At 46.7% G+C, this 57671-nt stretch carries 49 protein-coding genes (2 of these 49 only partly in view); 24 read left to right on the top strand and 25 right to left on the bottom strand.

Going from position 1 to position 57671, the window contains the following annotated elements; genetic code table 11:
• From LX98_RS09815 to LX98_RS09825, 3 genes are all read right to left on the bottom strand, one after another.
• On the bottom strand, positions 1-1314 hold the 5' end (the start) of the coding sequence (locus LX98_RS09815; RefSeq protein WP_496428725.1) for a PAS domain S-box protein. Its footprint begins 1707 nt before the window's first position; the window shows 1314 of its 3021 coding nt (coding positions 1-1314); its start codon is at positions 1312-1314; its stop codon lies off the left edge, out of view.
• Positions 1315-1641: 327 nt separating this feature from the next.
• Complete coding sequence (locus LX98_RS09820) at positions 1642-2088, bottom strand: energy transducer TonB family protein (protein WP_496428726.1); 447 nt, start codon at positions 2086-2088, stop codon at positions 1642-1644.
• A 4-nt stretch (positions 2089-2092) separates the two neighbouring features.
• Positions 2093-4537 carry a TonB-dependent receptor domain-containing protein gene (locus LX98_RS09825; protein ID WP_496428727.1) on the bottom strand — a complete coding sequence of 815 codons (2445 nt, stop codon included), beginning with the start codon at positions 4535-4537 and terminating at the stop codon, positions 2093-2095.
• Positions 4538-5330: 793 nt separating this feature from the next.
• Here LX98_RS09825 and LX98_RS09830 point away from each other — a divergent pair.
• The 4 genes from LX98_RS09830 (at position 5331) to LX98_RS09845 (ending at position 7533) form a co-directional block, all read left to right on the top strand.
• On the top strand, positions 5331-5879 hold the full coding sequence (locus LX98_RS09830; RefSeq protein ID WP_496428728.1) for an aspartyl protease family protein: 549 nt from the start codon (positions 5331-5333) through the stop codon (positions 5877-5879).
• A gap of 232 nt (positions 5880-6111) precedes the next feature.
• Positions 6112-6555, top strand: a complete 444-nt coding sequence (locus LX98_RS09835; RefSeq protein WP_496428729.1) for a gamma-glutamylcyclotransferase — start codon at positions 6112-6114, stop codon at positions 6553-6555.
• 64 nt (positions 6556-6619) lie between these two features.
• Complete coding sequence (locus LX98_RS09840; RefSeq protein WP_312641022.1) at positions 6620-6946, top strand: (2Fe-2S) ferredoxin domain-containing protein; 327 nt, start codon at positions 6620-6622, stop codon at positions 6944-6946.
• A gap of 29 nt (positions 6947-6975) precedes the next feature.
• Positions 6976-7533, top strand: a complete 558-nt coding sequence (locus LX98_RS09845) for a molybdenum cofactor synthesis domain-containing protein (RefSeq protein ID WP_496428730.1) — start codon at positions 6976-6978, stop codon at positions 7531-7533.
• Positions 7534-7618: 85 nt separating this feature from the next.
• Here LX98_RS09845 and LX98_RS09850 read toward each other — a convergent pair whose 3' ends face one another.
• A complete protein-coding gene (locus LX98_RS09850) occupies positions 7619-8551 on the bottom strand; it encodes a PhzF family phenazine biosynthesis isomerase (protein ID WP_496428731.1) in 933 nt (310 codons plus the stop codon).
• Between the two features lie 365 nt (positions 8552-8916).
• Positions 8917-10155, bottom strand: coding sequence for a hypothetical protein (locus LX98_RS09855; protein ID WP_496428732.1), 1239 nt, complete (start codon positions 10153-10155; stop codon positions 8917-8919).
• Between the two features lie 134 nt (positions 10156-10289).
• Here LX98_RS09855 and LX98_RS09860 point away from each other — a divergent pair, with 134 nt between their 5' ends.
• Positions 10290-10580 (top strand): hypothetical protein, encoded by a 291-nt coding sequence (locus tag LX98_RS09860; RefSeq protein WP_496428733.1) that lies wholly within the window; start codon positions 10290-10292, stop codon positions 10578-10580.
• Here LX98_RS09860 and LX98_RS09865 read toward each other — a convergent pair.
• Positions 10565-12532, bottom strand: a complete 1968-nt coding sequence (locus LX98_RS09865; protein ID WP_496428734.1) for a radical SAM protein — start codon at positions 12530-12532, stop codon at positions 10565-10567. The two genes, LX98_RS09860 and LX98_RS09865, sit on opposite strands and share 16 nt — an antisense overlap.
• Positions 12533-12551: 19 nt before the next feature.
• Entirely contained in the window at positions 12552-14447 is a 1896-nt protein-coding gene (locus tag LX98_RS09870) for a radical SAM protein (RefSeq protein ID WP_496428735.1), read from the bottom strand.
• A gap of 342 nt (positions 14448-14789) precedes the next feature.
• On the opposite strand from LX98_RS09870, the gene LX98_RS09875 reads away from it, so the two are divergent.
• Both LX98_RS09875 and LX98_RS09880 read left to right on the top strand, forming a co-directional pair.
• The gene (locus tag LX98_RS09875; RefSeq protein WP_496428736.1) at positions 14790-15293 is read left to right on the top strand and encodes a hypothetical protein; all 504 of its coding nucleotides are present in this window, start codon (positions 14790-14792) and stop codon (positions 15291-15293) included.
• A 297-nt stretch (positions 15294-15590) separates the two neighbouring features.
• Positions 15591-15809 carry a hypothetical protein gene (locus LX98_RS09880; protein ID WP_496428737.1) on the top strand — a complete coding sequence of 73 codons (219 nt, stop codon included), beginning with the start codon at positions 15591-15593 and terminating at the stop codon, positions 15807-15809.
• A 111-nt stretch (positions 15810-15920) separates the two neighbouring features.
• Here LX98_RS09880 and metH read toward each other — a convergent pair whose 3' ends face one another.
• Positions 15921-19592 carry a methionine synthase gene (metH, locus tag LX98_RS09885; protein WP_496428738.1) on the bottom strand — a complete coding sequence of 1224 codons (3672 nt, stop codon included), beginning with the start codon at positions 19590-19592 and terminating at the stop codon, positions 15921-15923.
• Positions 19593-19814: 222 nt separating this feature from the next.
• On the opposite strand from metH, the gene LX98_RS09890 reads away from it, so the two are divergent.
• Entirely contained in the window at positions 19815-20534 is a 720-nt protein-coding gene (locus LX98_RS09890) for a hypothetical protein (protein WP_496428739.1), read from the top strand.
• A gap of 43 nt (positions 20535-20577) precedes the next feature.
• Here the strand turns inward: LX98_RS09890 and LX98_RS09895 are convergent, their stop codons facing one another.
• Positions 20578-20931, bottom strand: coding sequence for a hypothetical protein (locus LX98_RS09895; RefSeq protein WP_496428740.1), 354 nt, complete (start codon positions 20929-20931; stop codon positions 20578-20580).
• A 62-nt stretch (positions 20932-20993) separates the two neighbouring features.
• Between LX98_RS09895 and LX98_RS09900 the strand changes: the two genes are divergently transcribed.
• Positions 20994-21434, top strand: coding sequence for a hypothetical protein (locus LX98_RS09900; RefSeq protein ID WP_496428741.1), 441 nt, complete (start codon positions 20994-20996; stop codon positions 21432-21434).
• Between the two features lie 103 nt (positions 21435-21537).
• On the opposite strand, the gene LX98_RS09905 is transcribed toward LX98_RS09900, so the two are convergent.
• The gene (locus tag LX98_RS09905) at positions 21538-21822 is read right to left on the bottom strand and encodes a hypothetical protein (protein WP_496428742.1); all 285 of its coding nucleotides are present in this window, start codon (positions 21820-21822) and stop codon (positions 21538-21540) included.
• 140 nt (positions 21823-21962) lie between these two features.
• On the opposite strand from LX98_RS09905, the gene LX98_RS09910 reads away from it, so the two are divergent.
• Together LX98_RS09910 and LX98_RS09915 are read left to right on the top strand one after the other, a co-directional pair.
• Positions 21963-22709, top strand: a complete 747-nt coding sequence (locus LX98_RS09910; protein ID WP_496428743.1) for an iron-containing redox enzyme family protein — start codon at positions 21963-21965, stop codon at positions 22707-22709.
• A gap of 148 nt (positions 22710-22857) precedes the next feature.
• Entirely contained in the window at positions 22858-23634 is a 777-nt protein-coding gene (locus tag LX98_RS09915; protein ID WP_496428744.1) for a hypothetical protein, read from the top strand.
• Between the two features lie 475 nt (positions 23635-24109).
• Here the strand turns inward: LX98_RS09915 and mutT are convergent, their stop codons facing one another.
• Both mutT and LX98_RS09925 read right to left on the bottom strand, forming a co-directional pair.
• Positions 24110-24529 (bottom strand): 8-oxo-dGTP diphosphatase MutT, encoded by a 420-nt coding sequence (mutT, locus tag LX98_RS09920; RefSeq protein ID WP_496428745.1) that lies wholly within the window; start codon positions 24527-24529, stop codon positions 24110-24112.
• 28 nt (positions 24530-24557) lie between these two features.
• Complete coding sequence (locus tag LX98_RS09925; RefSeq protein ID WP_496428746.1) at positions 24558-25274, bottom strand: A/G-specific adenine glycosylase; 717 nt, start codon at positions 25272-25274, stop codon at positions 24558-24560.
• 541 nt (positions 25275-25815) lie between these two features.
• Here LX98_RS09925 and LX98_RS09930 point away from each other — a divergent pair.
• Positions 25816-26769 carry a methyltransferase domain-containing protein gene (locus tag LX98_RS09930; protein ID WP_496428747.1) on the top strand — a complete coding sequence of 318 codons (954 nt, stop codon included), beginning with the start codon at positions 25816-25818 and terminating at the stop codon, positions 26767-26769.
• Between the two features lie 160 nt (positions 26770-26929).
• On the opposite strand, the gene LX98_RS09935 is transcribed toward LX98_RS09930, so the two are convergent.
• From LX98_RS09935 to LX98_RS09945, 3 genes are all read right to left on the bottom strand, one after another.
• Positions 26930-29230 (bottom strand): PAS domain-containing protein, encoded by a 2301-nt coding sequence (locus tag LX98_RS09935; protein ID WP_496428748.1) that lies wholly within the window; start codon positions 29228-29230, stop codon positions 26930-26932.
• Between the two features lie 81 nt (positions 29231-29311).
• The gene (locus LX98_RS09940; protein ID WP_496428749.1) at positions 29312-31531 is read right to left on the bottom strand and encodes a histidine kinase N-terminal 7TM domain-containing protein; all 2220 of its coding nucleotides are present in this window, start codon (positions 31529-31531) and stop codon (positions 29312-29314) included.
• A 351-nt stretch (positions 31532-31882) separates the two neighbouring features.
• Positions 31883-32608: an HAD-IA family hydrolase gene (locus LX98_RS09945; RefSeq protein WP_496428750.1), complete on the bottom strand. Its 726-nt coding sequence runs from the start codon at positions 32606-32608 to the stop codon at positions 31883-31885.
• Positions 32609-32749: 141 nt separating this feature from the next.
• Between LX98_RS09945 and LX98_RS09950 the strand changes: the two genes are divergently transcribed.
• From LX98_RS09950 to LX98_RS09990, 9 genes are all read left to right on the top strand, one after another.
• Complete coding sequence (locus tag LX98_RS09950) at positions 32750-32995, top strand: hypothetical protein (protein ID WP_496428751.1); 246 nt, start codon at positions 32750-32752, stop codon at positions 32993-32995.
• Positions 32996-33054: 59 nt separating this feature from the next.
• On the top strand, positions 33055-35838 hold the full coding sequence (locus LX98_RS09955) for a valine--tRNA ligase (protein WP_496428752.1): 2784 nt from the start codon (positions 33055-33057) through the stop codon (positions 35836-35838).
• Entirely contained in the window at positions 35838-36746 is a 909-nt protein-coding gene (nadC, locus tag LX98_RS09960; protein WP_496428753.1) for a carboxylating nicotinate-nucleotide diphosphorylase, read from the top strand. Before LX98_RS09955 ends, nadC begins: the two co-directional genes overlap by 1 nt.
• A 32-nt stretch (positions 36747-36778) precedes the next feature.
• Positions 36779-37603, top strand: a complete 825-nt coding sequence (locus LX98_RS09965; protein WP_496428754.1) for a biotin--[acetyl-CoA-carboxylase] ligase — start codon at positions 36779-36781, stop codon at positions 37601-37603.
• A 41-nt stretch (positions 37604-37644) separates the two neighbouring features.
• Positions 37645-38421: a type III pantothenate kinase gene (locus tag LX98_RS09970; RefSeq protein WP_496428755.1), complete on the top strand. Its 777-nt coding sequence runs from the start codon at positions 37645-37647 to the stop codon at positions 38419-38421.
• 113 nt (positions 38422-38534) lie between these two features.
• Positions 38535-39197 carry a nucleotide exchange factor GrpE gene (gene grpE, locus LX98_RS09975; protein WP_496428756.1) on the top strand — a complete coding sequence of 221 codons (663 nt, stop codon included), beginning with the start codon at positions 38535-38537 and terminating at the stop codon, positions 39195-39197.
• Positions 39194-41125 (top strand): molecular chaperone DnaK, encoded by a 1932-nt coding sequence (dnaK, locus tag LX98_RS09980; RefSeq protein ID WP_496428757.1) that lies wholly within the window; start codon positions 39194-39196, stop codon positions 41123-41125. The genes grpE and dnaK overlap by 4 nt, the downstream gene beginning before the upstream one ends.
• Positions 41126-41184: 59 nt before the next feature.
• The gene (gene dnaJ, locus LX98_RS09985) at positions 41185-42309 is read left to right on the top strand and encodes a molecular chaperone DnaJ (protein ID WP_496428758.1); all 1125 of its coding nucleotides are present in this window, start codon (positions 41185-41187) and stop codon (positions 42307-42309) included.
• A 39-nt stretch (positions 42310-42348) separates the two neighbouring features.
• Positions 42349-43083 carry a 16S rRNA (uracil(1498)-N(3))-methyltransferase gene (locus tag LX98_RS09990; RefSeq protein ID WP_496428759.1) on the top strand — a complete coding sequence of 245 codons (735 nt, stop codon included), beginning with the start codon at positions 42349-42351 and terminating at the stop codon, positions 43081-43083.
• Positions 43084-43107: 24 nt separating this feature from the next.
• Here LX98_RS09990 and LX98_RS09995 read toward each other — a convergent pair whose 3' ends face one another.
• The 9 genes from LX98_RS09995 to LX98_RS10035 all read right to left on the bottom strand — a co-directional run bounded on the left by LX98_RS09995 (position 43108) and on the right by LX98_RS10035 (position 54372).
• Positions 43108-44112 carry a YCF48-related protein gene (locus LX98_RS09995; RefSeq protein WP_496428760.1) on the bottom strand — a complete coding sequence of 335 codons (1005 nt, stop codon included), beginning with the start codon at positions 44110-44112 and terminating at the stop codon, positions 43108-43110.
• 32 nt (positions 44113-44144) lie between these two features.
• Positions 44145-45770, bottom strand: a complete 1626-nt coding sequence (locus tag LX98_RS10000) for an IPT/TIG domain-containing protein (RefSeq protein WP_496428761.1) — start codon at positions 45768-45770, stop codon at positions 44145-44147.
• 541 nt (positions 45771-46311) lie between these two features.
• Positions 46312-46776, bottom strand: a complete 465-nt coding sequence (locus tag LX98_RS10005) for an Atu1372/SO_1960 family protein (protein ID WP_496428762.1) — start codon at positions 46774-46776, stop codon at positions 46312-46314.
• A gap of 24 nt (positions 46777-46800) precedes the next feature.
• Positions 46801-47808: an endolytic transglycosylase MltG gene (gene mltG / locus LX98_RS10010; RefSeq protein ID WP_496428763.1), complete on the bottom strand. Its 1008-nt coding sequence runs from the start codon at positions 47806-47808 to the stop codon at positions 46801-46803.
• A 74-nt stretch (positions 47809-47882) separates the two neighbouring features.
• On the bottom strand, positions 47883-50543 hold the full coding sequence (gene alaS, locus LX98_RS10015) for an alanine--tRNA ligase (protein WP_496428764.1): 2661 nt from the start codon (positions 50541-50543) through the stop codon (positions 47883-47885).
• A 42-nt stretch (positions 50544-50585) separates the two neighbouring features.
• Complete coding sequence (recA, locus tag LX98_RS10020) at positions 50586-51686, bottom strand: recombinase RecA (RefSeq protein ID WP_496428765.1); 1101 nt, start codon at positions 51684-51686, stop codon at positions 50586-50588.
• 83 nt (positions 51687-51769) lie between these two features.
• On the bottom strand, positions 51770-52384 hold the full coding sequence (gene thpR / locus LX98_RS10025) for an RNA 2',3'-cyclic phosphodiesterase (protein ID WP_496428766.1): 615 nt from the start codon (positions 52382-52384) through the stop codon (positions 51770-51772).
• On the bottom strand, positions 52368-53648 hold the full coding sequence (locus LX98_RS10030; protein ID WP_496428767.1) for a CinA family nicotinamide mononucleotide deamidase-related protein: 1281 nt from the start codon (positions 53646-53648) through the stop codon (positions 52368-52370). The genes thpR and LX98_RS10030 overlap by 17 nt, the downstream gene beginning before the upstream one ends.
• Before the next feature lie 58 nt (positions 53649-53706).
• A complete protein-coding gene (locus tag LX98_RS10035) occupies positions 53707-54372 on the bottom strand; it encodes a hypothetical protein (protein ID WP_496428768.1) in 666 nt (221 codons plus the stop codon).
• Between the two features lie 187 nt (positions 54373-54559).
• Between LX98_RS10035 and LX98_RS10040 the strand changes: the two genes are divergently transcribed.
• The 3 genes from LX98_RS10040 to LX98_RS10050 all read left to right on the top strand — a co-directional run bounded on the left by LX98_RS10040 (position 54560) and on the right by LX98_RS10050 (position 57097).
• Positions 54560-55267: a chlorite dismutase family protein gene (locus LX98_RS10040; protein ID WP_312747172.1), complete on the top strand. Its 708-nt coding sequence runs from the start codon at positions 54560-54562 to the stop codon at positions 55265-55267.
• Positions 55268-55657: 390 nt separating this feature from the next.
• Complete coding sequence (locus LX98_RS10045; RefSeq protein WP_312747169.1) at positions 55658-55873, top strand: hypothetical protein; 216 nt, start codon at positions 55658-55660, stop codon at positions 55871-55873.
• A gap of 57 nt (positions 55874-55930) precedes the next feature.
• A complete protein-coding gene (locus LX98_RS10050; protein WP_496428769.1) occupies positions 55931-57097 on the top strand; it encodes a hypothetical protein in 1167 nt (388 codons plus the stop codon).
• A 36-nt stretch (positions 57098-57133) separates the two neighbouring features.
• Here LX98_RS10050 and LX98_RS10055 read toward each other — a convergent pair whose 3' ends face one another.
• Positions 57134-57671, bottom strand: the 3' end of a protein-coding gene (locus LX98_RS10055) for an HDOD domain-containing protein (RefSeq protein WP_496428770.1). The gene runs 704 nt beyond the window's last position; only the last 538 of its 1242 coding nucleotides appear in the window; the start codon falls outside the window, past its right edge — the gene reads right to left on this strand; it ends in the stop codon at positions 57134-57136.

Genomic DNA, 57671 nt, shown 5'->3' on the forward strand with positions numbered 1-57671 from the left:
GGCAAATGCCGCGTGTAACCCTGCCTGAGAGGCCATGGGTGCACGTGGGAAATTCGGGTCCTTGACCGCATCAGGAATCCATATCGGATTACCTGTCTCCCAAATCCGTCCAGGCAGGCCAACTCCCTTCGAAAAGGACATACTTTGCGTCACAGCAACAAATTCAGAAAACCGTTCATGGGAGGTTCGCCACACTTCCACACAAAACAGGATTTTGGTCCCAGGTTTCACTTGCCAGAGTACCCCCACTTGCCATCCTAAACTTTTACAGACCGCCTGAAGAATTTCAGGAGTGGCTTGTTGAATGGTCGTGCAATCGGCCAACACCCTGGCGATGGCATATTGTGCGGCTAACCGGCGTTCAGCTAGTTTTTGTTCTGTCTCATCCCGTAATGACGCTGTGAACAGGCGCTGGCCTGCCAGCGACGACTCGCTCAAGGTCAACGACAGAGGGAAAACTGTTCCATCTTTTTTTTGGGCCTTGAATTCTCTCAACAAACCACCAATACGTTTTATTCTCGATTGCCCATAGGACAAGACAAAATGGTCCCACACGTCTTGTTCCGCGGGAACAACCAGATTTTTAAACGGCCTGCCTTTTACGTCTGAGGCTTGCCAGGAAAACATCGATTCCGCTGTCTCATTAAATGTTTCGATCTTCCCATCTTCATTGAAGGTCACAATTCCCTCGCCCTCACTCGCTATGACTTCTCGGATTTTTTCTTGATTTTTAGGCGAATACTGCCTACTGGCATTTTTACCTTGAACCAGGATAAATCCGATCACCAACATGATCCCTACTTGCAGTAATCCAATGGCTCCTCCACCAAGATAATAGAGAAATTGGATTTCCTGAATATTAATTTTCGCTATCACTCCAAGAGGAAGACCTTCAAGGGGTTGATAGGCTAGTAAGACCCTGTTCCCCCGACTATCAGGCAAAATTTGCGTCCCGCTATCGACGGATAAATCCGGTTGAAATTGAGAAGAACTCTGCCCTCCATTTTCATGCCGGCGAACTAGAAGCATCTCTCCTGTTTGCCCAAAGTGATGTTGATCCCTCAGAGAATCAAATTGCTGTTGAATGCGATTTGTGAAGAATTCTTGAGGCATTGCCCCTTCGTCCCACCCGGGAGTCAATTGATTCATGGCTTCCAAGTAATGAACGTATATGCCGGTCAGATGAGTCAGCCGATCTTTTTCATCTTCGACGGCTTCAACATAAAGCCCAATAAACACAAAAACGCTAAGGGACAGGATCAACACTCCCACCATCAGAACGATTTTTAGGATTCTTGGCTGAGCAGGAAGCATCAAGCACCGGCAATGGAACAGAAAAGAAAGGCAGGATAGGGAGCAGGGCTACAGGAACCATGCGTAAAAGCGCGAGGAAGAACGCCAAAGAGAATCAATGATTCCCTCCCTCAATCGAATGGAAGTCACCAACCATCCACAAAGTGAAGGGAATATCCTATGCTTTTGCGCAAAAAATGTCTATTCAAAATTCAACATGGGAGGATGGTTACAGAAGGAAGACAAAAGCCCTGCTCAGGGTTCTCCAACCCCATTGGACATTAGGCCTAAACACCTTGAGGAAACTTTTCTGCCACCCGTTTAGTGGCTATACGGGTCAGATATGATTTACTGAGTACGAAAGTGAATACGGAGCGAGACTTCACCATCGATAGGTTCCTCGCCATTCATTTGAGGCAAAAACGTCCATTGCTTGAGAGCCAGCAAAGAAGCTTGAGTGAGCTCCCGATGTGCGGCAGGTTGAAGAATAACCACCGTCACATCTGAATTTTTACTGACCAATATTCGAGCTTTGAGCCAATCATCTAAAATCTGCCCGTCTAAGGTAGATGGAATTGTCGGCCAGGGAGTTCGTTGTGGGACCGGCCCAATTTGTTGGTCTTTATTAAGTCGTAGCCCATGGACATGGACTGTATCCAGGGTCTCCACCTGGACGTCTTCTTCATGGTCAGATTGATGCGTCGCGAAATCTGACTCGGCCGGATAGGAAAGCGCGGGACCACTTAATAGCCAGAGCACCTGCATGAAGAAACCAAGATTCCGGGAAACGCTCATAGAATTACCCACCAAAAAAGAATTGTCCGCGAAAGAAAAATGAACGGGGCATGTTGGCATGAGCTACACCAAGGCCAATGCTGCCCTCCCCATTGTTTAGAAACACGTTTTGGTCCAGGAGATTGATGACATCAAACCCCAACAACGCTTTATAGTTATCCCAAAGTGGAAGAAGTTGCTCGATGGAAAGATTATAAGTGGTATACGAAGGGCTATGGGTCGCGTTGGTTTTGCCTCCAGGATTCGATGACCGGAGTCCAGATCCGAATAGCATTTGTCCCGTGATCGTCGTATGTGCTAATGGGCGATAGGTAAGAACAGCCGAACTCGTGACCAATTGCATATGATCACAATACACTCCGCTATTGGAATTTATATCATTAATTTCGTTTTGCTCCAACAAAAAATAACCTGACTGCAGATTTTTCCCGCGACACTGACCCCAAGCGACATTTCCACGCCCGTAGAGGTTTTCCGAAATTTTAGCCTTAACGGTCAGATCAACTCCCCGCTGCCACCCACGTTTAAACGCAAAATAATTAAGGAGCGGAGACGTCCCGAATTGTCCGGCATCTGATAGATTTTTATTCAATTTATAATATCCGGTTAATTCAATTGACAATGAATCCCCCAAGGCATGGGCGGAGCCGACTTCGAAATAATGTGCTCGCTCAGGTTCCACCGTTCGATTAGTCAAATTTTCTGGTTCTGCCGTGGTCCCAATGGTATTCAATTGAAGGAATGGAACAGATTCCAGATTTGGAGGAGTAAATAATCTTCCATAAAAGGCATGAAAGACATGATTAGGAGTCATGGCATAAGTGGCGCCTACCCGAGGACTCACTTGTCCATCATTGGTCAACGCCTGGATTTGATCGAAGCGAACGCCAAGGTTAAAGGTCCATTGAGCCCAGGGGGTCCATTGGTCTTGAATCCAGAATTCCTCGCGCCATCCAATGGTGCGGTTATCGGCATTGCGAGAAATGACTCCCCCTATCGGATCGCCTGCTCCATCTCTCAAAAAAGCCGAGAGCCGAGTTTTATTGACAGCCTGGGTCCTTTGAATCTGGAATCCCGTTTTAATCAAATGATCGGGATTTAATCGATGACTGTAATCAAACCGTATCCCTCCAGCATAGGCCCACCGGTCCTGATCACTTGCCGAAAAAGGCTCGTCAGTATCTTCTGTATAGGATAAGGCATTGAAAGGGTCGGTCGTAAACGTGGCTCGGGAATGCTGAAAAAACCCCGACAGGCTGAGAAATTGATCCTGGCCCCAATCATGTCGCCAAACCATGTGTGAATACTGATTATTCTCCTTTTGGAATTCATCTATATTTTGAGAAGTCACCGGTTCAAAACCCGAATCAGTCCCTTGGATTAACCCCACAATAGTGGGATTTGCCGCTAACCCTGGTTGAGTCGGAATTTGAAATTTGGCAATTGAGTTAAGAAATAACCACGTCACGGTATTCTGGTTATCGATCTGCCAGTCCCCGCGCAGCATGGTTTGATTTTGGTTGCTTTGATCATGAAAAATGGTTTTTCCCAAGGTCGGAGGATTAATCCCTCGGTTTGTGGATGTAAAGCTATTTTGCAGATAGTAGCGAAAGCTTGACCCGACCGTGCCCCCATACTCAAAAGCCGGATTAATGGTTTCATTCGACCCTCCAAAATATTGAACGGAACCAAAGCCAGGCTTTGTCCCGCTTTTAGTGGTCACGTCAATCACGGCTGCGGTTTTATTTCCGAATTGCGCTTCCGGGCCACCTAAAATAATGTCTGCACGCTCCCAAGTTCGTGGAGAAATGACATCTGTAAACACCGAAGAGACGGTATCGGGAATCGGAACACCATCGACCCGGAATTGGTAGTTGGCGTGATCTTGACGAATGTGAACTTGCTTCAATCCCCCGTCTACCGCACTAGGAAGGGTTAAAAGCAGATCGTTCAGAGCGATATTATTCCCTCTGGGTAATTCTTCGATATCCTTGCGACTAACCGAATAGGATTCCCCGGAAAGCCGATGCTGAATAGGAGGCAAAGAGGCCACAACCTCAAGAGTAAGCTCCTGACGATGTGCCAGGGTTAAATTGACCTCAAGCAATGGATCGTTTTCAATCTGAAGAATCGTTGATTCGCTCGATAAATCTGATTGAATGGCTCGAATAGAATAAATACCAGACTCCGGAGGAGCTAAAATAAACTCACCCCCTTCATTCGTCACTTGAGTCTCAATGAGGGTGCCTTCTTGATCCCGCAATTCTACTGTTGCCTGAGGGACTCGGCGAAGATCCTCATATTGCACCAAACCGGTTACAATCCAGACTTTTTTGTTATTGTCTTTTTCCATAGCTTGAACAAGGCTAACACCCACACACGTCCCCAATCCGAAAATCCAGAGAACAAGTCCACACCATACTACCCATTTATCATCCCTAATCAACATCCGGAAACCTCCAGCATCTAACAATCGATTAGCCGCATGTCTCCCCCTGCGTCATTCACAAGCACCCTTCCGCCTTGGAAGGCTGCGCAAGGCTGACTCGAGGGTGAAAGACAGTTGTAAAAAAAGACAATTAGGAGAAAGAGGAAACTGGTGGACCTCGAGGGTTACCGAGGAAAAGGGTCAGAGACGTATACGTCTCTTTTCGATCAAAGGAAAGGAAGCCGGCAACAACAGACCAATGAGATAAACCTGAGGCATCCCAAACTAGAGAATTGGAAGTATGGTGCTGTACCCATTGGCACAAATCATCATCAGAATGTTGATGCCCATCATACTCCACATCAGCAAAGACATGATGGATTTCTAAGGCCTGCACAAACGGTATTGAACTCAACAATACCAAGGCAAGCGCTAGAGCCAATCTGATATTACATCGAGAGATGAGAGAGGGCGGTTTTCGGATCATCAATTTCTTTGCCAATAGAACCCTTGCGGCCAAAAATACCAAAGGCCTTTAGGTGTGTCAACATTAATTGCAACTAAATTGCAATAAAGACTTTTTGAGCATACGGCAACCACAACATTGCCTTGCATGGATTAGCTTCGATGAAAATCCTGTCAACGCCAATAAAGTCAATAAAATTCACAGACCATCCCATCAAGATGAATGATTACCATTTCCAATGTTCAACTCAGTCTTCAAGGCTTGCTCGGTCCCAACCGAAAAGCCTACTGAGGTCCATCTTAAGGATACTAGCGTTACAATCTGCTCCTTGATCGAGGAATTTAAGAATTGGGGACTGCCAACAAACTTTTAATCACCTTTATGGTAATAGCGATCGGTACAGTGGTGGGTGGGCAGACTATTCTCAGTCGATTATCTTTAGACCAATCTCTTCTTCCCACTCGCTCGCTTCCTCCCAAATCAGACCAAATAGCGGCTGGAGCTGAAGATTCTGTGATTTCCCTGGAACATTTAGGAGGTGTTTGGGTAGCTAACGTGGAGGTGAATGATTTCCATGAAGCCAGACTCATAGTTGATACGGGGGCAACATTTACAACCATTTCAGAAGATTTGGCATTTGATGCGGGAATTCGTTCAGATACGGCCAATTCGCCAATTAACCTCCTTACTGTCGGGGGAAGGGTTCAAGCCGAGCTAGGCGTCGCACGAAGAATTCGTGTGGGAAATACAGGTAGAGATGATGTCCAAGTGGTCATACATACTATACCGAACCTCCCAGACGGGATTGATGGCCTCCTCGGACTCAGTTTCTTTGATCGTTTTCTTGTTCGTCTGGACCATTCCAACAAACAGTTACATCTCTCGCCAAGAACTTAGGCTCCAGAGTCCTTTCTCCCTCTACTTTGATATTTTTTGGCTTTTAATCTTGATGTAGGTCCCATCCCTCATCCCTTGACTTGGAGTTTGGGTCCAGGGCATAAACTTTCCATCATCCTTACTCACCTTAAAAAAAAGCTCCTACCTTTAAGATACAGAGAATCAGTCCTTGACAGTTCTCGAAGGCAGTATGGTAATACTACCTTTCCCCTAAACAGACAGGACCTAACCCATGCGATTTTTCATTTATGCGGACAATCTGAATCCCACACAGCTCAAACGACGAGCTCCTGAAGCACAATTTTTATTTATGGCATACCTGCCAGACCATACCATCAAATTTGGACGGTGGTCCAACCAATGGCGCTGTGGATTAGCCACCATTGCCCCTTCTGCTGGCGAGCGGGTGTGGGGAGGGGTTTTTGAGCTCACCCAGGAAGATGTCCAAGAAATGGACAAGTTCGAGGGCGATCTTCCAGAGGGAGCATTTCGTCATGTCGAGGTCCATGTGTTCACTCAGGAAGGAGAAAAAGAGTTCGTAAGCACCCACGTAGCTCAAAGCATTGGAAAGTTTAAAGCCAAAGATCATTATTTAGATTGGATTCTTGCGGGAGTTAAGCATTGGAAGTTACCGGATGAATGCGTGGACATGTGGAATCTGTTTCGCTCTCCTTGAGCCTTTCGTTTATTTTTTCGATTGAATTTTTCTCTTTTCACCTATTCGTTGAGAAGGAGTATTTATGCCAAAACCGAAGTATCATATTCTGGTATGCACGAATTCCCGTCCTCCTGGTCATCCCAAGCCTTCTTGTGGAGCTGCGGGCGCTCAAAATTTATTGATGGCACTCAATATGGGCTTGATTGAACGTGGCGTCCAACCTGGCGAGGTATTAGTCACTGGGACAACTTGCCTCGGGCCCTGCGAAAGTGGCCCTAACGTTGTCGTCTATCCGACAGGAACCTGGTACTCTCAGGTCAAAGACTCCGATGTGGCGGTAATTTTGGATGAGCACATCAAAAAAGGAGAGCCTGCGGCCCAGCTCAAACCGGATTCCGTTTGGTCTTAATTGTCAGGTTTTGCCTATATGGGTTAAGCATGGATGAACATCAACATCATAAAGAACAAGGATCACATACCGACCACTCTCAACCGTCTCATCTCACACACAAAGCACAGAGGTCATCATCTTTGGTCTGCATGGTGCTCACATGTAGTGATACCCGAACGCCAGATTCCGATACCAGTGGAAACCTAATCTGCCATCTTTTAAAAAAGCAGGGTCACTCCATCTCAGAGTACCGAATCATTAAAGATGAACCGGCTGATATCAAAGGCATGCTCCTCCAAGCCAGTGGTCGAGAGGCGCTTCAGGTCATTATTATCAATGGCGGGACAGGTATTTCCCGGCGAGACTCCACATTTGAAGCCGTTGATGATTTATTAGAAAAACGACTTGATGGATTTGGAGAGCTTTTTCGGTATTTGAGCTATCAAGATATTGGATCGTCTGCCATGTTAAGTCGGGCCACCGCAGGAACCTACGGGAAATTGGTAGTATTTTCTATTCCAGGGTCTCAGGGAGCTGTTCGCCTCGCAATGGAGAAACTTATTCTACCTGAAATGGGACATATAGCTGGAGAACTCACCAAATAGGCATCTTTAGAAAAATTCCTCTTCCATTCCCATTCAGACAACCATCTTTCAAGATTGCAGAGCTGGCGTAAAACAATTTTAAAGGTTAATAGACCATCTTTCCTTCCGCCACCATTACCACCTGGCCTCCCACTTTAATCTCTTTAATCACATCATCATCAGAAAAAATCTGCACCAAAATACGGGACGGCCGGTCAATTTCATACCCTTGTTCCATAACCACTTCAGTAGTCGGACCAACTTCTACCACTCCATTTTTGACTAAATAGGCCCCAAGGGCGCCACTTGCGCTGCCTGTTGCAGGGTCCTCCGAAATACCAATGGGATCGGCAAACATTCTCGTGTGAACAGTGGCGCTTTCCTCCACTGTCATCGTTGTAAAGATCATAATTCCATTAGCCCCAAATCGAGCACAAATCTCTAAAACTCCAGCATGATCAACTTCCATGGATTTTGCAGCTGTCAGGCTCCGAATGGGCACAATTAGTACCGGCAATCCTGTCGATACCAATTCAACAGGGAAAAGGGTATCGGCAATGAGTGATCTGTGAATTCCCAAAGCCCTGGCAATATCATAAATGGCTTCCGCCTGTGTGATGACATCTATAAATTGCGGTGAGGGTTGCGACATAATGACCTGTTCAATTTGTCCCTTCAGGACAATAAGGTCAAGCGCATACAGGCCCAGGGTACATTCATAAAAAACTTTCGTCACGGGCTCCTGCAAGGCAAGATGCTTTAGTGTCCCAAGCACGTAAAATGTTCCCAAAATAGGATGGCCCGCAAACGGAATTTCTTGAAGAGGGGTAAAAATTCTCACCTTGGCCGCAGCCTTGGGATCGGTGGGCGGGAGTACAAACACCGTTTCAGACAAATTCATTTCACGCGCAATTTGCTGAAACTCCCGCTCGCTAAGCTCTCCTGGGGACGGAAATACTGCCAAAGGATTGCCGCCAAACGGCTCACTTGTAAATACATCAACCTGATAGAATTGAAGCCAGTTTTTAGTAGAATCCATGATCAAAACATTTCAGGTGGGATTAAAAATATCTCAGATGCATCTCAACATCACAAAACCATAGGAGGTATTTCATCTATAGAGGGAATTTTACTGACCTCCCGTAACCATGCATTCCTCATAAGCTCTTTGCCAGCCAGGAACTCCTCTACCCCCCATTCTTCCATCAGTGATTTTTTCACACATTAACGAATCGTTTTCCTTTTTTTGTTGACTAAATGTCTCTTGGCTTTCCAAATTTCCGGAACACCCTATAGCACCCATTAATAACAAAAAAAAGAACAATCCTCTTAATCTTTTCACCAATATAAACTCCAAACTCTTGATTGGATCAGTAAATCTGGATCATCTATGTTCCCATCAACTTATGCTAGTAATGGGGTCGCTTCATAAGAACGTGCCAAGGGATTATGCACAAAATCCTCCACATAATTTTGTAGTGACCCATTTCGATATAATCGATTATTGGCAAACTTCGTGCTAATTTTTGGCAAAATCCTCACCTTCACTCCGGTCTTATTTACAAAGTCGTCAACATGAACCCCGGCAATATCGCGATTCGGACCTCTGCCAGACTCCACAATACATTGGGGAACATAAATATATTTTTCTTTTGTCAGCCGTTTGGCAATGTCATTCAACGTCAACAGCACCGTACAATCAGAATCTCCCCCAAGGGTGGCATTCGGCACATGAAGAAACCTTGCTCGATTTTTCCTGAACATAGACAATATCCGATACACACTTCCCGCCATGACGACCGAATCCCGTTTTTCTAATTCCAAAGAGTCAAATAGACTAAGAATTCGCTTTCGGTTCAAAAAAGCCGTCACATAGGCTTCAGTATGAATGGTCGTAAAATTTGGGAGGCCGGCATCGTATATCTTTTCCGCCTCAACAGCAAGATATTTTCGACCTTGCCTCATCACCCGACTTGTTGTCTCTTGAATTCCCCCCACCGGCGTCAAACATCCCATCCACAGTACACACCGAGAATTGATTCGGGAAATCGTTTTCGCATCTGCAGACATCGTGTTTTCATCAAAGGCATAAAAATTTGCAGAGGAAACTGCAGGGCCATCCAGGACCTTCATCAGATGTTTAACAGATGGAGCATGCGGCATCAGTTTTTGCCTATACTCCCCAAGGGTAATGACGGATAACTCAAAATTTATTCTCCCGGGATATTGCTCGACCAACCGATGAATCTTGGGAACATGGACAAAACCAACTGTGAAAAATTGAATGCTTTTATCGGTAAATTTCAAAAAATCTTCGATCCATTCCATGGCTTTTGGATGAAGAAACAAATCGGTCCATTCCATGTATTCATTACCGCCCAGGCACCAGAACTGAAGAGGATCTGTTGGCTTGGAGTTAATATAATTCAACATAAACTCCCAGTCTTCCTGGGAGGTTTTTGGTGGATCTAGCGTTTCTCGGTAGGAATGGTCTAATTCATAACAAAATGCACATTTGACGGGACATTCTTTCCCTAGGCTCAACGGAATTTTCCCTGCATCCATTTCCCGCATCAACACATCGCGGTAATCCTGGCTGCCAAATAACTTTGGAGCTTCTAGGATGGGAAGTTCACGGAGCATCGTCAAAAATTTTTAAGAAAAAGACCGGCTGTGGTTAAATTTAAAATCCAATTGACAGCATCGCTGCTCTTTTGAAACACTTGAGCCTATCAATCAGGTTGCTGAGCCGCATAAAACCTTCTGATGAAAATTTCATGATCTCCTCAAGCGACCCAAACTCGATGACCGTCGAACGGGCACTGCTGCTCCTGAATCTAACAGAGCCCTTTTCGCCTGATGCCTTACAGCAACGATATGAGGAAGCCAGGCGAGTCTGGTATCCGTCACGCTACGCAGGCCTCACCAATAACCCAGCGAAGTATATGGAAATGTATAAAAAGGGAGAGGCCAAAACTAAGGAAATACATGCAGCCTATCAAATTCTATCCACTCATCTGCAGAATCGCCGTCCCTCTCGACAACAGGATGATCACGGAGCAGCATGACTAACTACACGGGACATTCCTGATTCACCTTTTGAATTTTTCTCGGAAGGCGCATTAGACACAGGCCAGGTAATCAAACCTTGCACCCCATCAGTTCGTGGTTCATTCTGCCCGGCTTTCATCGCATAGATCTGGGGCAGGTAATTCGTACCAAATTTGGAAATATAGAGGAATACATGTTCCCGGGCATTAACTCTAACAGCCCATGGCTCAAAATCCTTCTGATAAAACTCCTCTGCTAATTGCATCGCCTCCAAACAAGTAATCCCACCTGGTTCTTTCAGCGTGTAATAGTAATCGAGAGGCATATCATACTCTTCCTGCTTATGAATGGTGATACCAAACTTATCAGGATTCCGAACCATTGGTGTATGTCGGTAGGCCACAAAATAAAACAATTCCACCGAATGAATATAGCGTTTATTTTCCAGGAGAAATTCCCTGGTCTCCTCGGCTTCATCCCGTGTTTCGCCCGGAAAACCATAGAAAGCCATCACATGATTCCAGATTCCGGCTTTAGCAGCTTCCCGTAAATTATTTTCAATCACCGCCTTTTTCGCATGCTTATCCATAAGTTCCAATACACGCTCATTTGCCGATTCCATCCCATAATATAGCGTGCAACAGCCAGCTCGAACGGCTTGTGTCCATATTTCGGGATCCTGCAATGATTCTTCGAACCGGATTAAGGTCGTCCATTTTATCCCCACCTGCTCCTCAATCAGCAATTGTGAAACCTTTTTTAATAACGCGGGAGGATAGGATTCATCTGAGAATAAAAAGTGCTCTGCCTGGTATTTCTCCTTCAAAGCTTTGATTTCTCGGACTACATCATGCGCGGGTTTTCCACGGTACTGATCGAAATATCCCTGCCCATGATCACAAAAGGTACATCGTCCCCAGTAACACCCTCGAGTGGCCAAGTACGGTAAAATTCGAACCGGGACAAAATAGGCATCCAAGGGTAATCCCTCAAAATCCGGAAGAGGCAAAGCCGTCGTCTTTTCGGTATATATTTCATCGTTCACACAAATCTCCCCCTCTTGATGCCACATCAAGTTAGGGACCTTGCCCCAGTCCCGTTCACCTGCCAGCGCCTCCAACAACCAAACCAACGCATGTTCGCCTTCGTACAATATGGCCGAATCAAAGACTTGTGTGAAAAATTGCTTCCGTTTTGGGAGATCATCTTTTAACCGGGTAATCACATTGCCACCCACGGTTACATGAATATCAGGAAATTCCTCTTTAATCATTTTACAAAAGGTCATACCCGCCAGAAGTTGCATTTGGGTTCCGACGGAAACTCCTATCACTTCCGGTTGTTCTCTCTGAATAGCAGGAAGCACTAACTGACGGCACACATCCCGATACACGTTAACAAGATCGTCATCCAGGCATGCCAACACTTCAGTTGAAACTCCCGAGCGATACCCTAAATTACTTTCCATGGGATAGAATACGAGGGAAGCGGGGAAATAGGCGGCAGAAATAAACTGCATAACATCGCGAAATGTTTGTAGGGCCCATTCCAGTTTTCCTGCATCATAAAATAACTCGCCTCGCACAATGGCTTTGGCCTCTATAGCTCGTTCAGCCAATTCCATGACATCTATTGCATCTTGCGACGTCAAACACGCCAGTCGGTCTCGTTCCAAATCGGTCAAACCATTGCGGGCTTTCCGTTCGTTCAGATCTCGCCGCTGCTGATCCATCCGAAGCTTTACCCAGATTAAAAAGGTATCACTGAAAAACCAGTCATACATTTCAATATTGACATCTTTCTGTACCACCTCATGGCCATAGGACCGAAGTACGGCGGTCAGACTGGGTAAAGCAAGGTATGGAGCGGTAGGAACCCATTCCGGAGGAAAGAGCAACATCGTTTTAAACGTCCGTCTGGATTTATCGGTCAAACCACCACGCTCGATTTCAATTAAGGTATCAGTCATAGGGTCCACACTCCTGACATTAGACAGAGGCCAATTTCGTTGAGGAATCGTGCGAGTCGAGCCGAAATTGCAGCGAAGGTAACTTATTGGTCCCGAAATGGGCCACGTATAAAAACACATACTCCCGCACGAAAATTTTCAAATCCCACCCAGCATAGTGATTTTGCTCAAATTCCTCGAATACCCGTTCGGCATCCTCAATACTCAATCCTTCTTTCACTGTAAAATAGTAATCCAAGGCCAAATCCCATTCCGGGTTTTTATAATAGGTGATGCCAAATTTTTCAGGATTCTTCGCGACGGGGGTATGTTTGCTCAAATCAAAGGTCCCAAATCCAATCGAATGGACGTGTTCCCGATTATCTTCTAAAAATTGAATAGAAAATTTGGCCTCTTGGTAAGTTTCCCCTGGGAATCCAAAAAATCCCATGACATGATTCCAAACCCCGTGTTTAGAGGACAACTCCAAGCTCCGCTGGATCACCTCCGTCGTGGTCGCCTTATCCATAAGTTGAAGCACCCGCTCACTTCCGGACTCATAGCCCATATGGAGGAATTTACATCCCGATGTCCGGGCATCCGCCCAAACTTGGTCCTCAAGAAGACTCTTTTCAAAACGGATATGTGTGGTCCAGGCAATATCTAAATTTGACTCAATCAATTTTTTGGTGAGTTTCCGAAACAAGGCAGGGGGATATGACTCATCGGTAAAATGAAAATGTCGTGCCTGATACTTATTTTTCAAATAGGTGAGTTCTTCAATAATCTGCCAATCCCTTTTGGTCCGATACCCTGCTGTATAACCCTCACCATGATCACAGAACTCACACCGCCCCCAGTAACATCCACGAGTGGCTAAGTAGGGAAGAATCGGCTCAGGTACAAAGTATTTCTCTAATGGCAATCCGTCGAAATCTGGAGGAGGTAACTCGCCCATATTTTCGGCGTAGGATTCGGAATTCACATGAATCCCCGCTGCATCTCTAAACAGTAAATTTGGAACATGTGATAAATCCCCATCCGAGCCTATGGCTTCCACTAATCGCAACAGGGCAGTTTCACCTTCATAGACAATCGCGCTATCAAATAATGCGAAAAGATTGGGGATATCTGGAAGCACTTCTCTCAGGCGGGTGACGGTATTGCCTCCGATGGTCACATGGATATCGGGAAATTGCTCCTTAATGAGTGCACAAAATGTCATAGAGGAAAACAATTGCTGGCGAAGAACAATTGAAATCCCAATGACATCAGGCTTTTCGGCCAGAATGGCCGGCTTCAAAATTTCCTCAAACACATCCCGATAGATATTGACTTGGGTATCTTCAACGGCTTCAAGCACTTCAGACGACATAAACAGTTTATAGGATAAATCGGTTTCCATTGGAGGCATGCAGATTCTTGCCGGGGCATACACCAAGGATATGGTGGCCGTCACTTCCCTGAATGTGTTCATCACCCATTCCAGCTTGTCACTCTGGTAAAACTCTTGGGTTCGAACAATTTCCTTTGCTTTCTCAGCTCTTTCAGCTAAATCGCTGATGTAGCCTCGGGTACAATTGCAGAGAGCTAACTGAAGGTCCACTTCCTCATCCGTTAACTCACGACTCTTTTTAATCTTTTTGAGACGATCAAGTTGCTGGGGAACTTTTTTAAGAATGCGACGGAGGAAGTCCCGGCTAAAATACCAGTCGTACATTTCTAGATTGACATCTTTTTGGACTACATCATGGCCGGCAGATCGAAGAAAAGCCGTTAAGGTCGGAAGGCTCAAATAGGGTTCTGATGGGTACCAGTCTGGGGGAAAGACCAACAGGATCTTGGCCTTGTTGGTTGACTCTTTGAAATCAGTCGCTCTTGGTAATTGAATCTTAGAGGGGCGAATCAACCCACCTTTATCATAATTTATCCTCATTTTAACACCCTAGGTAAAATTATTTATTCGCGTTTAAGTCAATCAAACTGAAATCTTGAACAACCTATTTCGTCACTATTTCTTGTCATAAAATAACTCATTGATTTTTATTAGTTTTTTTCATTAGATAGATTCCACATTCTAAGTCCTTGAAAAAACCATGGTCAAGGCCAATCGCACGGTCAAACGATATTGAAAGAAATTAATATTTGACCGAATAATATCTTCATATTAGAATCACTCATCTGCCCTGGGAACCCCTTCCTTGTCTGGTAGCGTACTCTTCATCAACAACTCTAATTTTTCTTAGAATTTCTAGGAAATGGCTGTGAGGAAATGACCATGAGCAAGCCTGAATGTCGCAACTGGATGTCGTACTTAATGGATTCGCTAGTCAATTCTGGGGCAATGCCCTCATGGGAAGCCCTCCAATATCTAGTGACGAACCTGCTTGGTGAGGCGCCAAATCCCCACCTCCATCAAAGCAAATCGCCTTATGAAACGACACAACAACTCCTCCATCGTATTTATGGACCAATCGTTGAAGCCGCCTCCCGCACAAATGAGCTTCCAGCCCAAGCCATGATTCATATGTTTACGGATATCAGTCTCATGGGAAAATCGGCAGTCTTGGTGGTGTATTTTCCAGGACACAACGCTCCCCATCAATTGTTGCTATTGGACTCAGTCCCCGCCTGGGACTTGGTATTTGAAAATTCTTCTGCATTCGATAATTGGGCTGAAGAACGATATCAATGGATCGTGAAAGCCCTTCAGAGCATTAGCCACCCAATTGAATCTTCAATGCTTGAATGCCCCGATAACCTCCAACCGATCCTGGTCTAATCTAAGCATGCTTATCAGGAGGTAGACGTTAGAGCGAAGTTGGCAGAATTTTCTCCGCTATTGGACAATAAGGAAGCCTTGGCTAAAACGCTACCAGCCCGGGATAATAATTTTCATGGGTTTCTTTTCATGGGTTTCATTGAAAGGTATGTTCCCCAAGAAACAAAGAAAGTCTCACGTAGATGGGACATTCACAAGCGGCGATTCTAGCCAGACAAGTCCTTTTCTTTGTCAGACTTGACAGTCCAACTGACGAGGCGCTATCCCTGAAACATTACGATACAACATGAGGTAACTATGCCAATCAATGTGTTACTCAAAAACTCCCCGCGAGGCCGCGGTCCAGAGCCAAGCCAAGCTCTTTCAAAAGAAATTCAGGAATTACCAGAAGGTGAAGAGCGGACAAAAGAAGCGGATTTGGCAGCTCAAGAAATTCAGGCCTTATGGGAATCTCAAGAAATTGGGATCAGCCGTTGGTCGGGTGAAAGTGGCCAACGATATTCTGATCCTGATTAGCACTCGTAGATTTCAGACCAACTTTATTACACTCCTCCTGTCCCTCTCCCAAGGGTTTATTAGAGGGATCCCGCCACTCTCAAAAATTGAAAATCAAAATTCTCTATATCCTCAAGTAGGATCATAGGACAAGTTTGGGGAAAGCCAGCGTTCCACCACCGAGACATCCATCCCTTTCCGCTTGGCATAATCTTGGATTTGATCCTTCTGCACCTTTCCAACGGAAAAGTATTTGGCTTGGGGATGCGCAAAATAAAAACCACTGACTGACGCGGCCGGATACATGGCAAAGGATTCGGTCAGCTGAATACCTACGGTTTTCTCAACCTGCAACAACTCAAACAAATGCTGTTTCTCAGTATGGTCCGGACAGGCCGGATACCCCGGCGCGGGGCGAATTCCACGATACTTTTCTTGAACGAGCTCCTCGTTGGTCAATTGCTCATCTTGGCCAAATCCCCATTCCTGCCGTACTTCACGGTGGAGCCATTCGGCAAAGGCCTCGGCTAATCGATCGGCCAAAGATTTAGCCATGATAGCGTTATAATCATCATGATCCTGTTCAAACCGCTGACAGAGGGCTTCGATCCCGATGCCGGCCGTGACGGCAAAACCACCGATATAGTCCGCCTTTCCGCTGGACTGCGGGGCCACAAAATCAGCCAATGCAAAATAAAAATCTCCTTGAGGCTTTTCTATTTGCTGGCGCAAAGTATGAAAGACTGACACACGCTCCGAACGCGTCTCATCTTTGTAGATAATAATGTCATCGCCCTGACTATTGGCTGGAAACAATCCATAGACACCTTTGGCCGTAAGCAATTTTCGATCAATGATTTCTTTCAAGAGCTTTTGAGCATCGTCAAAGAGTTCTTTGGCCTTTGGCCCAACCACGGAGTCTTCAAAAATTTTCGGAAATTTCCCGCGCAATTGCCATGCGTGGAAAAAGGGGGACCAGTCAATTAGGGGAACAAGCGTTTCAAGTGCCACATCCTCAAGAACTTTGCAACCAAGAACACTCGGCTTGGCAAGGGACGCTGTCTCCCAATGAATGTCGAAGGGCTGCTTTCTCGCTTCTTCCAATGATACAAATTTTTTGGCCGTTGTCTTGGATAGATAGGCTTCCCGCGTTTTCTGTTGTTTCGCCTGCACATCCTGCACAAAAGCGTTTTTATCATCAGGGCTCATTAACTTGCGTACGACATTAACCGCTAAGGACGCATCTAATACATGCACGACTGGGCTGGTATACCCAGGCGCAATTTTTACCGCTGTATGGGCCTTGCTGGTGGTGGCTCCGCCAATTAGCAGAGGAATGGTAAAGCCTTCTCGACTCATTTCTCGTGCATTATGAACCATTTCATCCAAGGAAGGAGTAATCAGTCCACTAAGGCCAATCAGATCCACATTTTCTTGGCGAGCGGTTTGCAATATTTTGTCACAGGAAACCATCACACCCAGATCGAGAACTTCATAGTTATTGCAGGCTAGCACGACACCGACGATATTTTTTCCAATGTCATGCACGTCGCCCTTTACTGTCGCGAGCAGAATCTTACCCTGGCTTCGACTCTCACCTTCAACTTTTTCCGCATCCATAAACGGCAACAAATACGCCACAGCTTTTTTCATGACTCGCGCGCTTTTGACCACCTGAGGCAAAAACATTTTTCCCGCGCCAAACAACTCCCCGATCACATTCATCCCATCCATTAAAGGCCCCTCAATGACATCCAGAGGCTTAGGGTATTTCTGACGGGCTTCCTCCACATCGGCATCAATGAATTCGACAAGTCCCTTCACCAACGCATGCGAAAGACGTTCTTCTACCGTGCCCTGGCGCCACACATCATCAATCACAGTTGCTTTGCCCTGTTGCTTGACCGTCTCCGCGAAGGTAACCAATTCCTCAGTTGCTTCCGGCCGACGATTCAACAAGACATCCTCTACTAGTTTGAGGAGATCTTTGGGAATTTCTTCATAAACTCCCAATTGGCCGGCATTCACAATTCCCATGTCCATCCCCGCCTTGATGGCATGGTAGAGAAACGCGGAATGTATAGCTTCGCGAACCGTATTATTTCCCCGGAAGGAAAAGGAAATATTGCTGACTCCACCACTGACTTTACAGAAAGGCAACGTGGCTTTGATTTGTCTCGTGGCCTCAATGTAATTCACGGCATAGGCATTGTGTTCCTCCATGCCAGTTGCGACGGTCAAAATGTTGGGATCAAAAATAATGTCCTCCGGTGGAAAATTCAGCTTCTCAGTCAGGAGACGATAGGCCCTCGTACAGATTTCCACTTTTCGTTCAAGCGTATCTGCTTGACCTGTTTCGTCGAATGCCATTACCACCACGGCAGCACCGAAGCGACGAATCTTCCGAGCCTGCTCCAGGAATTGGTCCTCGCCTTCCTTGAGACTAATGGAATTGACGACACCCTTGCCTTGAATACACTTGAGTCCCGCCTCAATGACTGACCACTTTGAGCTATCAATCATAATGGGAACACGGGCAATATCCGGCTCGGATCCGATCAGATTTAAAAATTCTACCATTGCTTTTTGGGAATCCAAGAGCCCTTCATCCATATTCACATCGATGATTTGCGCACCTCCTTCGACTTGCTGGCGCGCCACAGCCAAGGCTTCTTCAAGGTTCCCGTTGAGAATCAATTTGGAAAATTTCGGTGAACCCGTTACATTGGTCCGTTCACCAATATTGACAAAATTCCCCTCTGGTCGAATAGTCAGTGGTTCAAATCCGCTCAACCGAGTGAGGCGCGGAACATGGGTTTTTTTGTGCGGAGCACAATCTTTGACCCCTCCCGCAATCGCTCGAATATGTTCGGGCGTACTTCCGCAGCACCCACCCACAATATTGACCCAGCCTTGTCTGGCAAAATCGCGAAGATCTCCACCCATTCGCTCTGGGGTCTCATCGAACCCGCCGAAGGCATTAGGCAATCCCGCATTGGGATAACAACTGATATAGACGGGCGCCACTTTGGAAAGCTCTTCAATGTAGGGGCGCATTTGTTTGGCCCCTAAGGCGCAATTAATCCCCACACTTAAAAGGTTGGCATGAGAAATGGAATTCCAAAACGCCTCAATCAGTTGCCCTGATAACGTCCGCCCACTGAGATCGGTAATCGTGACCGACGCCATAACGGGGAATTGGCGGTGCACTTCTTCGCTGTACTGAGCAATAGCATAAAAAGCGGCCTTCGCATTCAACGTATCAAAAATCGTTTCGACCAGGAGAAGGTCGGCGCCACCCTCCGCCAAACCCCGAACCTGATCATAATACGCTGCGGCTAAGTCATCGAAGGTGACCGCTCGAAATGCCGGATTATTCACATCAGGCGACATCGATGCAGTTCGATTGGTGGGGCCTAAGGCCCCTGCGACCCAACACGTCCGACCAGGTTTCTCTGCCTGTACCCGATCCACCGCACGCTTGGCCAATTGTGCCCCTGCCAGATTTAACTCATAGGCCAAATCCTCCATCCGATAATCGGCTAGAGAAATGGCATTGGAATTAAAGGTATTCGTCTCGATGATATCGGCACCAACCTGAAGGTATTGCACATGGATATCTTCAATAATTTTTGGTTGCGTCAGGCTTAATAGGTCATTGTTGCCCTTGACATCACAGGCATGGTCCACGAAACGCGTCCCGCGAAAATCCCCTTCACTCAGATTATGAGCCTGAATCATGGTACCCATGGCCCCATCCAGCACAAGGATTCGAGATTCTAAGGCCGCTTCTAATGTGCTCATTCTTACCCCCTCATCATTCAAAAAACATCCCAGCTCACAGTCAACAACTCAAGACTTCTCAGCCATTTCTCATCCCCATTCTTGACTTCTATGAATTTCAAGAAATAGGATTATGAAATTCACTATCTTTTTATGACATTTTCCTTCCCACTTTGTAAAAGGCCACTTTTATGGGTGGCCTTTGCCGCATTATTTACAATCCTTTGTAGCATAGGGGGAATCTTGTGGCCTACCCCTGTTTCGGCCAAACCCTATTTTGAGGACGGGTATTTAGGGTTAACACAAGAAGAATTACGCCAAACACTAGGAACTCCGATGGCAGTTCGTTCTCGAAAAGCCGCCCTCCGTGTTTTCAGCTACTATACGTTCCCTGATTGGGAAAAGTACTTCAAAAATTTGGTTTCACCCGGAAATGGCGAAGATGTTTACACCTTTTCCCGGAATGGCATCCAAGTTCGCTATTCCTTCTCCTATATTCCCGATTTAAATGAAGGCAAGAACATTCCGACGTTGTATGTTCAGCGATGCGAAGTGGAATTTTCCCCTGCGGTTCCCTTACAGGATATTCCTTCCCTTGTCCCTGAATTTGTTCCTCCGACCGATCCGTCAGCGCCAACCTTCCGATCCAATCTCTGGGTCCTGCTGTTTAAGGGGTCTCCTTCACCGGAAGCCGATTTCATTGTCAAAGAACAAGGAAAAGAAAAGCTTACCTGGTCACTGGCCTACCAAATGTTTGCCATTAATGGAATTCCCAATATCCTCTCTGTCGACATCCCGATTGACCGGCTGGAAATTACGACTCAAAGCCTTCAACTCGTCAGAACTCAGCAACGATTAACTCATGAACCCATCCTCAACCCCTTTTCACCAGAATTCCAGAAACGTCTTCCTGCTCCATCGGCACCGATCAAATCCGTTCCTCAACCCCACTATGAGGATTGATCTTCTGCCTAAATTTTGTTTAGAGTTTGACTCCTCGTCGACCTTACTCAAATCTAAGATCCCGTTCTTCTCCTAATGATAAATAGCCCTCGCCCCATTGATTGGTGTCCTCAATATTCCAATCATTGACATCGTTTGCGAGTTTTAGTCGAATACCCCAGTTTCCTCCAAAAACAATAAAGGCTGAACCTGCACCTGAATCTTCTACCCTTTGCGCAAAAGCAGGACAGAGCGGTTGAACAGGATCATCACACCACCCCGTCACCACACACCATTCTCCTTGGGAAATCCGATCATAGGATTTTACATGGGACACCCGCCGCGGAGGTCCTAATTCCTTAAACCTTATAAAATATGAACCCTCAAAATTCGGGTTCTGTTCAACTTCCAGAAACATACAATTCTACCTTGACCTGCCTGGAAATCCACTGTTAGATTAATGAGTAAATTACCTTAATTATGATAACACACGAAAATCTCAAAATGTCTTCACCGTCACTATCTGCAGAGAGAAACATTTCACGTCCGGAGACTGAACAGTTCTCCCAGCCGACAAGCACCGATTCTCACATTACCCCATGGATCTGTCGACGCCGGGTTCGGCTCACAATATATGGTTTTTTGGTAGCTTTTGGGCTCTGGATGGTCGGATGGGGCGTTGTACCACGATTACTTGACCCAACCTTTGAACAGCACCTACAAGATAAATCTGTTATGGCTGGGATGAGTCGCGAGCAAGTGATGGATGCCTGGGGTTCCCCTTATCAAATGAATGTCAGCTATACGGAAAAAGGGATACGACGAGAAGAATGGATATATGAAGACTGGCTGGACTCAAGCACGATTAAGCACAGATATCTCTACTTTGAAGAAGGGAAATTAATAGGAGGCTGGTATTGAGAAACGTTCTGTTCCAACAAAAGGTTGGAGTGAAACGCGACTCATCAGAAAAAACTGGGCCATTCCTCACTAAACCTAAACCTTTCTCAATGTATGGATATGCTTAAGGAGTTTCGGTAATTTGGGCTCGCCTTACTTTTCCTGTTCCTCCAGAAATAATTAAAACCCGTTTCCATTCGCGAATTTGATAAATCCCCCAGGCATTGGGTTGCCCCTGGTAAAATGCCAGAGGATCTTCGCCTTTGGCACTTAAGTACGTGGGCTCGGTGAATCCCTCATCCATAACGTAATCCATTAAATTTTCGGCTGTGACCCCTTCGCCCCGTAGAGTCACGTTCGCTAAAAATTCTAAAATGGCATCTGGATCGGCCAGGTTAATTGGTTGCATTGTTACTGACTCCTTTGATATGTGATAATGTGATATCATTACAATAGGCATGCAGGATGTCTATCATAATCTCATATTTACTAAAAAGCCCACCTTTTCATTTCAAGCAAATAGACCGTAATAAGGGATAACCCCTCTGTATGAGAAAACTTTCACCAGAACAATTTCGTGACCGAATATTTGATGTGCTGCGCCGAAAACACCATTGGGCGACCGCCTTTCTTGAAGGTAGCACGATTACTAAAGAAAAATTGAATATTTTTTTTCATCAGGAATACGTCGTCTATGTTCGCGATTTCTCTGTACTCCTCGCTCAGATTCTTGGGAAAAATCCTCCATGGGAGGCACGCCGGCTGCTTGCCACAATTATCTACGAAGAGGAAACCGGAGGATTCTCTCTTGGACAGCCTCACCAAGAACTATTTCTTCACATGATGAATGGATTGGGATTTGATAGGGCTGGATTCCGGGATGTGGAACTGTTGGCATCAAGCCGTGGATATCGAGAATGGTTAAATCAAATATGCCAAGACGAAGAGTGGTCGGTGGGAGCGGCGGTTCTTTCAATTTTTATAAAAGGAACGGCCAACGATCCGGAGGAAGTGCTATATCCCAAGCCAGCACAAAACCAGGATGAGATTGAAGATATTGTCCGGAAACATTATCTCAGTCAGCACCAAGGCTTATCACCGGGATTTATGGATTATATTCGTGCCCAACATATGTTTTCCGCAGGATCTCGGAAAACGGTGTATGACATGGTGACGCATCATACCGATGAAAGCGGTGATCAGATCAAGGTACTCTCGCTACTAGAAGAGGCATTAAACTTGTGGTCACGATATCAGGAGGGAATTGCCCGTGCCTGTGGTATTCGACAAACCTGATCATTTCCATCTGTTTTTGGTCTCCATTGCGGTCACAAAAATTCCGGCTCTTGTTTCCTGAACACCTGGCGAAGTGATCCAAGCACTGCCACATTCATTCACACCGTCTTTAGGTCATTTTAAGCCGCTAGGATTCACTAAACGATGTGTGATTATCGCTATCCTGGCAATCTTTAATTTGCAGTGCTCTTGGACTCCTGAAGTAGAAACGGTTCTCTATGAGAGTCCTGAGTGCGTTATTTCCCTAAAAACATCTCACGCTCTAAAGCAGGCTCCGACGCATCCAGCATTTCTTTCTGAATCTCTTATTGCCAAGATTTTAAATGGCATGACCATCAGCCAACAGGAAGGCATACTCCAACAATTACTGCTTTCAAATCACCGCCCCGTTCCAGCATTTTCTCCATCTCAAATAATTTTTTTGGCACCCCACGTATCCATGGCATTTTCTCAGGTCACACCAGAAGAAGTTATCCATTTTAAGTGTCCACCGACTAATGAGCAGCATTTTCCGACCCAGGGAATGCTCGCTGCTTTTCCTCCATCCACTCTTCTGTTGACTTTGGAAAATTTAAAACCCTACCCTGGGGTATCTCCAAAAATGCAAAATTCTCCTCAAAAACTCCAGCCAACCTCTCTGGTCTTTTCCCATCAGGCTTCCATAAGGGCAGAAGAGATCCAAAACTTCATGACGATTCCCTCGACGTCCCATGGTATTATCATCAACTATCAAATTCTCGAACCTCTAAACCCAATCGAGAAAGAGAATAAACGAACCCAGCCTAGCACACAGACGACCCCTCATAAAAATATTGAACCACCCATGACCATAGATTCACTGAACTCCCAGTTGCGAAACCTTCAAAAAATTGTAGACCAACAAGCTGAAGAAATACGACGCCTTCAAAACACCTCCGCTCAATAGACAAATCATTCCGCATATCCCAATTACTTCAAACGGTCACAGTCTCGTACATGGGTTCAGTCCGAAATTTTCCAGATTGATTTCAAACGGCGGTTACCTAAACCTGCACAAAAGTTCTTTGCTTTGTATGGGGATAAATGGCACCCCAGAGCGAGGCGGAGGAACCCAGGGGTGAACGACAATGAACACCGGGCGAACTGGTCACGAGAGAATCTCACGGCCCAGGAGTTGGCCGAACAGACATCTCAAGCCGGACCGCAGAAGGCATCGCATTTCCAACATGGCGCGGTCAAGTTTTCGGGGAGGTTTCAAAAACGTCAAACATCCAACCTCTCTACTTACGTACTGTCTGCTTACTGGGGAAGCGTAAAAATTGCTAATTGGGGAACCATGGCATCTGAGAAGCCACGGTACCAATGCTCACAAATCGACCGAGGGCTCGATCAATTTGAAAGCGTCAAACCCTTATTTTCCTTTATGGGTACCTCTTTGAGAAAACCAGAAAAACTTTTTCGGCCAGGTACCCAGATTGAAGGATTTTGTGTACAACGGGGATATCTGCAGGAGGAAAAGCAAATGAATTCAATTCATGCTTGTAAACCCAGGCGATCTCAGAGCATTCTAACGCTTGAGGAATGCCCTGAATGATGGAACAGGTAAAAAAATTCAAATCCACCATTTTTTCTGGATACCGATAATGGAGGGCATAAAACGGAAGAGGCTCACTAATATCCACTCCTAACTCCTCTCTCACCTCCCTGCGCAAGCACTCCTCCAGAGTCTCTCCAACTTCCTTTTTTCCCCCTGGAAATTCCCAAAGCCCCCCTAGATGGGATTCCGGCTTTCTCCTTGCCAAAAGAATCATATCTTTCCGGCAGATAATGGCGGCAGCCACAACAATAGTCGACGACTGCTGCAGATTCCTACCTTTCGTCCGAAGAAACAGTGAGGCAAATATTCCTCATTGGACACAATAAACAAGTGGGTTTTCTGGCCGTACACATCATGGCCCCAAAATCCATTAACGCCTGATTAAAATCATACCCTTTGCCTCTGGGAATAAGTGTTTCAGAGAGAACCCATAACTCGGTCTTCTGCTTCTTGGCCTCCCCTTTCCCAATAAATATCCGGTGCAATACCCGCATCACGTTGGTGTCTAAAATAGGCGCATCTTTATTAAACGCAAATGATCTGATGGCTCCTGCGGTATAACGACCAATGCCCTTCAGAGAAAGCAGCTCTTCTGCCTTACTGGGAATAGCTCCGCCATAACGCTCAATCGTCTCACAGGCAATGCCATGAAGACGGTATGGTCGAATATTGTACCCGAGGGGATACCACGTCCTGCGAATATCATCCGGGTGAGCGACCGCTAGATCCTGCAGAGTAGGATATTTCCCAAGAAATTCATGGAATTTAGGTATAACCCGATCCACCTGTGTCTGTTGCAACATGACCTCAGAAACCAGAATTTTATACGGATCGCTGGTTCTCCTCCATGGAAGATCCCGCCCGAATTCCCCATACCAAGTCAGGAGACGTTTTTGAAATTGTGTTTTTTTAGATTTTGGAATGCCCTGAATAGCCTTAGCATAAGGCCTGGATTTTTTTTTACTTTGATGTTTGATTATCTTCGCCATCAACCAGAGTTTTTTCCAAGTTTTGATCCTAGCCAAAACAGGCCAGGGCTTCACCACATTCGAAATACATTCTCAAAAATTAAACAAAAACATCACTTTATCCCAACAAGCCACAAAAATTCATCTACTACATGAGATTCCATGAAGCCGTCATATTATTTTCTAGACAGGGGTCTCTAAGATCGGGTAATGTCCCGCACATTGAGCAGGACCGTTTTGTTCCTTTTCATGTGTCCCCCCATCCACAGGTTCCTTCTATTTGAAAAACTGAGGGAATAGACGAGGTCCTATGATTTCTCTAAATCTTTCTTAGCGGTCAACCTTCAGGAATCCCGGGTCTTTGTCCAACTATGGGGACGATTTCCGGACCAGGAACTGCCCCTCCCCTGCCCCCTCTCAGGGGAACATTAAGATATTCTTCCGTTCACATTTTTTCCCCATTTTCATTCCGTGCATTCCCATCCCTACCGTCTGTGACGTGTAGGGATAGGTTCAATGTTCAACATTATATTTTTCATTAACACCAAACAGGAGGTTTCTTATGCTCCCACACACTATCCCTCTTTCCAAATTTTATCCAAGTGAAACCACAGAGATTCAAAAACTTGCCCAAAGCACGGCTGAACTCATTTCCGGATTCTCAAAAAAAGGAGGACCAACCCTAACAGACTATCCTTTGCTGAATACACTCCTTCAACAGTTTTCCCGAGAAAATATACACAAGATCTTTTCCGCTGATCAATTAGGATTGATTCGAGCGGCTTTTGGAGAAGCCCTTTCACCCGCAACCATCCAGGGTTGGGCGTACCATAAACCGTTAGGATATGCAGGCGATTATCAAATTATTGAAAAAATATACAATTACGACACATCTTCTAACCCTCATCTATCTAGGTGGGACGAGTTTTTTCATACCCAAAAAGCACCTAAGGCAGTCAGAAACCGATTATCTTTTTTCCTTGACTCATTGTGGAAAACCAAAATGGAAACCCCGTCAACCACCCATATTCTCAATTTAGCCTCCGGCCCTGGGCGGGATATGTATGAAGCTCTCAAGGTTCTTGGGACATCTAAACTCGAGATTGATTGCGTTGATCAGGACGCACATGCCATCGATTATGCCAAGGACCTTTGCCGTGACTTTCTTTCTCATATTCAGTTTACGCACAAAAATGTGTTTCGTTTTTCACCGACCAAAACCTACCACCTGATTTGGTCGGCGGGATTATTTGATTATTTCAATGACAATATCTTTAAGCGAACCTTAAAAAGGTTCTTTACTCTTCTCAAACCAAATGGAAAAATGGTGATTGGGAATTTCACCACTGAGAATCCCAGTCGCGGCTATATGGAACTTTTCAAATGGGATTTATTTCATCGAAGCCAAATGCACCTTCGCATGCTTGCGCAGGAATGCGGGTTTACAGAGAATCAAATCCGTATTGAACAAGAACCTGAAGGGGTCAACCTATTTTTGGTAATCACAAAGAATTAATCAGAACAAAAGGCCATCCCCCCCTTTCGCATCGCCCGGGAGCATGGCATTTTTAAGGACAGTGGTCATAAAAACAGAAAACGGGGGAATCCGTCACCAGTAGATATTCCCCCGTTTTTACCGAACAATTATGCAAATGCCAAAACACCCACCTTGACCCTTATGATGTCGTCTTCTCTAAAACGGAATGAAGTACCACACTGAGATCCACAAGGTTAAAAGGTTTGGCTACTCTACCCTTGAAACCATATTCCTGATAATTGGCAAGGACAGGGTCATTCGAATAACCACTCACCACAATAGCTTTAACTTGGGGATCTATAGTTAAGAGCCGGCTGATGACTTCTTTTCCTCCTAGCCCGCCAGGTATAGTTAAATCAAGGATGACGGCTGAAAATGGAGAACCAATTTTTCTTGCCTCGCAAAAATTCTTCAAGGCTTCGTCGCCATCTTTGGCTGTTTGGTAGCTGTAACCACAGGTTTCCACCATCTCACCAAGAACGTTTCGTATTTGGATTTCATCATCCATGATCAGAATTTTGCCTTGTCCTACTTTCACGCTCCGCTCCGGCAATTCTGGAGACATTTCTTGAATGGGGATAGCGGGTAAAAATAGAGAAAAAGTACTCCCTTCACCGAGTGCGGACTTCACAGCCAACAATCCGCCATGATTCCTCACAATGGAGTAGGACGTCGCAAGTCCTAACCCTGACCCTGTGGACTTGGTCGTAAAATAGGGATCAAATATTTTTTCTAGATTGTCCTTTGAAATCCCAATCCCATTGTCAATGAAGCGGATTTCGATCCAATCCTGAGCCTGCGAAGTCATTGCTCCCAAACCAGATAGTTCAACCCCATCTCCTGTGATATTTTGAGCTTGAATGATACATTCCCCTCCCTCCTCCATCGCCTGCCTCGCATTGATCACAAGATTATGAATCACCTGGCATATTTGGCCTGCATCAATTGTGACCGGCCACAAATCATCGGGAATGCAAAAGATTGGACGGACATTAGAGCCCGCAAGCACCAACCGGACATTCTCATGCAAGATTTCTTTCAAGGAAACAGTCTTTTTTACCGGGGCCCCGCCCTTAGAAAAAGTCAGGAGTTGCCTCGCAATATCTTGTGCTCTCAAAGAGGCATGTTCGGCCTCAGAAATCCGATTAAATAGGGGGTTGGATGAGTCCAGCGTATATTTCGCTAATGACAGTTGGCCTAAAATAGCTGTGAGCAGATTATTGAAGTCATGGGCAAGTCCTCCGGCCAGGAGCCCAAGTGATTCGAGCTTTGCCCCCCTCAACCGCTCCTCCTCCCATTTCTTTCTTTCCGTCACATCCTGAGCTATCCCAATGATCCGATGAATCCTCCCTGATGAATCCTTCACCGGAAAGGTTCGGTTATGGATCCAGCGTAGCTCATGGTGACCAGTGACGATTCGATATTCAATATCAAGGCCTTTCGCATCAATTCTTTTTAAAAACAAATTTTCCACCTTGGCCTGATCTTCCTGAAAAACGATGGTCAACCAATCAAAGGGATTATTCATGAGTTTTTGCGGATCACCGCCCCACAGTCGTTGGTAAGCAGGACTCACATAGACTATTTGCTGTAAGTCTACATCCCAGATCCAAAATACACTATCCACCGTTTCGGCCAGTTGGCGAAATTTTTCATCACTGTCTCTGAAAGCCAGCTCAGCCATTCGAACGTCTGTCACATCCCGACAGATCAACAAGACGGTCAAAATTTGCCCACCGATAGTTGGCTCCGGACAAAATCGTATTTCAAAATTTTTCAGTCCTTTTCCAGTAGGATGGGAAATCTCGAGGGATTCTGATATGCCCTTTTTACAAACCGATTGAATTTTCTCTTCAAACACACCTGCGACCTTTTGAGAGACCCCCAACTCAATGAGTTCTTTCCCCAAATACTTTTCTGGAGGAATTGGGTCAACGCTATCCCACCACCGATTTAAATACATAACACGGTTCTTGCGATCAAATCGTCCAATAATATCGGGAAGATTATCGGTCAAGGATTGAAGCTCTCGGTCCCAGCGCTGCAACTCCTCTTTGATATGTTGGTGATCAGGGATCTCAATTAACGTCCCATGGCAGATCATTTCATTTTCGATACTCCCCTGAGACATCACACTATTTTCTTGAACCCAAACCACTCGATTTCCTTCACCGAACATTCGATATTCTAACCGAATGGTTACAGGCAAATGGGTGTGTTTCTCCCAAGCTCTCAAAAACATATTCCGATCTTCCGGATGAATCCGGCAAAAAAATAATTTGGAATCTTGGGTGAGTTGCTCAGGAGTTAGGTTTAGCAATGAATAAACGTACGGACTCACAAACTCAAAATTCCGATCAATCCCCTGTTGAGTGCACTGATAGACAACCACTGGTACATGGTCGAAAACGTTACGCTCATTTTGAGAGAAGCTATTCATAAAGGAAGCATGACGCAATTCACCTACCGACCTGACTCAGAGGGAGTCAGCAACCAACCTCCCGGATTCTACCAATTTTTCCTACGAAAAAGGATGGCCAGCGTCTGGGGTTACCTTCACCTGCTTAAGAGGAATGGCGGGGTTACGAAAAGAAGTCAAGGAATACTCATTGCCATAGGGTAGACTGAGGGGCAGTTGGATTTGAAATCCGAGAATGCCACGCTCATTGGTCAAAAGCTGAAGACGTCCAGAATGACGTTGAATAATTTGATGTGCAAGGAATAACCCTTGCGTGGCGGAAAGGTCAGGTTCATCAATTAAGCGATTGTCAAAGTCCCACTCCTCTATTGAAACCAGCTCAGAATTCATTGACGTTTTTTCAGCTTTCCACCACACCGAAACTTGAAGCCAATTTCGCCCCAAAACCTGTCGATCGGCTTCTGTTTCAATTCGCAAAGTTCCAGACAAATGCGAGGGGTCCTTTAAAAGAAATAACAGGCCATTGAAAATGGCCTGCATGAGCCCTTGGCGATCGACAGAGACCATCGGAACATCCTGACTAAATATTTTCTCGATCATCGTCTTATGGTAAGAAGGATTGCTCGCTACAAACAAAAGACAGGAATCAATGATATCGTGGATATGGGCTTTTGCATTCAATGATCCCGATAAGGGCTTGACATATTCTCTCATCTCTTTTGTTAAGGCTTCTATCTTCGCAAGATCTTCTCCGACTATCCGATGAAGCCTATCCATAAATTCACCGTCGTGCCGTCGCATTTCAGCCACTTGAACAAAAGCTTTAATTGAGACTAATGGACTATGAAGTTCCTGAGTCAATCCATTGGCCATGGCTTCAAGCGACCGTAGGCGATCCACTTGGCAAAGCAAATTTTGGGACCGGTGAATTTCTTCGCGCAAAATAGCATTTTCTAAAGCTAAGGCAGATTCCTGAATAATTGTATTCCAAAATGTTTTTCCACCCATCATCCGAATAGCTTCACTAGACGTAGGACCAAGCGCCAAAACGCCTAATAATTGGTTATTCCCAAAGATCGGATAGAACAACTCTAATCCGGCTTCTTCTAATATTTCGGCTATACCCCTCTCGCCTTCACTGGAATCTAAACCTTTTAATTCCCCAATGGAGACTTTTGCCTGCGTAAATAGTAATAATTGTGGCAGATTATCGGAGATAGCCCATCCATTCTGGATAACAGGATGATCAGGAGAAAATCCGAAATTTGAAACGGCCCTATACCGATTTTCTTCAACCTGCAAAACAAAGATTGCGGCCTTCGACGCTCCAGCACTCCTTCCGACCGTTTCAAGAATGGCCTGACCCAAATCCTGAATATTATGCATGTTAGCGACTTTTGAAGAAAATCTGGAGAGAGCTTGAGTCCTCAATTCCCGGCCTTTGAGTATGGTTCTCGCGACCGCGCCCTTCGTTCCCACTTTCATCTGATAAACTCCCACAACCGTCATGAGATGGAGTACAAGTTGCACGACGGAAAACCGGACATTAATGGCACCCAGGAGGGATTTCTGGGCCAGTAGCAGCATCGGATACACTGGCTGTGAGACAAACAATAAAATAGCAAAATAGGACAAACCTTTTTCAACATACACTGAAAATTCCAACCAGTGAAATCGCAACAAGGTATAGGCTACGATTGAAATATATACCGCAAAGCCAATTGTCCCGTAGGGTAATATTTCAATCCCATACCATAAGGGATAATTAGTAGCCCCACCTATGTATCCGATTGCAGAGCCTATGAGAAGATACAAAAATTGTCTTCGACGCAATCCCCTTTCCTTCGCATAGGCTTGAATAAGAAGAAGATGGGCAAAGATTACAAGACCGACCCACCAAATCAAACAAAAGTGAAAGACCAAGCCAGGCACACCCCAAAACGGAAAAACGGAAATTTGGCGGACACCTTGAATAAAGAAAGGTGTAAAATCGGCAAGAAGGAAGACCCCTCCCACAAGGTAATTCCATGTAATGGTGGAACGATAAATATTCTCTTTCTTAAGTAAATACAAAACATGATGCAGAAATGTAATGGGAATAAAGATAGCCCCTGCCATTAATATGCGAAGATTGAGGAGGGCAAAAAACTCGGAATCCGCGACTTGCCAGGCAAAATAACCAAAACTCCATAAAGCAGTGGCGATTCCAAATAATCCAAACGTCCAATGCCTGGGATCCTTTGGAGCGCGGAAGTAGACAAAGGACGCCAACCCGCTAGCGGCCAATCCATTCAACAATCCACTGATGGCAAAAAATTCCACGGGCTTCGTGTTTATGGCGAAGGAGTATTAACTTACGGATTCCACACCTGGAAAGAGTTCATCATGTCAAAAAAGGCCGCACCAGCCTTAGAAGGGGTCTACTTTGATTCTGAACCGTAACCTGAATGGCCAAAATGGTCAAGTATTCTCATTTTGATTTTCTTTGGGCTTCTTAGGCTCATTAGTATCGTGAAGGATTGCCTTGTGATCTTGGTGCCTGACCACTGGCCGCCCTTCGGCCTTTCAGGATTCCCCCTCTTACTTACCCGTCGGTTAGGAAAAGGCACGGGCACCTGGCTTTCAATTCCCAATCGGGAAGGTTATGAAAAAGTTTGAATGCAGGGTGGGTTTTTAGAGATGCAAGAGGTCGTATGAAGACAGTTGAATCAAATTTGAAAGGGTCTGTGGATGATGAGGGAGGCTATTTGTTGAACGATCAATCAAGACGGCATGAAGACCAGCCTGTCGAGCCCCCTCGAAATCCTCAATAGGATGATCTCCCACATGAAGTGCTTCTTGAGGGATCACCATATGTTCATCGAGGGCATGAGCAAAAATATTCTTGGCTGGCTTGGCAGACCCGACCAAACTGGAAATGGTCACAGAATCAAAAAACGTGCTGAGACCAAGCCCACGCGAAACCTGAAAAAACCGACTATCAAAATTGGAAATAATTCCGAGTTCAAAGCCTTGCCCCTTCAATTCAGCTAATATTTCGAGTGTTTCAGGAAACAGCTCCCAATGGATAGGTTTCCCAAACGCCTCGAATACCTCCTCAAAAAACTCGTCAAATCCTTCGAACATCCCCACCCGATAAAAAACGGCATGCACAACATCAAACCACCACAACCGCTCGCACTGTTTGAGTTTTTCCGGCCGCTCCACCGAGAAAACCGGAAGAGGCATGTCTTTCATGGTTTGCTTGAATGCGGCATTCAATGCATGTTGGGTGTGTTCGGTGTCCGGGACCCCGTATTTTTTGGCATACGTTAAATAGACCTCCCCTACCGATCCCTTCACATCGAATAAAGTCCCTACGGCATCAAAAAAAATGACTTTTATGGGGGAGGAACTCATACAATATAATGAGGAGGGAAGAGGATCAAGGGCGGAGGGACCGATGACCTGTCCTCTGCCCAAAAATAGCCTTGTAGGTTCGTTCGATCAAACGAAAATCATAAGGATGGAAATTCAAGAAGAGAAATGAGGCTCTATGGAATGAAGGCCACGGCCTCAAAAAATCAGGTTCCTATTTCTTTTTGCCCTTTTCGCGCCGGGCCACTTCTAAACCTTTTACCCGCTGTTGATTTTTTCGATGTTTTCTTCGCAAATCACGATCTTTTTGCCGACCACGTGGCATGGGTGATTCTCCTGAGTGAATTGAAAATTTTAAGAAATTTAATGGAATTTGTTTTTACCACAGGCATCATAGGAGGAACAAGAGGTCGTATTGCGGGCCTGTAGGGCCCGTGATAACATCGGAGACTTTTTTTGCCAAATCAAAACACCCTATCAATAATAGTATGTCATCTTCACAGTTAGAAAAAACCTACAATCCTAATGAAGTCGAGCAGCGGTGGGGGTCCTATTGGATGGAGCACCATCTCTTCCAGCCTGACCTCGGCAACCAGTCTCAATCATTTTGCCTGGTCATTCCTCCGCCCAATGTCACCGGATCACTCCACATCGGCCATGCCCTCAATACGACCATCCAGGACATTATCGTTCGATGGCGACGCATGCAGGGATTAAAGACTCTTTGGGTTCCTGGGACAGACCATGCGGGGATTGCGACCCAAAATGTAGTCGAGCGGCAACTCGCGCAGGAAGGTCAGTCACGAGAACACGTCGGGCGCTCGGCCTTCATCGACCGGGTCTGGAAGTGGAGACACCAATCGGGAGATACTATTATCGAACAATTAAAACAGTTAGGAGCCTCCTGCGATTGGTCTCGTCTCCGGTTTACCATGGACGAAGGACTTTCCCGGGCTGTTCGAGAGGTGTTTGTTCGTCTGTACGAGGAAGGACTTATTTACCGAGGGGAACGTTTAATAAATTGGTGCCCGCGCTGCCTGACAGCCCTGTCCGACATTGAAGTCGAGCACGAACCAATTAAAGGAAAGCTTTATCACATTCAGTATTTCCTCGCTGACGATCCAACAGAATTTCTTATGGTGGCCACTACCAGACCAGAGACCGTCTTGGGAGATACCGCAGTGGCTGTCCACCCTGAGGATCCTCGCTACCAGCAGTATATTGGCAAAGAAGTTCGCGTCCCTTTAACGACACGAACCATTCCCATTTTAGCTGATCCGATATTAGTTGACCGGGAATTTGGAACCGGAGCCGTCAAAATTACACCTGCTCATGACTTTAATGACTTTGAAGCAGGCGAGCGACACGGTCTTCCGCGCCTGTCCATACTCGATTTCCAAGCTCGAATGAGCCCTTCAGGACTTCAAGAAGCTCAAGCAGACTCCAGACTTCAAACCATACTCAACCTCAAGTCAGTCCAGAAAGCCCGCACCATAGTGATAGAAGCCCTGGAAAAGCAAGAACTTCTCTTAAAGGTTGAAGATCACGCCATGGCTATCGGGAAATGTTATCGATGTAAAACCGTTGTCGAACCCTATCTTTCACCGCAATGGTTCGTCAAAATCCAACCTTTGGCAACTCCTGCCATCCAAGCGGTCGAAACCGGACACATTCGAATCATTCCCGATGGATGGAAAAACAATTATCTGGGCTGGATGCGCCAGATCAAAGATTGGTGCATTTCTCGCCAAATCTGGTGGGGACATCAAATTCCCGCCTGGTACTGTCGAATCTGCAACAAGGACGAGTTACTCCAAACTAGCCGGGTTGGCGAAGCCCCTGGCGACAAAATGATTTCTTCCGACCTTACAATGAGCTGCTTTATCACACCCGATGCCCAACCCATTGTCTCGAGAATTCCACCACAATCCTGTCCAACATGCGGCGGGACCAACCTTTTTCAAGACCCTGATGTATTGGATACCTGGTTTTCATCGTCCCTCTGGCCGTTTTCTACACTCGGGTGGCCAGAAAACACAGATGACTTCAAATCATTTTACCCAACAGCAACCCTAGTCACCGGACTGGACATTCTCTTTTTTTGGGTTGCCAGAATGATCATGATGGGCCTGAAATTTACGGGGCAGGTCCCCTTCCGTGATGTGTACATTCATGCCCTGGTTCGAGACGCCGAGGGTCAGAAGATGAGCAAATCCAAAGGAAATGTGATTGATCCCCTAACCAAAATGCGACAATATGGAACGGATGCCCTGCGGTTCACCCTGGCCTCAATGGCCTCTCCTGGCCGGGACATTAAACTGGCCGAGGAACGCATTGAAGGATATCGAAATTTTGTCACAAAACTCTGGAATGCCGCACGATTTATACATCTCTATGCGGACGGACCCCGGACATCACTCGCAGCAGAGTTCCGTCCTTTTCCAGATCGATGGATTCTCAGCCGACTGAACCATACGATCCGTGAAGTGAGCAATGCCTTTGAAGACTATCGCTTTGACCAAGCCGCCTCTGCACTCTATCAATTCGTCTGGCATGAATATTGTGATTGGTTCATAGAACTCGCCAAACCCTGCCTCCAACAGGAAAACCATCCTGATGCGCCTGTCACCCGCCAGACACTTTTGGAATCATTTGAAATCATCCAACGGCTGTTACACCCCGTGATGCCATTTATTACCGAAGAAATATGGCAATCCTTCCCGCACGAAGGGCCATCAATCATGACGCAACCCTTTCCCGCTGAAAAGCCGGAATGGGTCAATGCTGAAGCCGAACAGGCTTTTTTATTTCTCCAAGCGTTTGTCAACACGGCAAGAACCGGGCGAGCCTTCCTGAATATTTCCTCCGCTCAAACCCCTTCGATCTATGGAGCAAGCACCCAGGTCAATGACACGGCCATTTTGACCTTTCTTGCGCCCTATATCGAGTCAATTCTGCGCTCATCGGTCATCACAGACCAGGGCATCCCTTCTCTCCGTACATTACAATTGCCTTCTGGTCATTTCAGCACTATTGGCATCCCTGTTCCCAATGAGATTAACCTTCATGAAGTGGTCAAAAAAATTCAGAAACAAATTGGAGAAAAAGAGAAGGAAGTGCAGCGCCTTGGCAGCCGGTTATCCTCTTCTGAATTCAGGGAGAAAGCGGAGCCTTCCGTGATCCAGGAATCAGAAGACCGCCGTACCAAGCTGATCGATGAGTTGGGAATTCTGAATATGACGGAACAACAACTGGTTTCCATGACGACCTGATGGGTGCATCTTCTCTCGCCTCGCCTCCTCCTCTTTTTTCCATTCGGCGCGTAATCAGCGCTGCGCTGGAAGAAGACCTTGCCTACGGAGACCTGACCTCAACCCTTCTCATTCCACCAACTCTATTAGCTCGCGCCGACATCATCGCGAAAACCCACATGGTCGTGGCAGGTGTGGCCGTTGCCAGGGAGGTGTTCCAATCAGTCGATTCAACCCTTGAACTTACCACTCATGCTGGCGATGGAAACATGGTGCGCCCGTCAACCACTATCCTGAGCATGAAAGGAAAGGCGCAATCGCTCCTTCAGGGCGAACGAATCGCCCTGAATTTCCTCCAACGGCTTTCGGGAATCAGCACGCTCACCCATCAGTTCTGCGAGGCTGTTCGTGATTATCCAGTCGCTTTAGTGGACACACGAAAAACAACACCGGGACTCAGGGCCTTAGAAAAATGGGCCGTCCGCCTTGGCGGGGGTAAAAATCATCGCTTCTCACTCCATGACGGCATTCTCATTAAAGATAATCACTTGATGGTTATGGCATCCCAACGGATGAACATCACGCAGACTTGTTTATGGGCCAGGCAACATGCCCCGCATGGCCTTCAAATTAGCGTGGAAGTCGAAACGATTGCTCAGGTCCGACAGGCCTTGAAGGGAAAAGCCGATATCCTTTTATTGGATAACATGACCCCCGATCATGTCAGACAGGCCATAGACATCATCCAAAAGCAGGCCTTGGTGGAAGTATCAGGAGGCATGACCTTGGACAATGTTCGAGATATGGCAGAAGCCGGACCGGATTTCATCTCGATTGGAGCACTCACACATTCCGCCCCATCCATGGACCTCTCCATGGAGATCGTTCCTCTCCGAACAAAAAGACGTCCTCAAAACCGCCAACCATGAGACTGATTTTCCTCTAACCCCCTGACCTACCAGTGGTATCCTCCACAAAACTAGCCGCCCTTCTCCCCTCAAAAAAATTTGGCGAAACCCTTTATATTTTTGATGAATTAGCCTCAACCAATGCGTTTGCGATGGAAAAAGCCAAGAACCAAGCACTTTCTGGAACCGTCATTCTGGCCGACAGACAAACCGCGGGACGAGGTCGATTAGATCGGTCTTGGTTTTCTCCAGGCAAGTCCAATATTTACGGATCTCTCCTTTTTGTTCATGAGACACCCATTCAATATTTAGGATGGGCTCCTCTCATGGCCGGAGTGGCCATTGCCCAGGCACTCGAACAACAGACATCTATTCGTGTCGATCTAAAGTGGCCCAATGACTTATTAATTGGAGGACGTAAATTGGGTGGCATTTTATGTGATTCTTTTCGGAATCCAACAAACCATTTCTGCGTGGTAATCGGATTTGGGATAAACGTTAACCTCACTCAATCGGAATTCCCTTTAGAACTTCAAACGAGCGCGACTTCTCTTCAGATCCAATGTCATTGTACTGTGGACCGAGAAGAGCTCATTATGAAGGTGATCACCTCGCTGGAAAAAAACTGGGACAATCTGAGGTCCAACGGGCCTCGGTCTTATCTTGTGGAATATAAGCATTGGTGTAGCACCATTGGACAGACCATTCAAGTTCAGTTTCCTGATGGAAGCCAACTCCAGGGGCTGGCTCATTCCATAGGAGAACATGGCCAACTCCGAGTCATTCCTTCCCCTTCCGACCCAAACGATCAATCAGCTAGGATTCGAGATATTCATTCCGGCGAAATCCTTCATCTTCGCACAACCGCCCAACCATGACCCATCTCTGAAGGACTGCTCACAAGGAGTGACTTTTTATTATGCTTTTAGCCATCGACATTGGAAACTCACAAATTGTCTGTGGGGTTTTTCAAGACAGCATCCTGATCTCACACTGGCGCTTATCCACCGACCATTCCAAGACTCCAGATGAATACAGCATTATTCTTCGCTCCCTCCTTCAATTTCATAAAATCCTGCCCGGAGATATCTTAGGCTGTATTGTCACTAGTGTGGTCCCCCCTCTCACACATATTTTCGACATGTTGGCCCAATCACTATTCGGACAACAACCTCTCATCGTCACCAGCGCATGTCCTCATGGGCTCATCCTCCGGTACAGTAACCCAGAGGAAATCGGGACAGACCGTCTCGTCAATGCGGCTGCAGCATTTGCCCGGTATAGACGATATCTGATTATTGTGGATTTTGGGACCGCGACCACATTTTGTATTGTCACTCAACAAGGCGAGTACCTAGGTGGAACCATTGCGCCTGGCTTAAAAAGCGCAGCAGATACCCTCCACACCAAAACAGCAAAGCTTCCAAAAGTTGATTTGGTTATCCCGGCATCCGTGATTGGCAAAGACACGACTTCCAGTATGCAGGCAGGAATCATGTATGGATATGCTGGATTGGTTGATGAAATCGTGAGGAGAATTCAACAGGAAATCGGAGAATCCCCGCTTGTCATCGCGACTGGCGGGTTGGCCCAAACAATCGTTCCAATTTCGCACACTATTCAGGAGGTTAGACCCAACCTTACTTTAGAAGGCTTAAAGCTCCTCTATGATCGCATGAACCATTCCTGTGGATAACTCATCTCCTGATGTTTAATTACTTTAGCTTAACCAAAAATCATAAGAAATTTAAGAAGATGGGTTGACTTGCCAGATGAAGTGACTATCTAACTTGCGATAAGCAATTTGAAATGTCTCTCTCTTCTTACTGGTCATTTATGACGCAACAATCGGGAAAAGGTAAAACCATGTCCTCAACAGAGGAACCTACTGGAGAAGTGACTACAGAAGAAGTCAGTCCTCAAGAACATTCGACCGAGGACACATCAGAAAGTGCTTCTGAAAATGGCGGAACGCCTGAAGAGGAACTTCAAATTTTCCAAGATAAATATTTGCGCCTGGCCGCAGAATTTGAAAACTACAAACGCCGAGCCCAGCGGGATCAGAGCGATTCTATTCGATTTGGCAATGAATCATTATTGAAAAATTTACTTCCTATTATTGATAACCTTGAGCGAGCCATTCAATGCGCGAAAGATGCAGGAACGAGTGGCCCATTACTAGAGGGGGTAGAGCTTACCCACAAACAATTTCTGGAAACCGTGGGCAAAGTTGGCGTTCGACAACTCAGCACCACAGGAAACGCCTTTGATCCTGCTATTCATCAAGCAGTGACCCAGGTGGAATCGGAAAATATGGAGCCGAACACGGTCATCGAGGAATTTCAAAAAGGATATTTATTGCACGATCGCATTTTACGTCCGGCTATGGTAAGCGTGGCAAAAGAAAAATCAGAACTGACAGAACCTGGTTCGACTGAAGAATCTGGTGAAGAGGGAGGAATACACGTATGAGCAAAATTATTGGGATTGACTTAGGAACAACAAATTCTTGCGTGGCCGTAATGAGCGGTGGAGACCCAACGGTCATTGCCAATTCAGAAGGCGGACGGACCACCCCTTCGGTTGTGGCTTTGACCGACAAAGACGAACGATTGGTCGGACAGATTGCCAAACGGCAAGCCATAACCAATCCGGAGAACACTATTTATTCGGTGAAACGTCTGATGGGAAGAAAATACTCTTCTTCCGAGGTCAAAAATGCCGCAAACCGGCTATCCTATAAAACGGCCGAAGGTGCTAATGGGGATGCCCACGTCATCATTCGAGGGAAAAGCTATAGTCCAGCAGAAGTTTCAGCCATGATCCTTCAAAAAATGAAGCAAACCGCTGAAGATTATTTAGGAGAAAAGGTGACAGATGCTGTCATTACGGTCCCAGCCTATTTTGATGATAGCCAACGCCAGGCTACCAAGGACGCAGGGAAGATCGCGGGCTTAAATGTCTTGCGCATCATTAATGAGCCGACTGCAGCATCACTGGCCTATGGACTCGACAAGAAAAAAGATGAACGTATCGCGGTCTACGATCTTGGGGGTGGAACCTTTGACGTTTCCATTCTAGAAATCGGAGAAGGAGTCTTTGAAGTCAAATCCACAAATGGTGATACCTTTTTGGGCGGAGACGACTTTGATCTTCGGGTCATGGATTGGTTGGTTGAAGAATTCAAAAAAGATCAAGGAATCGATTTACGGAATGATCGAATGGCCCTGCAACGACTGAAAGAAGCAGCCGAACGAGCAAAAATCGAGCTTTCCTCCTCCCAAGAAACCGAAATAAACCTACCCTTCATCACCGCCGATGCCAGTGGACCAAAACATTTGGTACTTAAACTCACCAGGTCAAAATACGAGCAATTGGTGAATGATTTAATTGAGCGGACCATCGAACCTTGCAAAAAAGCTCTTGCCGATGCTGACATGACCACCAGCGACATCAATGAAATTGTCTTGGTAGGTGGAATGACTCGGATGCCCAAAGTGATTGAACGAGTTAAGCAATTTTTTGGAAAAGAACCCCACCGTGGAGTGAATCCTGATGAAGTCGTGGCAATCGGTGCGGCCATTCAGGGTGGAGTCCTCAAGGGAGATGTGAAGGATGTCCTGTTATTGGATGTCACCCCGCTTTCACTCGGCATCGAAACATTAGGGGGAATCTTCACGAAACTCATCGAACGCAACACCACCATCCCCACCAAAAAGAGTCAAATTTTTTCAACCGCTGCCGACAACCAAACTGCCGTGACCATCAGAGTCTTCCAAGGTGAGCGGGAAATGGCCAATGACAATAAACTATTGGGACAGTTTGATTTAGTGGGCCTTCCGATGGCACCAAGAGGTGTTCCGCAAATTGAAGTCACATTTGATATCGACGCTAATGGCATTGTGCATGTCTCAGCCAAAGATATGGCCACCCAAAAAGAACAATCAATCAAGATCACGGCATCTAGCGGATTAAGTAAGGAAGAAGTTGAGCGTTTGGTTAAGGAAGCTCAAAGTCATACCGAAGAAGACAAAAAGAAACGGGAATTGGTCGAAGTCAAGAACCAAGCCGATACCCTTATTTATAGTACAGAAAAGAATTTGAGCGAACATGGAGACAAGATTGAGGAAACGGAGAAGTCCAACATCACCGAGGCGGTAGACGGACTTCGAAAAGCTATGGAGGGAACGGACCTCGAAGCGATTAAAACCGCCATGCAAAACCTCACCACTGCCTCTCATAAATTAGCAGAGGAAATGTACAAAAAGGCTTCTACGGATGCCACTGGCAGCGGCTCTGGACCAGAAGACGGCCCTGGAACCACTGGCGGTGAAAGCGCTGGCAGTGAGGAAAAAGTTGTAGATGCAGAATTTGAAGAAGTTGATAAAGGCAAAAATTAAAAACTTTTGAACTGATTGATCCACATGGGCATACATTATTCCACCTTTGGAAAACGCTGATGGCACAGACCCAAAAACGAGATTATTATGAAATTCTCGGGGTGGACCGCAATGCCTCGGAAGAAGACATTAAAAAAGGCTTTAGAAAACTTGCCAGGCAACATCACCCGGACCTGCATGCCGACCCAGTTCAGAAAAAAGCGGCTGAGGAAAAGTTTAAGGAAGCCGGGGAAGCCTATGAAGTGCTCAGCGATCCAGATCGCCGAAGAAAATATGACATGTTTGGTCATGCAGCGGCTGGCCAGGGAGGAGGAGCCGATGGATTCGGGTTTGGAGGTGGCGGCTTCGGAGATATGTTTGGGGATATCTTTGAGGACTTTTTCGGTGGAGGCAGGGGGCATAATCGAGCCGAACAGGGCAATGATCTTCAATATAACTTAGAAATTTCCTTTGAAGAGGCCATTAACGGCAAGGAAGCCAAACTCAAAATTCCTCGTTGGGAAGTCTGTGAAACCTGCAATGGAACTGGCGCGAAATCCGATCAAGCCGTCAAACCCTGTTCCGCATGCCGTGGGGCCGGACAAATACGGTTACAACAGGGTTTTTTCACCATTAATCGAACCTGTGGACAATGCCAAGGGACAGGTCAAGTCATTGCTGACCCGTGCAAAACATGTAGAGGACAAAGACGCGTTCACAAGGAACGGCTTTTAGCAGTCACCATTCCAGCTGGAGTCGAATCCGGCATGAGACTTCGACTTTCCCATGAAGGCGAACATGGCATGAATGGCGGACCTCCTGGAGATTTGTATGTGGCACTCAATGTACGGCCTCATCCGCACTTTCAACGGAAAGGCCAAGAGATACTCTATGATCTTCGCCTGGATTTCGTAACAGCGACACTTGGGGGAAAAGTCGAAGTGCCTACATTAAGTGGAACAACTATGGTAAAAATACCTAGTGGAACCCAACACGATCAAATTCTCCGCCTCAAAGGGTTGGGCGCTCCTGGGCTTAAGTCCCAAACTCGTGGGGATCAACTGATTCGGACTAAAATTCAAATTCCTACCAAACTGACCCCAAAACAACACGAACTCCTTTCCGCCTATGCGGAGGAGTGCGGAATATCTACGGACACGCAAGGAGAAGGCCTGTTCGATAAAGTTAAAAACATGTTTGATTAACCTGCCTCTTTTACTGCCTCTCCATCCTCACGGAAACAGATGCCCGTCTTTTTCATCCACTCAACCCAGGTTGATGATGAAAGAATCACGATCTCCGACCCCTTATTCAGCCATCTTTCAAAAAGTTTACGAATGAGACCGGGAGACCAGCTGATTCTTAATGATGAGCGAAACTTTCGATACCATACAACAATTCTTCAAATAACCAAGCAGGCTATCTACTCGACGGTTCTGAGTATTCAAGAATCCCCACTCTCATCCACTACCCCTATCACCTTGGCACAAGCAATTTTAAAAGGAGAGAAAATGGCCTGGGTCATCCAAAAAGCCACCGAACTTGGGGTCCATGCGCTTGTACCACTGATTACCGAAAGAGTCATTCCACAAGTGTCTCCCTCACATGCAAGAAATTATCAGGAACGATGGGATCGCATTGCTTTGGAAGCGGCACAGCAAAGTGAGCGATGGAGCATCCCAAAGATACTCCCCATACAGACCTTTCAGGATTTTCTACGGCAGAAAAATAAAGGGGTACAAATCATGTTGGCCGAGAGGCAGGAGAAGGCTTCACTATCGACCATAGACTTACCATCTGATGATCCAAACGGCATTACGGTGTTCATCGGCCCAGAAGGAGGTTGGACTAAAGAGGAACGACAGATGGCCAAAAACCGGAATGTTGTTTTTGCCTCGTTGGGACAGGGAATTTTACGAGCAGAGACAGCCAGCCTGGCTTCATTAGTCATTCTACAGGCCAGATTGAACTATCTGTGAAGAATACAACGGAAGGGCCCAGCACTAGGGATGAGATGGCGAAGAATTCAAACGAATGATCGTCCCATGGTCTCCCACAGCAAACCCATTGGAAAGTTCAAGGAATGATTGAGCGTATAGGGTTTCAGAGTTAAGGGGTTCGATTTCCTGCCATGTAAAGCCCGCGTTATGAGTCTCTAAAATGGTCCCCCGCTCACCAACAATTCGACCAACCAGTGGGTTTATAAAACTAATATTCACCAAATCGGCGGGTTTAATACATGGACTTCCACATGGTCGAGTGTGATCAACCCATACTTCGCCTCCATTCAGCGTTTGGAACATAGTTCCCTGCGTCCCAACAACCCATCCAGCCACATTATCCGTAAACACAATATCAAAAAATGTGGCGGGATTATTGGTGGTCTGGAGCCCCCAACTCTTTCCCCCGTCAGTAGTCGCCAAGATGACACCCAGGGCACCAACGGCCCAACCATGTTTTTCATTAAGAAAATGAACTCCAAACAGATCTGCTGTCGTCCCACTGACCTGATCAGCCCAGCTCTCTCCCCCGTCTTCAGTGTGTAAAATGACGCCACGGGAACCGACCACCCATCCATGTTCAGGTGTAAGAAAATCAGCCGCGTAGAGGGTTCCATTTGTCCCACTCTCCTGCGGAATCCACCGTTTTCCACCATCTACAGTATGCAATATCGTTCCGTTTTGTCCAAGAATCCATCCGTGCTTTGCACCCGCAAAGGTCACCGCAGTTAATAACGCATTGGTGCGTCGAGGGCTCGAATTCCAGGTAGCTCCACCGTCGTCGGTGTGAAGAATCGTTCCTCCTGCTCCAACGATCCATCCCTTCCTGGCATCCAGAAAATGCACACCAAGAAAGGTTACCTTGGTAGGACTGGCCTGGAGTGTGAGAGCAGACGGAGTGGTTTGAGGAAAGGTTGGCTGAGGGTCCACAACTAAGGCTATACCAGCAAGGACTCCCAACACACACAGACCTTTCACCATTCGATTCCAGGCAGGGCGATTTTTCATTAGATCATGTTTCCCAATTATGCCAGAATTCATTACTGTGCTCGCCCTTTTTCATTCCAATAATCTTTGTCAGGAAGGCCTCTCTGTAAAATCGTAAATGGCCCCCCCACGATAGTAATATACTTTTTTGGCGTACAGCATTCGCCGGTATCGAGCATATCCCATGACCCTCGTTTCAAAATCAGTTCCCCTTTAGTGAGGTCAGGCTCAAAACCTTCGGGGTTTCCAAAACCAAAGGCCGGACGGCGAGGGACACGGATCCTAATCTCCTTATCGGTCCATGATTCGACATGGGTTGCAATGCCGTTCACCAGCACCTCACTGCGAGACACATCCTGCCCTAATCTGTAGTTTTGCCAGTCATGGGCATCCTGATTGAGAGATAAACGAGTGGCTTCGGAGATTTTCAGAAATTCACCAAATCCCTTACCAGTAATAGTCACGACTTCGTCCAAGCCGGCTTCTTTAGGGGAATAGGAGTGAATTTCCGGCTGAACAACAGTAAAATCTCCGGCCTTTAATGTCACAATCTCTTGTCGTTCACAACAGGTGCCATCATTTTTAGGAGTAGCTCCTCCACGTTTCACAATCACCGGCCCGCTTTTTGCGCTGAATGGCACCCATACATCGATTTGTTCATCAAGCCAACGGTGAATGACAGCCGGCACTCCCCCAATCTCCACCCCGTTGCCCCCGGAAAGAAAATCAAAGGCATATGCAGTGCCGCCGGCTTCTGAATACACACCAAAATTTTTCCCCTTAATCGTCACGAGTGTTCCAATTGGTCCTTGAGGGGGAGTCATTCCTGATATCTGACTAGTCAATATGGTAAAGGTCCCAATCTCCCGCTCCTTTCCTTCTCGATGGAGCATCAAAGAGCCTGATTTGGCATTTAACGGCACATGGGCCACGATGGTTCGATCGGACCACTGTGCAATGATCGCAGGCTTTCCCCCAAAATATATTCGTCCATCTTCAGGTCGGCTTTCTCCAAACCCCAGACCCGACAATATGACCTTACTCCCGATTGGGCCCTCAGTAGGATCAAAGGCAATAGAAGGAATTATGGTCAAAGGGACGGCATTACTGACCGCATACTCAACAGGAGCACAACATGATCCATCCGGTAGTGGGTCGCTTGACGCTAAGCGCACTTCCACATTACCGGACTTGGCATTAGCCGGAATGAGAACTTCAATTTTAGTAGGCCGCCACCGTCGTACCTCCGCCCGAATCCCATTGATTATTACTTGATTGACCCCGAACATGGTATTGGGATCACGAGACCCAGCCGTATTGCCGAAATGTTCACCAACAATCGTGAGCAAGGAACCCGCTTCGGCTTTCGAAGGATTCAAGCTGGCAATACGGACATTGGTAACAGAAAAAATTCCGGCTTCTTTTTTGGCCGATCCGTTGATAACCATTACCGGGCCGGAGCGAGCCTGCAAAGGCACTTTAACCAGAATGAAATCAGGTTCCCAGGATTGAATGAGCGCCGAGACCCCCTGAAATTCCACTCGATTAGCCTGCGTATTTTGGAATTCACCAAACCCTTCCCCACTAATGGTCACTGTCGTGCCCGGAGGTCCATTGGAAGGGAACATTTCAGCATAGGCCACTGATGAAAAAAGAAAAAAACTTAAGGCAACGCTCATGAGACTTCGAACTCTTTTCATAGGTAACAAACCTTGCTTATTGATCCAAAAAATGAATTAGGTATGAACAATGGACTTCTTCATTAAATCAAACTGGGAAGAGGAGCCAACCCAACTTCGTGGCTACCAACACAGGGGATGGAACCAAGTCAGAGCGGGTGTCCAAAATGACTATATCAAGCGATCTTTTCATGCGTCAATTTAGAGAACTGCACCAACAGAAAGATGAACAGTCACAGCCATTTCATATCATAGATTTTCAGCAAAACTCTTTGTTTACCAAATGCCATTTTAGGACCAAATGGGAGTAAAAAAGTCTCACACCACATTATGAAAAGATCTCCTGACCCTCCTAATGGCGGTCTTCCGATTTGAACAACCCAAAATGAAAAAACATCGCTGAAACCAATTCAGATATCGAGCCATAGCAACCCCTGAAATCTCAAATGAACCGGCTACAGGACCAAGGGGAGTCAATCCTTACAAAAGCAGGAGTCGGGGTTGCACATGCTGAAGGGATGATTAAGGAATACGAACCAGCTTAGAGGTGAGACACTTGAACGATCAATTCAAGCTCAATTGGAGCATGAAGAGGTAATTCGAAGGCCCCAAGAGCCAATCTGGCATGACGCCCGGCATCTCCAAACAGCTTGACCAACAAATCAGAAGCCCCGTTAATCACCGCAGGCTGATCCACAAAACCCTCCACGGACGCTACATGCCCCGTCAAACGCACCACCTGTTTAAGAGAGGCAAGATCTCCCATCATCTCCTGGAGGATGGCTAACCCATTTAGCATGGCTAATTGAGCAGCGGCAGCTCCTTCCTCTACCGTCAGTTCTCGCCCGAGTTTTCCAGGATGCACAATTAGCCCGTCACGAAAAGGCAGCACCCCACTCACAAAGATTAAGTCTCCTGCCTGACGAGCCGGAACATATGATCCGACAGGACAAGGTGCCACAGGCAGCTTTAATCCCAGTCGGCTTAATGCATCATGAACACCCATAGCGGATATTACACAATCACTCACTTACGAAGCACGTTTACTAATTGATCGTCGTTGATAAAGGTCTACCGCCTTATTATGATCCGCTAATGTCACAGAAAATTGATGACTCCCATCGTTCCGTGCCACAAAATAGACAAAATCGGTTGTCGTAGGATAGAGCGCAGCATGAATTGCAGCCAAACCCGGATTGGCAATGGGTCCTGGAGGAAGCCCGCGTACCTTGTAGGTGTTGTAGGGACTATCTACCGACAGATCGGCTTTCCGAATATTTCCATCAAACGATTCGAGGGCGTAGATGACGGTGGGGTCGCTTTGCAAGGGAATGCCCAGCCGGAGACGATTATGAAATACTCCGGAAACCAAGGGTCGTTCGGCTGCCAGAGCGGTTTCCTTTTCCACCACGGAGGCTAGGGTCAACACCTGTTGAAGAGTCATGCCCATGACCATTGCCCGGTTTTTGAGTTCTGGAATCATCACATTATGAAACCGATGAACAAATGTTCGAATGATGGATTCTGGCGGAGTAAAGCGAGAAAAATGGTAGGTATCAGGAAAAAGATAACCCTCTAATGTAGGGGCCTGGATATTCAGGCTCTGAATAAATACCGGGTCATGGCTTAATCGAAAAATATCCTGCTTGAGGGCAAGACGTTTTTGATCCAGGATGTCCGCAATTTGTGCCACGGTATAGCCTTCGGGAATGGTAATGGCATATTGATAGACCTCGCCTTTCACAAGTTTGTGCAGTAATTCGGTGGGTTGCATTCCCGCATCCAATTCATATTCGCCTGGAATGATATTTCGATCGACCCGCTGCACACGCCCCAAAAGAGTAAAAAACCATTCAGACCCAATAAGGTGATGGTGATCGAGAATGTGGGATACCTGCGTAAAAGGAGTACCGGGTGGGATTTCGACAAGAACCGGTTGGGTTGATCCACCCATGGGTTGATTCATCCACACAAAACCACCCAAGACCAGTACTGCCACCGTCAGAAGACTTACTACGGTCCGGCTAACAAGGATCACGTCACGACGTCCCCTTTCCTACTGCTCCCCGTCGGTCCATGGGAGGGAACCATGCAACCACATCATCAGGAAGTTTACTCCTCCTTCAATGTACCTAAATGTGAGGCAACATAATCATATACGCTCCGCAAGGCCTCATCTAACTGTTCTGGTTGATTGCCACCCGCCTGAGCCATATCTGGTCGGCCGCCTCCAGACCCCCCAACAAGTTGAGCCACATGTTGAGCGACTTTTCCTGCAGGGATTTTGTGAGTCTGTTCTTTGGCCACTATAACCAACAATGAAACCTTTCCTTCTTTGACCGACCCCAAAACCAAAAGACCGGAAGGCACTTTGTGGCGGAGCTTATCAGAGAAGGTTCGCAATTCTTGGATAGTCAAACCATCGATTCGCTGGATAAGGATCGGCATTCCGCCTATGTCCCGAATCGACGCTCCCTGACCAGCACCCTGCTGATCAAGCAATTTTTGTTTCGCACGCTCTAATTGGCGTTCGGTATCACGGAGGGTTCCAACAAGTTTCCTGACTTTTTCAACGACTTCATTGGGACCGGCTTTCAGCACGGCGGCCAATTCTCTCCATTCGGCCTCCTGATGCTGAGTTTGGGCCACAGCCCCCTCGCCCGTGAGTGCCTCAATACGCCGGACACCTGCCGCAATACCTCCTTCGGACACGATACGAAACAGACCGACATCTCCGGTTCGAGCACAATGTGTTCCCCCGCACAACTCCTGACTAAACGAACCCATTTCTACAACCCGAACCTGTTCACCATACTTATCACCAAAAAAAGCCAGAGCTCCTCGACTCAGAGCATCCTGAATTCCCATTTCTTCAACCTTAACAGACAGGTTCTGACGGATTTGTTCGTTCACCAGTCCTTCGATTTCTTCAATATTTCTGGAGGTCAATCCTCTGAAATGTGAAAAATCAAACCGCAATCGATTTGGGCCCACCAAAGATCCATGTTGCTTCACATGAGGACCTAAAATTTCCCGCAATGCGGCATGAAGAAGATGGGTCGCCGTATGATTTCGTGCCGCACTCTGCCTTAGTTGACCCTGTACCGTGGCGGTGAGAACATCGCCAACGTGAACAGATCCTTCGATGACCTGGCCCTTGTGGAGAAACCACCCCTTTGCCAGCTTTGTAGTATCATGGACGAGAATTCTTGCCGATGGGCCCACCAAGGTTCCTTGATCCCCGACCTGTCCACCACCTTCGGGATAAAAAGGCGTGGTATCCAGGACACACTCCACCGTTTCCCCTTGCTTGGCTTCCTTGATGACATGCTCGTCCTTCACCAAGGCGAGTAGTTTCCCTCTATCTTCCTGACTGGCATAACCCACAAATTTAGTCAAAGGGAACTGCCCGAGAGCATTCACCAGGTCGCTTCGAGATTCCGCCTGGCTGAACCTGGCAGTTTTTCTGGCTCGATCACGTTGGGCCTCTAGCGCTTGCTCATAACCGACATGATCGACAACCAACCCTTCTTCTCGTGCAGCATCTTCCACCAAATCAAGGGGGAACCCGTAGGTATCATACAACTTAAAAACCGCTTCCCCTCCTAAGATGTGGCTCCCCTGTTGCTTGGCTTCCTCCAGGATTTGATTAAGGAGAGGCAAGGCCTGTTCTAAGGTTCCAATAAAGCGTGTTTCCTCCCCCTGCACAATCTCAGAAACCGTATCCTGCATCGAACGGAGGTCCGGATAAAACGAATCCATGAGATCAACCACGGAGGATACGAGGTCATATAAAAATTCTCGCTCCACCCCCAATAACCGTCCATGCCGTGAGGCTCGACGCATAATCCGTCGCAGGACATAGCCACGCCCCTCATTCGATGGCAACACCCCTTCAGTGATTAAAAAGGTCATCGCCCGCAGATGGTCCGCAATCACCCGCATCGACCGGTCAGCCGTTGGGGAGGCACCATACACCTGTCCGGTGCTCTTCCCTATCCGTTCCAAAATAGGGCTGAACACATCGCTATCATAATTTGACGCGACTCCCTGGGTCACCGCTGCCAAACGCTCTAACCCCATTCCGGTGTCAATACTGGGCCTGGGTAGAGGATTGAGCGTGCCAACAGGATCCCGATCAAATTGCATAAACACCAAATTCCAAATCTCGAGATATCGATCGCAGTCACACCCAACGGCACAGGTTGACCGCCCACATCCGAATGTCTCACCCTGATCAATGAGAATTTCGCTGCAAGGACCACAGGGACCCGTCTCTCCCATTTGCCAAAAATTGTCCTTTTCACCCAGACGAACAAGGCGACTCTCTGGAATACCCATTCGTGTATGCCATAGATCATAGGCCTCCTGATCTTCACGAAACACCGTCACCCACAATCGATCAGCCGGCAGTCCGGCAATTTGAGTGAGAAATTCCCACCCAAACACAATCGCTTCCTCTTTAAAATAATCTCCAAAGGAAAAATTGCCCAGCATTTCAAAAAACGTGTGATGGCGGCGGGTAAAACCTACGTTTTCCAAATCATTATGTTTTCCCCCTGCCCGCAGACATTTCTGAATGGAGACAGCCCGGCTATACGGTCGGGATTCCTCACCCAAGAACACACTTTTAAATTGATTCATACCCGCGTTGGTAAACAGGAGAGTAGGATCTGCTTGCGGTATGAGTGGCCCGCTGGGCACCACCGTATGCCCACAGCTCGAGAAGTACCTTACAAACGCCTGCCGAAGTTCAAGTGAAGTTGCTATCATATCAATGATTTTTGCTCAAGATGATTTTGCCTCCAGGCCAGATCAGTCACGATCCCCTGCTAATTTTTTTGCGTTGGGACTGACCGGCGTGGATGATTCCTCTTGTTTTTGAGGCTCCCCGGAAAGGCCATAGCTGTTTCGTAATTGCGTGTCGATGTCCTGGGCAATATCCGGATTACTTTTCAGAAAGGTTTTGACCGCCTCCCGGCCCTGACCGAGCCGTTCCTCCTTATAAGAATACCACGCTCCAGCTTTATCTACGATTCGACGCTCAACGCCTAAGTCCACTAATTCCCCGACTTTGGAAATACCTTCGGCGAACATGACGTCAAATTCGGCTTGTTTAAAGGGTGGCGCCATTTTATTTTTGACCACTTTCACCCGCACCCGACTCCCCATCACTTCCTGCCCCTCTTTAATCGATTCAATCCGGCGAATATCCAACCGCACTGAAGAATAAAATTTCAAAGCGTTGCCGCCGGTCGTGGTCTCGGGATTACCAAACATCACCCCAATTTTCATGCGAATCTGATTGATAAATACCACCGAAGCTTGAGACTTGGAAATGGCCCCGGTTAGTTTTCGCAAGGCCTGGGACATTAATCTCGCCTGAAGCCCCATATGGGAATCTCCCATTTCCCCTTCGATTTCGGCACGAGGGACCAAAGCTGCAACAGAATCAACGACAATGATATCCAACGCCCCGCTTCGAACCAGCGTTTCGGCAATCTCCAGAGCCTGTTCGCCAGTATCCGGCTGGGCCACCAGCAGATCATCGGTGTGGACCCCTAGCTTTTTAGCATAGGTGATATCCAACGCATGCTCGGCATCGATAAAGGCTGCCGCCCCGCCGGCTTTCTGCGCTTCGGCAATGGCATGCAGGCACAACGTGGTTTTTCCAGACGACTCCGGTCCGAAGACCTCAATGATTCGACCTCGAGGCAACCCTCCGATGCCCAAGGCCATATCAAGCCCGAGAGACCCCGTCGAAATGGCCGGAATATCACGAGGAACGTCTTCTGTCCCTAGCTTCATAATGGCCCCTTTGCCAAATTGCTTTTCAATTTGGGTCAGAGCCAAATCCAGCGCTCGTTTTTTTCCGTCTTTTTGGGTCTCTTTTTGAGGAGCTACGCGTTCTGCCATTGGGTATCCTTTTGTTCAATATTTCTGAGCATGCAAAGTGGCGGCTATCTTACCCCACACTCTTTAACAGGTAAATGCCTAACTTAGATTGAAAAATGTGATCCAGGCTCATTGAATGGCACCGTCCTCAAAGCCGTATATTCCGCACCGGATTGGCTCACCTCACTGCGAAAAAGTGTGATACGGTCAACATGGAGTATCCCAAGGTTCTGAGGTTGCTCCAGTAAGCCGGAATGAGTCAGTACGCCACCAACCTGAGATTGGTCATGTTTGATCCTGGCCAAAGTCAAATGAGGGAAATAGGGCTTGTCCTCAGGAGGAAAGCCTAACGGTTCCACCGCACCTTCGATTCGTGAAACCAGATTGACCAAGGCAGAAATGTCTCCCGTACATCCGATCCACAGTATCCGTGGACGTCGAAGATGCGGAAAAACCCCCAGTCCCTGAACCCCTAATGTGAGAGGAGGCTGATTTGTTCGGAGAGGCTCAATGGCAGTCAAAACCGGTTCCACCATGGAAGCCTCCACATATCCAAGAAATTTCAGTGTGAGGTGTATCGACTCAGGGCGAACCCAATTGACCACTGGTAAGTTTTCTCGCAGCTGACGTTGAAGTTCCACTACTTTCCGACGCAAGTCCGAGGAAAGTTCAACAGCAAAAAAGACTCGCAGCCTCTTTTGATTAGAATACCGCTTCATTGCCGTATCGTCGGATCAAATCCAAAACAGCCTGAGATGACTTCAATGTAATTTCCGCTCGATCCCCATGAAATCTCCAACATTGACTCCGAGGCCCTTGCGGACCATCAATCGCTCCATACACCAGCCCCACTGGCTTGTTCAGAGTCCCTCCTCCAGGACCCGCAATTCCCGTGACTCCAACTCCCACATCGACTCGACTGCGCATTCGAATTCCTTTGGCCATGGCCATAGCTACCTGTGAGCTCACGGCCCCATATCGACGAAGCGTCGAGGCGGGAACTCCCACGAGTTCCCGTTTCGCTTCATTACTATAAGACACGACTCCCCGGTTTACATAACGCGAACTGCCGGGCACGCCAGTTAAACGATGGGCCACTAATCCTCCGGTACAGGATTCGGCGACTGCAATGGTCCAGGAACGGGCTCGTAAGACTTCCCCGACGATTTCTTCCATGGTACGTTCACCTTCCGCAAAGAGCCAGGCGCCTAAACAATCACGGATCTGATGAATCATGTGATCCCTTTCCAGGAGGCTTGGGAATTTTTTCCTTACAGTGAAGGGAGAGCCGTCGAACATCCAACAACTCACCTCTACCGTCACTCCCCTGGGCGAAGCTAAGATACCAAGCTGGAAGCTTCGATTGTCCTTTAAAAAAGGATTCAATTGTGTTTGAACATCCGATTCGGGCACTCCAAAAGTCTGAAATGTATGATGCCAGTAGCGCCTGTTGCTGTTAAATAACTTTCGGAGTATCGGCTGAACCTGAGAAACCATCATAACTTTGGCCTCCCGAGGAACACCTGGTAACGCAATAATGACTGATCGCCCCCTATGCATCAAAAAACCGGGCGCCGTGCCCACGGCATTTTCCAACATCATGGCTCGGGAAGGAAGAAAAGCCTGCCTGGCCAATAGCGGTGTGACCGGTCTTCCAAAGCGTTGATAGTAAGCCTTGAGATTGTCATGGGCTTTTTTTCGTTTGATCAGTGGACATTGAAGCGTCGCGGCAACAGCCTCACGGGTACAATCATCGAATGTGGAACCGAGTCCACCCGTCAAGACGATCACATGAGCGCGCTTCAGCGAGGCACGAAGGGCTTCTTGAATATCACCTTTTTGATCACCAACGGAGATTTTTTTCCGAACCTCAATGCCACACTCAGCGAGAAGATGTGCGACAAATATCGAATTACTATCCAGGCGTCCGCCCAGAAGCAATTCTGAACCCACAGCAATGATGTCAGCATGAAGGGACTTCATGTTCAAAAGATTCAGCCCAATTGTATCAAACACAGTTGTTCACCCATTCCCATGACCCTTAGGGAATGGACGCAAAATCTAGATCAAAGGTCACTTCGCCTCCTGTTCCTGGGAAGGCTTTGACGGTGGTTTGAGCCAAGGCATCAAAAACGTCATAGTTAAAGGACGCCACAATTTTTGCACGATACATGGAAGGGCCTTGGCTTGGGTTGTGCAGCGTCGCTCTGGCATCAAACCGAACACGATCAGGCTTGATCAACCGATCTCCTTGTTTAAGCAAAAGATAACTATCTTTGGCAAAGCTTGGGGAATCCCCAAAAATTATCACCACGACTTGAAGGGATTTTTCATCCAGGACTCGTTGAATATCCTGGGATGCGAGACGTTCTCCTCGAAGAGCAAAATGACTGGACATCACCGCAATTCCATTTAATTTCGTCATAAGAAATCCATGGGCCTGAGGAACCTCATCAGAAGATACACCGAAATGCCAATACAGCCTATTGGGTGGAGTTCGGTTTCGGGCTCCCTCCTGACCATTTTTGATGGCTTCAAGAATTTGAAATTCCGAGGGATGTGGAACAATACCCCACACCGGAGAGGAAACTAAGATGCCCAGCCCCGCTTCCAAAAGCAAAAGAAACCAAAAACCGGCGTCTCTTACCAACCCCAGTAAAGACCCCACATATTGGGAAAATTGTTGAAAAAACAAGATTTGATTCATTGGCTATGACCTAAAAATGTTCTCCCCCCTCAAGATTCAAGTCCTATTCCTGACTCCTCCTATTCCGAATGGATCTTAACAGCCATCACGCCACCTGCTCATTGACAATATTGCAGTAGCGATGTTAAGACCTATTTTTTTAAGTGATTAAAAAAACACGGGTTTTCTTTCCAGGGGAGGTATGATTATGGCTGGTGCCGAAGAGGCTGCCAAACAACAATTTGTCAATTTTGCTTTCTATAAAGTCGATCCTTTGTGGAGACGCCTTCCCAAAGAAGAGCGAGACCTCGGCAAGCAAGAATTTATCCGCGCTGCGGAAGAATATTCCGGCAAAGTCATTGTCGTGCCTTACACCACAACAGGCATACGAGGTGATTGCGACTTTATGTTGTGGCGAATTAGCTATGATCTTGAAATGTTTCAAGAAATGAGTTCAAAGCTTTTGGCTACAGGCTTGGGACGGTACCTTACCACGCCGTACTCATATCTTTCCATGACAAAACGATCTATATACGTCGATCATCACGTGCATGAGGGCCAAGAAAGTCGAAGATTGAAAATCTCTCCTGGCCGCGCGAAATATATATTTGTATATCCATTCGAAAAAACCAGAGAATGGTACCTGCTCACCAAAGCCGCTCGACAAGGCATGATGGATGAACATATCGCTATTGGGCATAAATACCCCTCAGTCAAACTCAATACCACCTATTCATTTGGATTGGATGATCAGGAATTTGTGGTCGCCTTTGAAACCGATTCACCACAGGACTTTCTAGACCTCGTCATGGAATTACGCTCTACCGAAGGCAGCCGGTATGTCAAACGTGATATTCCAATTTTTACCTGTATTATGAAAAGTCTTAAAGAAGCTGTTGAAACTCTCGGAGGGTAATCTCTCTCAATCATTCTCTTAATGCCCTTTAGACCAGCCTACAGACTTCATACAAACATAATCCCTTTTCAGATACCCTTCAATTGAAGGGTATCTGTATGTGCTTATAATTCCAATTTTCCCGATAGATTCAAACTTTTCTCTCTCCGAGATAGGGCTGACGCTTAATGGTGCTCCTGCCGACAGTGCGTACGGATGATTTCATCAGTTACAACAGCGGCATCTTGCCTTACCGATTCTCCCACCTGCAGCGACAAATTTCTTCTAAAATGCATTGGATTTCAGAACCTTTGGTTAACCTCCTTCAAGGCACCCGACCATTTTGACAGGCCTCAAAGAGGTGTGTTATCAAGAAAATCAAAGTCTAATTTTCATTTGGGAGTGTCAGAGATGGAAGGGGAAAAAGATATTCTTTTTGTGCGCCGGGACAAAGATGGCGCGGTAACTTTATATATTGACGAAGATTGGGCCGCAGAACGGGGGGTCGATCCATCGCAATTAGTCAAAATTGAAATTCCCCGAGAACTCTATGCCAATGGAACAGTACAGCAACTAAGAGAATACGCAGCCACATGCCTCGAATCTCTTGATAATGGCACTCCATAAAACTACATAAAACTAAAGGTTGGATTACAAATCTTGTCCTTGAGCTCATAAATAATTATGTCTACAACACTGCGTTTTGAACACATTGAATCAGCCATTCAGGCGCTTCCCACTCAAGGCCGCACCATGCTGGAGCTTCTTTTGTTGCAGTACATGAACCTGAGTTCTGAAGCCATCGACTATATGGTCAGCGATCAACCCGATTCCCGCTTCCTGGCAGGCAATCAGCCAAAAGGAAACCCGCTCTCTCTTGAGGCCGAAAGAAATATCACATCCCGGGCGAACCAGTACAAAGGTTACTACCGACAAAAACGAGAACGCCCGGGAATGCACATTGAATTCCTGACTCAAGCATTGAAAACCATTGATAAATCCATTCAAATTGCAGAACGGTTGCTCATTTCAGAATTTGGATTGGCCCAGAATGTTTTGCAGGATGCTAAAACCCAAGCACCCTCGATTCTACTTCGACAGGAACTCCGGAAGTTACAGCGTGCATGGGATAATCAGGAACTCTCCACGAAGGAATATCAAATACAGCGACTGCTCCTGGAATATCAGGGCTTTTTGCGACGACGTGGGATCTTCAGACGTCGCTTGAAGTTCGCTCAAAATGAATTCATTGCTTCCGGAAACTCCCCGTTAAAGGATCACGAGATTGCTCATGTCTGGGGAATTCCTTTAGGGAGTTTAGTGGCCAGGAAGGTCAAGGCCCTTCAACATTTTCTGACTGAATTACAAAAACACCAGGAAAAACTCTCCGCACCGAATGAGTCCTTGCAACCAATTAACCTCTGGCAAGAAACTCTTGCCCTCCTATCCCAACGTCCTATTGAAAGGTCAATGGTTGAATACGATGGCTTGGAAAAAACAGAGGAAGCGTTACTTGATAAATTACGAGCATTCGTCGACGGAAGCATGTCAGAGCCTGAAGAATCAAAGTTTTGGACAAGCATTACCAAGGTAAATGACACGGAATTCTCAGGAACATGGAAATCCCATGCTCGCTCTATTTTAGCTTTCCAACGATTACACGCTCTGATTAATGATATGGATTTTTCAGATGAAGGGTTGGAAGAAAGCCTACGGATCAAAATTTATCCACAACTCCCTGATGACCAACTGGCCCCTGAATCTGATGATAAGCCTATTGAGCTTAGCGAGAAGGGCTTAGGTGTGCTGAATTATTTCGTAGGAGAACCAGACGACAAACGAAGGGGATAATCCTCGCTTCCAAACCTGCCACCTCATTCTTCTCCGCTATTTTTCATTCCCGGCATGAGTTGTCTTCATGACCTCGTTGGCCCATTCCGTACTGAGAAAATACTCTTGTCGCACCACATGGGGTTCAAAACGACTGTTCTCAATTTGATCCCACTCCCCTCGTTCGTAGGACATCACGCATTTTAAAATTTCCCCTAAACAACCCTGCCCTTCGGTCAGAGCAAGCAGAATTTCAGAAGCAAGAGGAAGGTCTGCCAACAGTTGCTTCATCTCACAATCAAAGTAGGCATCCAATACAGAAAAGAGGCCAACGGTAAAACCTTGGCTGGTAGACTCTCCTTGCAACCGGCTCAAACCTTGACACATTCGTCCCCGGATGAGGGCAATGCGCATCAGCTCGCTTGGCTTTCCACCAGTATGAGCCAGCACCAGTAAGGATGCCCATTGCCGCATGCGTTCGGTGCCTACCATCCCCACGGCTTGTCCAATTGAATTAACCACTCGAGGAAGGCCAACAGACGCAGAGTTCACAAAACGAAGAAGTTTAAGGCTTAGTGACAGGTCATTTTCGACT

It is taken from the genome of Nitrospira marina (assembly GCF_059568365.1).

Excerpts from the sequence above, each read along its gene's own strand:
- LX98_RS09820 (WP_496428726.1), bottom strand. The coding sequence starts at position 2,088 with ATGAGCGTTTCCCGGAATCTTGGTTTCTTCATGCAGGTGCTCTGGCTA.
- LX98_RS09825 (WP_496428727.1), bottom strand. The coding sequence starts at position 4,537 with ATGTTGATTAGGGATGATAAATGGGTAGTATGGTGTGGACTTGTTCTC.
- LX98_RS09835 (WP_496428729.1), top strand. The coding sequence starts at position 6,112 with ATGCGATTTTTCATTTATGCGGACAATCTGAATCCCACACAGCTCAAA.
- LX98_RS09840 (WP_312641022.1), top strand. The coding sequence starts at position 6,620 with ATGCCAAAACCGAAGTATCATATTCTGGTATGCACGAATTCCCGTCCT.
- LX98_RS09845 (WP_496428730.1), top strand. The coding sequence starts at position 6,976 with ATGGATGAACATCAACATCATAAAGAACAAGGATCACATACCGACCAC.
- LX98_RS09850 (WP_496428731.1), bottom strand. The coding sequence starts at position 8,551 with ATGGATTCTACTAAAAACTGGCTTCAATTCTATCAGGTTGATGTATTT.
- LX98_RS09855 (WP_496428732.1), bottom strand. The coding sequence starts at position 10,155 with ATGCTCCGTGAACTTCCCATCCTAGAAGCTCCAAAGTTATTTGGCAGC.
- LX98_RS09860 (WP_496428733.1), top strand. The coding sequence starts at position 10,290 with ATGATCTCCTCAAGCGACCCAAACTCGATGACCGTCGAACGGGCACTG.
- LX98_RS09865 (WP_496428734.1), bottom strand. The coding sequence starts at position 12,532 with ATGACTGATACCTTAATTGAAATCGAGCGTGGTGGTTTGACCGATAAA.
- LX98_RS09870 (WP_496428735.1), bottom strand. The coding sequence starts at position 14,447 with ATGAGGATAAATTATGATAAAGGTGGGTTGATTCGCCCCTCTAAGATT.
- LX98_RS09875 (WP_496428736.1), top strand. The coding sequence starts at position 14,790 with ATGAGCAAGCCTGAATGTCGCAACTGGATGTCGTACTTAATGGATTCG.
- LX98_RS09880 (WP_496428737.1), top strand. The coding sequence starts at position 15,591 with ATGCCAATCAATGTGTTACTCAAAAACTCCCCGCGAGGCCGCGGTCCA.
- metH (WP_496428738.1), bottom strand. The coding sequence starts at position 19,592 with ATGAGCACATTAGAAGCGGCCTTAGAATCTCGAATCCTTGTGCTGGAT.
- LX98_RS09895 (WP_496428740.1), bottom strand. The coding sequence starts at position 20,931 with ATGTTTCTGGAAGTTGAACAGAACCCGAATTTTGAGGGTTCATATTTT.
- LX98_RS09900 (WP_496428741.1), top strand. The coding sequence starts at position 20,994 with ATGATAACACACGAAAATCTCAAAATGTCTTCACCGTCACTATCTGCA.
- LX98_RS09905 (WP_496428742.1), bottom strand. The coding sequence starts at position 21,822 with ATGCAACCAATTAACCTGGCCGATCCAGATGCCATTTTAGAATTTTTA.
- LX98_RS09910 (WP_496428743.1), top strand. The coding sequence starts at position 21,963 with ATGAGAAAACTTTCACCAGAACAATTTCGTGACCGAATATTTGATGTG.
- LX98_RS09925 (WP_496428746.1), bottom strand. The coding sequence starts at position 25,274 with ATGGCGAAGATAATCAAACATCAAAGTAAAAAAAAATCCAGGCCTTAT.
- LX98_RS09930 (WP_496428747.1), top strand. The coding sequence starts at position 25,816 with ATGCTCCCACACACTATCCCTCTTTCCAAATTTTATCCAAGTGAAACC.
- LX98_RS09935 (WP_496428748.1), bottom strand. The coding sequence starts at position 29,230 with ATGAATAGCTTCTCTCAAAATGAGCGTAACGTTTTCGACCATGTACCA.
- LX98_RS09945 (WP_496428750.1), bottom strand. The coding sequence starts at position 32,608 with ATGAGTTCCTCCCCCATAAAAGTCATTTTTTTTGATGCCGTAGGGACT.
- LX98_RS09950 (WP_496428751.1), top strand. The coding sequence starts at position 32,750 with ATGAAGGCCACGGCCTCAAAAAATCAGGTTCCTATTTCTTTTTGCCCT.
- LX98_RS09955 (WP_496428752.1), top strand. The coding sequence starts at position 33,055 with ATGTCATCTTCACAGTTAGAAAAAACCTACAATCCTAATGAAGTCGAG.
- nadC (WP_496428753.1), top strand. The coding sequence starts at position 35,838 with ATGGGTGCATCTTCTCTCGCCTCGCCTCCTCCTCTTTTTTCCATTCGG.
- LX98_RS09970 (WP_496428755.1), top strand. The coding sequence starts at position 37,645 with ATGCTTTTAGCCATCGACATTGGAAACTCACAAATTGTCTGTGGGGTT.
- grpE (WP_496428756.1), top strand. The coding sequence starts at position 38,535 with ATGTCTCTCTCTTCTTACTGGTCATTTATGACGCAACAATCGGGAAAA.
- dnaK (WP_496428757.1), top strand. The coding sequence starts at position 39,194 with ATGAGCAAAATTATTGGGATTGACTTAGGAACAACAAATTCTTGCGTG.
- dnaJ (WP_496428758.1), top strand. The coding sequence starts at position 41,185 with ATGGCACAGACCCAAAAACGAGATTATTATGAAATTCTCGGGGTGGAC.
- LX98_RS09990 (WP_496428759.1), top strand. The coding sequence starts at position 42,349 with ATGCCCGTCTTTTTCATCCACTCAACCCAGGTTGATGATGAAAGAATC.
- LX98_RS09995 (WP_496428760.1), bottom strand. The coding sequence starts at position 44,112 with ATGAAAAATCGCCCTGCCTGGAATCGAATGGTGAAAGGTCTGTGTGTG.
- LX98_RS10000 (WP_496428761.1), bottom strand. The coding sequence starts at position 45,770 with ATGAGCGTTGCCTTAAGTTTTTTTCTTTTTTCATCAGTGGCCTATGCT.
- LX98_RS10005 (WP_496428762.1), bottom strand. The coding sequence starts at position 46,776 with ATGGGTGTTCATGATGCATTAAGCCGACTGGGATTAAAGCTGCCTGTG.
- alaS (WP_496428764.1), bottom strand. The coding sequence starts at position 50,543 with ATGATAGCAACTTCACTTGAACTTCGGCAGGCGTTTGTAAGGTACTTC.
- recA (WP_496428765.1), bottom strand. The coding sequence starts at position 51,686 with ATGGCAGAACGCGTAGCTCCTCAAAAAGAGACCCAAAAAGACGGAAAA.
- thpR (WP_496428766.1), bottom strand. The coding sequence starts at position 52,384 with ATGAAGCGGTATTCTAATCAAAAGAGGCTGCGAGTCTTTTTTGCTGTT.
- LX98_RS10030 (WP_496428767.1), bottom strand. The coding sequence starts at position 53,648 with ATGAAGTCCCTTCATGCTGACATCATTGCTGTGGGTTCAGAATTGCTT.
- LX98_RS10035 (WP_496428768.1), bottom strand. The coding sequence starts at position 54,372 with ATGAATCAAATCTTGTTTTTTCAACAATTTTCCCAATATGTGGGGTCT.
- LX98_RS10040 (WP_312747172.1), top strand. The coding sequence starts at position 54,560 with ATGGCTGGTGCCGAAGAGGCTGCCAAACAACAATTTGTCAATTTTGCT.
- LX98_RS10045 (WP_312747169.1), top strand. The coding sequence starts at position 55,658 with ATGGAAGGGGAAAAAGATATTCTTTTTGTGCGCCGGGACAAAGATGGC.
- LX98_RS10050 (WP_496428769.1), top strand. The coding sequence starts at position 55,931 with ATGTCTACAACACTGCGTTTTGAACACATTGAATCAGCCATTCAGGCG.